The sequence below is a fragment of the Pseudomonas izuensis genome (genome assembly GCF_009861505.1).
Classification (GTDB): domain Bacteria; phylum Pseudomonadota; class Gammaproteobacteria; order Pseudomonadales; family Pseudomonadaceae; genus Aquipseudomonas; species Aquipseudomonas izuensis.
On the sequence record NZ_WTFT01000032.1, the window covers coordinates 1 to 55,785 of the forward strand.

The following is a 55,785-nucleotide window of genomic DNA, read 5'->3' on the forward strand; positions in this document are numbered from 1 at the left end:
GCCGCGCCACATCGGATCGCTGGCGCCGACAATCAACAGCTTGGTGGGATGGCGAGGGAACACGGCTTGTACTTGTGGCCAGACAAACGTCAGCAGGGTCAATACATCCATACGCCGCATGCCCTGCCCCTGGGGCGAGGCCACAGTGACTTCGGTTTCTCCCAGACGGGTGCGACGGCTGCCAAGATGACCGGCGAGCATCCAGCCGGTAGGCCGGTCGAACAATCGGGAGACGTTATCGATGCGGAACTTGTTCTTGCCGATTCGCGGCCAGGCGGTTTCGACGCTTTTCCAGCCGTTGGGCAGCTCGAATTCCAGGCGTGACACCAGTTCGATGCCGTCCTGCTGATCGAGTTTGGCCGCAGGCACCAGATCGTCACCGCGCAGCAATGCCCAGGTCGGGGTCATGCGGGTGTCGAAGCTGCCGCTCTTGCGGCCGTGGCTGATCCGTACACGGTAGGTCAGGCTGGCCTTGTCTGCGGCCGGGTGCCAGACACCGCGGGTCTGTGTACCCGGTGTCAGCTGCCACTGGCCGTCGGCCTTGAAATCGCTGTAATGACTGCCGTCGCCCAGGTCGAAATCCAGGCTGCGCACCGCCGATCCTTGCGCGAGTGTGAGGCGCACTTCAGCCTGGTCACTTTGTGGCAACAGGCGCACGTGGTAATCCAGATCGACCTTCTTCGCCGCCCACACGGGTGAGCTCAGGGTCAGAAGCCCAACGACCAGCGCCCGCCGCCATCCCACAGCCATACACACTCCTTGTTGAAACTTAACCCGCGCGGAAAATCAGATGGTCTTCCCAATCCTCTTCGGCCACGCTGCCTTCGGCGAGCATGCGCCCGGACTGGGAAATGCGCTCGTGATGCACCGCATCGCGATCCCCGCATACCAGGTGATGCCACAACGGCAAATCCTTGCCCTCGCTGACCAGGCGATAGCCGCAGGTCGGCGGCAGCCATTTGAATTCGTCGGCCTTGCCCGGTGTGAGCTGGATGCAGTCCGGCACCGAGTCGCGACGGTTCGGGTAATCGCTGCACTGACAGGTTTTCAGGTCCAGCAGTTTGCAAGCGATACGCGTGTAATAGACGCTGTTGTCGTCTTCATCTTCAAGTTTTTGCAGACAGCACAGGCCGCAACCGTCGCACAGCGATTCCCACTCCTCTTGATCGAGTTGATCGAGGGTTTTGCGTATCCAGAACGGTTCGACTTTGGCGGCCATGGCTCAAGCATCAACATCAGGTGGTGAAAAGGCCGCCAGTCTAGTGCCCGCAGCTCTGCGGGCCAAGCATTGGCGACTGCCGGTAGATCGGGGGCTTGTCAGTTTTTGCGTCGACAAGTAGCTTTGCCAGTCGCAAGGAGCCAGACCTGCCTGCCATTAACGCTCGACCGCGTTGCATTACGGTGATCCGCCACGGCTCTCGAGGAACCTTATCGCCCAGCTCAACTGTGCCCGCAGGTTTCAGACGTCCCTCACTTTCAAACGTAGCAAGGAATCTCTTGATGAGTGCAAACCCACGCGTTGCCGATTACGCCATCCACCCTCAATTCACCGACCGCTGGTCACCTCGCGCCTTCACCGGTGAAACCATCCCCGAAGAAACCCTGCTGAGTTTCTTCGAAGCCGCACGCTGGGCACCTTCGGCCTACAATTCGCAACCCTGGCGCTTTCTTTACGCGCGTCGCGACACGCCGAACTGGGAGCGTTACCTGGGCCTGCTGAACGAGTTCAACCGCAGCTGGGCGCAACACGCCTCGGCCCTGGTGATCGTGATCTCGAAGACTACCTTTACGGCGCCCGGCGCCAGCGAAGAAACCCCGGCCCTGTGGCACACCTTCGACACCGGTTCGGCCTGGGGCCACCTGGCCCTGCAAGCGAGCATCAGCGGCTGGCACACCCACGGCATGGCCGGTTTCGATCAGGAACTGACCCGCAAGGAGCTCAACGTTCCCGAGGGCTATGCACTGCACGCTGCCGTCGCGATTGGCAAACTGGGTGACAAAGCGACCCTGGCCGAGTATCTGCAAGCCCGCGAAGAACCAAGCCCGCGCCGTCCGCTGAGCGAGCTGGCTGCCGAGGGCGATTTCACCCTCTAAGCCACAACATAGATACCCTGTAGGAGCGAGCCTGCTCGCGATGGTGTGTCAGTCACATTGGTATCGACTGACACACCATCGCGAGCAGGCTCGCTCCTACAGGGGTCATGGTGGATTTAATAACCGCGATCGAAATCCACTTCCCCGCGCAACGCCTCACCTGCCTGATAGGCCCGCAGGTTCTCGATAAACAGCTTCACCATCAAGGATGGCGAAGTCGGTGCCGAACTGTGGCCGGTCAGCAGCAAGCCCCAGGCTGTCCAGAACGGATGGCGCTGCGGCAGTGGCTCCTGGCGGCAGACATCGATCACGGCTCCTGCCAGATGGCCTTCTTTCAAGGCTTCCACCAGGTCCGCATCGACCACTGCCACACCGCGCCCGACGTTGATGAACAACCCGGTCGGCTTAAATTGCTTGAACAGCGCCGCATCGTAGATATCGTGAGTGTTCGGGGTATTTGGCAGCAAATTGACCACGTAATCCACTTGCCCGACCAAACGTGGCAGGTCGGCCAGCGAACCGACTTCGACAAACGGCGCCTGCTCGCGGGCCTCACTGGCGACGCCATACAACTCGACACCAAAGGGTACGAGGAACTGCGCCACCGTCTGCCCGATATCACCAGTGCCGACGATCAGCACCTTGCGTCCCGCCAGGCTCTGGCCATGGCGACTGTCCCACTTGCGCTCGACCTGGCTGACCAGCCGTGCCAGCACTTCCCGTTCATGACCGAGCATGTAGGTGAGCACATACTCGGCCATGACCTGACCGAATATCCCCACAGCGCGTGTCAGACGATAGTGGCGTGGCAGGCCATCGGCCAGCAGTGGCGTAATGCCCGCCCAGGTCGATTGCAGCCATTGTGGCTGATGCCCCTGACGCAGCAAGGTCGCCAGCAAGTCAGGCTGGCCGAGCCAGACCGGACACTCGGCGGCCTGTCGGGCGAGTTCGGCGGAGTCACCGCTGGTCAGCACTTCCAGTTCCGGCGCAGCCTCGCGCAGCAGTTGGGCGTATACAGGGTGGTCGTGTTCGGCAATCAGAACGCGCATGCTTCAACCTTTCAAAAAAGCGCTGCAGACGACCGTCGACGCAAGACTGCTGCGTCGTCACGGCCATCGCCAAAATCATTCCAGTGTTTCACAAAGGCTCTGAATAGAGCCTGTCTGCCGATTACATCGGGTCGTTGCGTCGCAACAATTCTTCCGGCAAGTGCTCGATGTATTCCTCTTCAGCCGGTGGCATTTGCAGGTGGTAACCCTGCTTCTCGAGGTTCTCCAGCACGACGGTAATGTCCTCGCGCGACAGTTTGCGCTCGGGGCTCAGCACCAGGTCGAAAGCGTGGATGGGTTTACCGAAAGCAGCCATCAGGGGCTCCGGTACGCGCTCAAGTGCATCGCTCTTGAGTACATACAGGTACATCTCGTTTCTCTTCGGACTGCGGTAGATCGAGCAAATACGTTTCAAGGCTGTTCTCCGGCGGTGGCCAGGCTGTCTAGCAGCGCCTGGCCCATCAGCTCGCGGCGCCAGCCACGCAGCGATTCAGGCAATTGGTAGGGACCATTGGGGAAGCCGCTTTTGAGCAGCGCTTCCAGGGTTTTCTTGCGCAGCATCAGCTCTGGCGCGATGTTCAGGCGCTCAGCCTCGGCTTGGCCGATGGCTTTCATCTGCTTGAGCAGCGCCGCGGCGTCCACCGGCAATGGCTCCGGCACAGCAGGTGGCCATTGATCAGGCGACACACTGCCAGCGCGCTTGATCAGACCAAGCAAAAACTCACCGTCCTGACGTACGGTTCGCGGGTGCATGTCTTCGATTTTCGCCAATGCGCCGAGGTTGTCCGGTTGCGTGCGCGCCAGTGGCCACAACGAATGCTCGCGGATGATACGGTTGCGCGGCAGGTCACGGGCGCGTGCTTCTGTCTCGCGCCAGGCGCAGAGTTCACGCAGCACAGCAAGTTGGGCGCGCGACAGTTTCCAGGCCAGCTTGGCGTCGCGATAGACCTCGTACGGGTCAGTCTCGCGGCGCAGGTTGGCGACCAGTTCGGCGCCGTCTTCCAGGACCCATGCATATTTGTCGTCAGATAGCTTCGGACGCAGCTGTACGAAAAGCTCCGCAAGGTGCACGGCGTCTTCAGCGGCGTAACTGATCTGGGTTTCGGAAAGCGGACGTTGCAGCCAGTCGGAGCGGGTCTCGCCCTTGGGCAGGTCAATGCCGAGCACTTCCTGCACCAGCCGCGAATAGCCCATGGAAAAACCCAGGTTCAGGTAAGCGGCGGCCAGTTGTGTGTCGAACAACGATGCCGGCAGGCTGCCGGTCAGGCGCAGCAGAACTTCAAGGTCTTCGCTGCAGGCATGCAGGACTTTGACCACTGCCGGGTTTTCCAGCAACGCGGCCAGAGGCTGCCAGTTGTCGATGGTCAGCGGATCGATCAGGTAGGCGCGCATGCCATCGCCCACCTGCAGCAAGCCGGCGATCGGATAGAAGGTGTCGACCCGCATGAATTCGGTGTCGAGGGCAACGTATGGCAACTGCTGCCACTCGGCGCAAAACCGGCCGAGGCTATCGTTGTCGCGAATCCAGTGAATATCGATGGCCACACGGCTCTCCCTTGAAGAATGGCGCGCAGTATATATCGCCCCCGGCGATTTCCGCGCATCCACTGAACAAGAGCATTTGCGAAAATACCTGCTTATCGAAAAGAATAGTCCGACAAAGCCGGGCTAGCCGACCTTGCGCAACACGTAAACCCGCATAGGCGCGCAGCCGGGAAAGAAATCCTGATGGCTGAGCAAGTGAAAACCTGCCTGCCTGAACTCGGCCTCCACCTCGATCTTGCTTGCCAGCGGTCGGGCTGCAAGCCCTTCCACGTCTGTACGCCGCGCCTTGAATCGACCTCCGACCCGCACCGCGACAATCACCGTATCGCGACTGACCCGGTGAAACTCGCCGAGCATCGCCAGGCGATGCTCGGGGTTGGCGAGGTGTTGGAACAGCTGCATGCAAAAAACACAGTCAACCGCATTTTCCGACAGACCAATGGTGAAAGCCGAGCTTTGAAAGGTCCTGATCCGCTTCAACAAACTCTGTGGATGATGGGTTCTGGCATGGTCGAGAATGTCCTGGGATGGGTCGTTCGCCAGAATTACCCGGTTCGCATGCTCGGCCAGCACCGGCCAGAAGCGCCCGACACCACAGGCCACATCGAGGATCAATCCCGGCTCGCCGGCGACCTTGAGCGCACGACGCACCAACTGCTCCTCACGCCAGAACGCCAAACGCCCGGCCAGGGTCTGCGCCTGCGGCTGCAAGCAGACGCGGGCGTGCTCCTGGTCGTAGCGCCGGGCGAACTCAAGCTCAATGGCGGATGGGGACTGGGCAGTCATGTGTGATGGCTCTTGATTAGCGGTGTATCGGCCGCCGGTAAACGGCCGTTGCATCATGAATAGTTAAGGTACTCATTTCTTGGCCAGCACGCTGTCGATCGCCGCGCCACGGCAACCGGCAAACATATCCAGTTGCGGGTCATAGACCTTGCTGTCGACTTCCAGCAGCCCCAGCATCGAATGGAACAGGTTGTCCTGGCTCAAGGGCTTGTCACGGCCCTGTTCCAGGCAGTGGGTGTCTACCGAAAACGACTTTTGGTAGCTGTCGGAGAACCACGCCAGCATGGCCACGTGTTTCTGTTGCTCCGGTGCCAGCATGTAAGGCGTGCCGTGCAGGAAAAGGTTGAACTCGCCCAGGGATTCACCGTGATCCGACAGGTACATCATCGCGGTATCGACCTTGTCCTGGTTGCTGCGCAACAGATCGATCAGGGTGGACAATACATGGTCGGTATAGACCAGCGTGTTGTCGTAGCCGTTGACGATACTTTCGCGACTGCAATTGTTCAGTGCGTTACTTTCACAGACCGGGGTAAAGCGTTCGTACTCTTTCGGGTAGCGCTTGAAGTATTCAGGGCCATGACTGCCCATTTGATGCAACACCAGCACCGTGTCTTTATCAAGCTTATCGATGAACTGCTGTAAACCTTGCAGCAGGATTTCATCACGGCATTCACTGTTGGCGCACAGCACCGGGTCTTTCAGGTCACTGACATCTTCGATAGTCACGCGGTTGCAAGTGCCTTTGCAGCCAGACTGGTTGTCGCGCCAGATGACATCGAGACCGGCGCGCTTGAGCACGTCAAGCAGGCCTTCTTCATTCTTCGCCTTACTGGCGTCGTAGTCCTTGCGGCCCATGTTGGAAAACATGCAGGGCACCGACACCGCGGTTTCCGTGCCGCAGGAATGCACATCCGTGAAAGCAATCAGGCCCGCCTCTTTATTGAGTTTTGGCGTGGTATCGCGGTTGTAACCAAGGATGCCGAAGTTCTCGGCCCGCGCACTTTCACCCACCACCAGGACGGTCAGGGATTTGCGGGTATGGGTTTGCCAAGCGGGGTTTCGCTGGGCATCTTCACCGACTTTGACAAAGGGTTGCTGTGCGGAGACGACCTGTTCACGCAGGTAACCAAACGACGCACCGATGTAGTTGCTCGGCACCACCATCAGGCGCAATTCATGGTGATTGCGAAACAACGACGAAAGCCCTTGGTAGTTAACCAGGGCGACGCCACCGATGACCGCAGCCGAAGCAATGCTCACCAGAACTTTACTTAATAGCTCACGATGCCAGCGACGATAATTGATCGGCGTTTTCCACAACAACCACGATGGCAAAACACCCAGCAAAACAATATAAACAAGCAATTTTAGCGACAGTAAATCGCGTACTTCCGTGGCATTGGTTTCAGCAAAGTTGCGAAACATGCCGGCATCGATCAACACGCCATACTGGCTCATGAAATAAGCCACGCCAGCACTGACCATGAACAGCAGCGTCAAGACCGGCTTCATGACAGGACGGAACGCCAGCAAGGTCAGCACAATGTTGAAGGCGGCAAGAATCATCGCCCCGAAAGCCACGCGCATGACGATGCCTTTACCATCAGCCGTGGTGATTTCAAACAGGTGCTGCCACAGCACCAGGTTGAAGGCTGTCAATAAAAAGGCGCTGGCTATCAGTGTCACCCACTCTGGGCGCACGGCTTTAATCTTCAACATGGTAATCGGCTGTTCCTGAAAAGTGATGCCGCCGGCGAGTGTGAAAAATTCATTTTTCGCGGCAGCTCAAAGTCTAACCATTCGGCCATCAATTTTTTGTGAAAAGGACGCCAACGAATGGTTTCACCTCGAAATTCGACTAAAACGTTCAGCTTATTTGAGAATGGTTCAGCTGCGGGTCAGGCTTCGCAAGGTAAGAAAAATCCCCTGCGCAAGCGAGCAGGGGACCTTCGTTGCTCCCGTATTATTTAATTTCCAAATACCACCCCGGACTTTCTGATTTGCCGCCTCCGGCCTCCGCGCGCCTAATCGACTCCCTGTTGCTCAAGGACCGATCATGGAAAACATTCGCGCCCTCTCCCGCCCCACCCTCTGGTTGATTTTCGGCATCGTTGTCGTCGCCCTGAACCTGCGTCCCTCCATGGCTGCGGTCGGGCCTTTGCTGTCGGCGATTCGCGGCGACATCCCGCTGAGTTTCAGTCTGGCCTCGCTGCTGACCATGCTGCCGGTAGTCGCCATGGGCCTTGCGATGTTCTTCGGGCTTGCGATCAGCCGTGCCCTGGGCGAACACCGCACGATTGTGCTGTCGCTGCTGATTATCGGTGTGGCCACGATGTCGCGCCTGTTCCTCGATTCGGCGGCAGAACTGATCTTGAGTGCGGTGCTGGCCGGCATTGGCGTTGCGCTGATCCAGGCGCTGATGCCGGGGCTGATCAAGTCCCGCTTCAGCGACAACGTCGCCCTTTGCATGGGGCTCTACGTCACGTCGATCATGGGTGGCGCCGCCATCGCCGCCTCTTTCGCGCCCTTGGTGATGGCTCGCACCGGCAGTTGGCGCGCAGGCCTGGCGATCTGGTCGCTGCTGGCAGTACTGGCGCTGCTGTTCTGGTGCGCCCAACGCTCAAGACTGCCCGCGCAGAATGCAAAGTCATCTGGCAACGCTTCCTTCTTCTCCAGTGCGCGCGCCTGGTTACTCGCGGCATTCTTTGGCCTGGGCACGGCATCCTACACCTGCGTGCTCGCCTGGTTGGCCCCGTACTACGTGGAAAAAGGCTGGAGCGAACAACAGGCGGGATTATTGCTGGGCTTGCTGACGGCCATGGAAGTGTTGTCGGGTCTGTTGACCCCCGTTATCGCCAATCGCAGCCGTGACCGGCGCCTGGTGCTGATGGTGTTGCTGGCACTGATCATGGCCGGTTTCTGCGGGCTGGTCCTTGCTGCGCAACACTTGAGCCTGTTATGGCCATGCCTGTTGGGCCTGGGTATCGGCGGGCTGTTTCCGATGAGCCTGATCGTATCGCTGGACCACCTGGACGATCCCCGCCACGCCGGTGGGCTGACCGCATTCGTGCAGGGCATCGGCTACCTGATCGCCGGTCTCTCGCCCTTGATCGCCGGGATGATCCGCGACCGACTCGGCAGTTTCGAGTGGGCCTGGTGGTCACTCACCGGGGTCATGGCACTGATGCTGCTGATGGTCTTGCGCTTCAATCCACGGCACTACGCCCGCCACATCCACTGACCGGGAATCCCACCATGAAACACAGCGGTTTCGCCGTCGCTCACGCCGGCATGTTGCTTTGGGCCTTGTTGATCGCTGCTTCGTTTGCTGCCGCGGCGCAGGTCAGTCAAGCCATCGACCCGGTTCTACTGACCGGCCTGCGCCTGCTGTTCTGTGCCCTGGTGTTTTTACCCCTTCTGCTGATCAAGGGCGATAGCCCCATCACCGCCCGCGGACTGCTCGGCCATGGCGTACTCGGCTTGTTGCTGGCGGTGTATTTCGGTTCGCTGTTCGAGGCGCTGCGCTATACCTCGGCAGTCAACACCGGAACGCTGTTCACCCTGGTGCCACTGCTGACGCTGGCTTTCGAAGCCGTGTTGATTCCCGGCAGCAACCTGAAACAGCGGGTGATTCCGATGCTGATTGCCGCTGCCGGGGCTGTGTTGCTGGTGATGAAGGGGACCGGTCCGGGCGAACTGCCTTCGCTCTACGCGCTGTCGGTGTACGGCGCCGGTTGCCTGGCGATGGCGCTCTACTCGCCCCTCAGCCAGCGACTCAAAGCCAATAGTCTCAAAGGTCGCGGACCGGTGGGCATGACGTTTTGGAACATGCTGTTCGGGGCACTGTTTCTGCTGGGGCTCTGCGGGCTCAGTGGCGGCTGGCAGTCGGCGTCATTGCTGACGATGAGTGATCTTTACTGGCTGATGTACCTGGCGTTGTTCGCCACCCTGGCGACGTTCTGGCTGCTGCACCGGGCGATCGGCGTGATCGCTCCGTCCTCGGTGATTTCCTACATCTACCTGAGCACGCTGTTTATTACGATGTTTCACTGGTTCTGGTGGCGTCAGCCGCCACAGCCGCTGGAGGTGATGGGGGCAATGTTGGTCGGGGTCGGTATGCTGGCGCTGTTAATGTCCAGCCAAAATACGATGCCCGACACGGTTCAGAACTGAAATCTGACAGGCCGTTTTCCTCGCTCCGTCATTCCGCTAGGATCAGTCGCACAAGATTGCGCACGCTCAGCGCAACGAGCTCTTCGAGACGGAATGGATGCTGAACAGTAACGTGTTAAGAAAACTGGATATGCAGGACCTCATGGTGTTCGTCGCCGTGTATGAGCAAAACAGCGTCACCGGGGTTTCCGAGGCGCTGTGCGTCAGCCAGTCCACCGTGAGTTATTGCCTGAAAAAACTGCGCAGCAGCTTCGAAGACGAGCTGTTCATCAACACTCGCACGGGCATGCGACCCACTTACAAAGCCGGCAGCATGTACCCCCACGTACTGACGATCCTCGAAAACATCAACCTGTGCCACGCCGTGGCGCCCGCGTTCGATCCGGCCTTGCAACCGGCGACCTTCAACATTTGTGCACCGGAATACTTCGAGCAGTTGGTCCTGCCGCGCCTGTTGAGAAACTTCGCATTCGCCGGACTTCCAGTAATGGTCAATGTGCAAAAGCTCGAAACCGACATCCCGGCCGACGCACTACGCGATGGCAGTCTCGATCTGGTGATTGGATTCGGTCCGAACTTTCATCGCAGCCATGGCGACTTCAACGTACGGACCTTGCTGGAAGATGATCTGATTTGCGTCTTCGATCAGCGCGCCGCACCACTGGAAAAGCGCCTGAGCCTGCAAACCTTCGTTGAACGCCGGCATGTATTCCCGACACCCTGGACGTCCACCACCAACATGGTCGACGGCTGGCTGGCACAGCAGGCCCGGCAGCGGCTGATTATTGCGCGGGCCAACAGCTACAGCGCGGCACTGAAGATGATTGCCGGCACCGACTTCATCCTCACCCTGCCGCGGCGCATCCAGCGATTACTGGCCGACGAGGCCATCTTCGATCACCGTGAAGCGCCCTATGGCTTACCGGGCTTTACCCTCGATATGCAGTGGAGCCAAAGCGTCGATCAGGACAGTGCCAACACCTGGTTGCGAGAGCAAGTGATCAAGGCCTGCGCCGAACCGCTGTGATCTGACATTCATACGCCGATGGCGGTTTTGGTATACGACTCACGATCGATGTCGAGCAGCTCCACGCACAACTGGACCTCAACCCCCTCCGGCCACTCACACAGATCCTTCACCACCGCCAGCAGACTTTCGGACAGTTGCTGCTTGATCTGTGGCGAACGCCCGCTCAACAGCGCCAGCTTCACATGCACGAACGCCCGTTCTGCCAATGCCGTGCCGACCTTGAACGTCTCGACCTTGACCGCACGACTCTTGATGTCGAATTCGGCACCGAACTGACCTGAAGCCACCAGCGCATTGTTAAGCCGTATCAAGGCTACATCGGCATTCAGATCAGGCAGGTTGGCGGTGTATTCCAAGTGCAGGTGAGGCATGACGTAACTCCTGAAGGTCGGTGGAAAGTTCACACATATAGCACGGCGTTGCCCTGCTCACTGGGACAGCGACAACAGATTTCGTTCCCCCATGAAGGCCTCAAGCCGTGAGCGTAGCCAGCGCTCGGCGGGGTCACTGTCGACATGACTGAGCCACACCATGGACAGCTCGAGGGTCGGTGTCTTGAACGGAAATGGCTCCTTGAACAACTGCCCCGTGGCTGCCATCGCCTCGGCGGTGTAATCCGGCAGGCTGGCAATCAGATCCGTACCGGCCAGCAACGCCGGCAATGAACTGTACTGTGGCACCGAAAGCACTACCTGACGCGAACGGCCGAGCTGCGCCAGCCACTCATCGGCGAACCCGCTGACGTTGGCGATGTGGGAAACCAGCACATGTGGGCGCGAGCAATACTCATCGACGGTCAGCGGCGTATCGGACGCATCGGCACGCAATACGGCGGGGTGGATGTGTCGCAGCAATTTGCGCTTGGCGTTGGCTGGCAAGCCGCGAGTCTGGGTGACACCGACCGTTATATCGCCGGACGCCAGGAGGTCGGAAACCCGCCAATGATCGACATTCTGCACCACGAAGACCACCTTCGGCGCTTCCTGACGCAACGCACGTAGCAGCGGCGGCAACAGACCGAATTCGACATCGTCCGACATGCCGATTCGAAAGGTCATGGTGCTGCTGCTCGGGTCGAAATCATGGGTCAGGCTCAACGCCACGGACAACGAATCCAGCGCTGGCGACAAGTGCCGAAAAATCTCCTCGGCCCGCGCCGTCGGCTCCATGCGATGGCCGACGCGGATGAACAGCGGATCATTGAACATCGTACGCAAGCGGTTGAGCGCCGAACTGATGGTGGGTTGACCGAGAAACAACTTCTTCGCCACTTTGGTGACATTGCGCTCCAGCATCAGCGCTTCAAACACCACCATCAGGTTGATGTCGGCCTTGCGTAGTTCGTTGCGATTCATCCTTTGCACCCACGCGCATTAACTGTCGACAGTGTAGGGAGATGCCGCAATCGGCGTCTATGCGGCGGAACAAATAGCCTCAGGCATTTACGTTTAATGCGAATGCGTTCACGCGCCTCGCCCTACAGGCTTTTCCTGATTTCCTTGCACACCTGGCGGGACGCCCGTGCGCCCCTAAGCTCAGGAGGCCCAGGGCAACCGCTCTTGGCTTAGCGAACTCAAGGAGCTACTCAATGGCTAGAGATAAAGCGAAAGACGACAAACACTTCAACTGCACCCAACCTCACGAAGCCGACTACGTCGCCGGCCTTTACCCTCATGCAAAGGAAGAGGTAAAAACCTTCCTGGCCTCGGCCTGCAAGGACAAATCCCTGCACAATTCCACCCACAAGGACGTCTACGACTTGATCAAGAGAAAACTGGGCCACTCGCAACCGTAATACCGCCCGGTTTAAACGAAGCTGCTCTGAGTGAGCAGCTTCACCGCCTGAAACCTATATCTCCTTGATCGGGGTCTGGTCGCAAGTACCCTTGATCAAGCTGATGGCATGCACGCAGTCAGACTTATTGACGTAAGCCTCCCCACTGGCAATCGTTTCATGATTGCCCGCCCGTAAACGCCACCGCCATTGGCCCTTTCCATGCTGAACGGTGCCACGGGTTTGCCTGTAAATCTCAAAATACATTGCTCGCTCCTTGCGATTGCTGATGACGACAGATCAGTGATCTGTGGGAGCCAGAGTAGATGGGGATTTTTATAGGTGGACTGATTGAGTGTCAGGGAATATTTCGTGAGGAAAAGCCTCGAATCACAGGGCGAACAATGGATTCGGGGGGCAGTAAATTGAACGACAGGGATGAGTCACTATTCCCTTAGATAGGCATATTTTTCTTACACAGGATTACTGCTTGATCCGACACTCGATTTTTCAAACAGAAAAGCCGGACAAACAAAAAAGCCCCGTAGCTTTTCAGCTACGGGGCTTTTTCTATGTATGGCGGAGAGATAGGGACTCTCAGATTTACCATTCAAAACCCAATAAACTCAGCACCTACGGCATATAAACGATCTTTTGGGTAGAATTTATGGGTAGAATCAGCATTTCCTCCAATGATCGGAACACTCCCATGGCAGACAATCTGGTGCAACGCGGCGGGACTTGGCATGTGCGTTTCGATATCCCAAAAGACGTACAAACAGCGTTTGGAAATCGGAAGATCCTCAGCCAGAGCCTTGGCACAGGTAGCCGGACCGAAGCCATGCGTCTTCGTTTGTCTGTCCTATCTTTGTGGAAAACTCAGGTGGAGGAAATCCGCAGCCAGAAACTCGCCAATGGTGATAAATGGCGCGAATCATTAGCCCAGGCTGCTGGCGACTCTAGACGCACTCTAACAAGGAAGGTGAATGATGCCTTGGACGGTATCCAGCCTCTGCAACAAAGAGGACCTGAGTACATGTCAAGCTTGCTTAAAGCCTTGGAACCGTCATTTGCAGTAAGCATGGCAGAGTATATAGACGCAGGAATCGAACCGGAGGCGGCAGCAGGCATCATTGAGCTTTTGAAAAAGGAACTCACCACTAGCGGTATGGAAAGTATCGGGTATCACAAACAGGTACATGACGCTTTGAGAGATGTACGGCTAAGGTACGCTATTGAAGATCACCACCTGTCCGCATCAGAAGCGAGCGAGGCGCAGGTGATCCTAACCGACCCGGCAGCGTTCAAGCCCAAGAGCCCCATCAGCAAACACATGCTAGACGCATGGAAAGCCCACCTTGAGCATCAGCTGGACTCTGAAAAATCCAGAGACGCCCATATAAGCCGTATCCAACGCCTATCGGAATATATGACGTCAGAAGGTAAGCAACTCTCCTTCGACACTGTGCATGACTTCCTAGAATCAGTATCAAGCGCTCGGAAAACACGTCAGCAGTACCTCTGGAGTGGACGTGAATTTTGGCAGTGGGCCTGTAAGTATCACTCAGCCTTCCGTGACCAGTTCGCTAAGGTCAATTCGCCTTTTGAGGGGCACAGCCTTCCCAAAGTGGGCAAAGCTTCAGGTGAGAGCTACGTTCCATTCACCGCTACTGAGGTTGAACATCTACACGCCAAAGCAATGGAGCGCGGAGATATCCCTTTAGCCAATCTGATCGTGTTCGGAGCATTTACTGGGTGCAGGCTTGAGGAGATGGGCAGACTCAAACCGGAAGACACAATACTCAAGGGCGGCAAGCCAGTCGGATTCAAGATCAACGAAGCGAAAACATCGGCTGGCGTAAGGCAAGTGCCTATACACCCCGGCCTCCTTCCCTTGTACAACCATCTATGTAGCCAGGCTGAGGCCAACGACGGTTTTCTATTTCCGGGGGGTAACAACAAATACGGAAACAGACTTGATGCGTTGTCCAAAAGGTTTGGACGGTTGAAGAAGGACTACTACAGCCATTTGCATACGTTTCATAGCATCCGAAAAACGGTAGTCACAGAGTTGCATCAACGAGGAGTAACAATGGAGATTTTACCGTTTATCGTTGGGCATGAATCTAAAGCATTCACGCTAGACGTGTACAGTTCCGGCCCTAGCTTCAAACAAAAGCAAGCTGCCATAGGAAAACTAAAATTCTCTTTCGCCGGGATTCTCTGCGTCCAGTAAGCGATGCGGTGACTCAGAAACGCCCAAATATTCGAATATTAAGGGACTTTATTAGGGCTGGAGACGCTTCAGGCCAAAATCCGTCTCAGCGCTTTGCTTTAAAATTAACGTCGTTTTATAGGTTAGTTCTTTCACTAAAACTTTATTTCATCCTTTGTATTCCCAATACCCGTTTATTACTGTAAAATTGATACCCTCTTGTAAAAAACAAGATCGGATTGTCCTTAATCGGTTAAATGGTCGGCTAGTGTGGTGGATTTGTGTCTTCCCGCATGAACTGGCAGCAACAATCTTAAATAGCGACCTACTGTGAGTGATGGGACAGGTCGATGGGTGAGCTTAAAGTCAGCACCCCCCAGCAGCTCTGTTAAAGCTGTGTGAATGCTATCTGACTAGATTGGGCGTTATCAGTGTCCCAGTTCCGAAGGCGGCTACCCCTACCCGTGGTAGACCGTACTGAATCTGATGTTTGGATTCGATCTACCTCGCTCCCAATTTTGATGGCATCTATTGCTTTTACGGGTATGGAGCAGGAAGTACTTCAGGTTAAAGGCTCGTACCCAGTCTTAGGCAGAGCGCTTGCTTTGTATGGCTACGGGTAAGGGTAGCTTTTTACCGAAGTTCTCCTGCAACCCATTTTGATTTAGTAAGCGCTATAGATAATTAATACAATTCAACCTGTATAACATCTAGCAAACATTAATAATCCATACAAACTGATAATAAGTAGTAAATTGTTACATGTATATAACTAAATAGTCTTAATTATTTTTGTGAACTATTGCAATTTCAAAATTAATTCTGTAACATGTTCCTTATAAAGAAAGAACTAACAGCAAAGCTTATCTCCAGCTCTACCCTCTCTCGCATACTCTCTCTGTTCCAAAATGAATTGCTATAACCGGAATCTTCCACTATATGTGTCTGTATTGGCAATTCGAGAAGCCCGAGTCTTACCTCCTCGGCAACTAAAGACTGAATAGCTTTTACTATTCGGTCTTTTTTATTAAGACCAACCCACAATTTAAGGTTTTCATTTCGCCTTGTTGTGGGTTTTTTTGTGCATTCAATTCTTTAATCTTGAATATTCCAAATCAATACGGAGGGCATCTTAACGCCTATGAAACTTTTAAAACTATGTAAGTGGTGCAACACCGAGATGGTCACCACACGAAGCTCCAAAGTCCTTTGCTCTCAAAAATGCCATAACTCTTTTCATTACTGGAGACATAAGAATTACCCAGGTGAAGGGCCAGCCGTAGCGTTCAAATTTATAGATGACTGCCTTGCCAAAAGCGAACACCCAAATTCCAATCATCCTATCAACGTAGAGAAGGAACTAAAAACAATGCCTGACGATTAACAACCAAAGCTGTAGCTACACAAACAATAACCAAGCGCCATAAACAAAATAAGGCAAACAAAAAGGAACACCAATGAACCAATGTATTGTCTGTAATAAAGAGTTTACTCCCACTAACGCAAACCACCGGGCTTGTGGAAACCCATGCGTCGTAAAAGTTTACTCCTCACGCAAGAAGGTGCGACTACAAATCAATGCAGCGCTGAAGCTTCTGAAGACTCCAGATGACATCAAGGACTTCGACAAGTCACTACAAGACGTGCTGGAAGGAGTGTTGCAATGAGGACCAACCTTAACCAACGCTCTAGCTCTGAGTTACTTGAAATTATGCAGCACTATGGCTACACATCAACCAATCACACACTAAACATAATTATTTCGACATTATACGAGTCACTATTTAATCCATCCCATAAAAACCCATCAGATGAGGTAAACACCAATGACAAACGCAGCACCAGCAATCAATAACAACTCTGCAATTGAAACATTAAAGTCTCGCTTTGTCCGAATCCCTTCTCAAACTGCCTATCCTCGATTCCGTGATTTAGTAACAGGTATTGATCAAGGAGATGCGGGGATTCTCTCCCATTACTATTCGCAGCAAGGTGGAGCAGAACATCAGGCTCCGTATTTACTTGCTTGTTTGCCGTGGGCATACGGCGAAGGCTTCCAACCTAATGGCGGTACAGTATTGGATGGCGGTTTGATTAATCTCTGGAAAGCACCTCTCATCCAGCCCACAGGTAAGGTGGTTACACGCGAACAGGTTGCCCCATTTCTCGAATTCCTATTGCGTTGGTTCCCGGATGAAAACGAGAGACGTTATTTTGGATGGTGGTTGTCTCACGTGGTGCGTAAGCCTGAGCAGCGCATCATTGCCACCCCAGTCCTACGGAGCCAGCATGGCGTTGGTAAGGGGTTTCTAGTAGAAACACTACTGTCAGGTCTTCTGGGCCGATCCTCGGTCTGTGTATGCGCCTTGAAGGACGTGGTAGGCGATTTTAATGATGTCATCGAAGGCAAAACACTCGCCTTGGTGGATGAGGTGTATAAGTCGAAGAAGAGCACAACCGACGCACTCAAAAGTTTTCAGGGTAACGCTACTATTCCGCTGCACCGGAAACACAAGCCTACAATTACAATTGATAACTACCTTAATTTTATCATCACCAGCAACGACCATCTGCCGCTTGTATTGGAAAAAGGTGACCGCCGTTTCTGGATACCTGGCTTTATTCGCCATCGCGAAGATGTAACAGAAACAGCAATGTTCCTAAACGAACTTCTCAAGCCTTGGCTTTTGAATGGTGGGTTTCAGCTGGTGCGGGACTACCTTGAACAGGTGGACTTATCCATGCACCGTCCGACTGATGCACCTCCTATGACGGTCAGTAAACAGGAACTTATGGGTTTCAGTAGCGCTGACAAGCTAGAGGATCTTCTTTCTGCTGTAGCCGAAAGCAATAAAGTTCTGACAGTAAAATGGGTAAAGGATCACTACGCTGATGAGTTCGACCACGGCCTATCAGATATGGCAGTCGCAAACGCACTTTTAAATATGGATTGTAAGCAACGGAAAACCAAGCTTCAGCGATTCTATATTACCCCGTTTGGGTTTGAGTCAGGTCTTACACTAGCCTCAACAACCAAAGAGTTGGAAGGTGCAATGCCGGCAGGATTATTCTGATTTGGGGCATATGGTAGACAGGAAGACATCTTGGTAGACACCCTTAAAACAAAGCTGTCTACCACGAGCATCCCTTTATCCGTGGTTCTCAGAGGCAGGTAGACAGGGTGACACCTTTGCAGCATCTTTTTTAAATAGAGTTATAGTAAGTCAAAGAACGAAACGTAGTGTAGTGAATTGACGTAGGCTAAGCGATAGCGCAAGCCGCAAGATGTTTCTCCCCCCCTTCAAAATACAATTTAAATAAACAGTATTCGCTCTAACAAGAGCAAATCAACGGACGCTATTGTCCAAATTAAACTAAAGAGGTAATAAAAATATGACAACCACTAAAACCACAGTAACCATTCCTGCCTACTTCTCTCAAGAAGAGTTGAACTCTAGACAAGAGAAGGCAAAATACAATTACATCAGTGGGCATGTACGCCGTTCGGAATTTGGCTCGACATTTGTATTAGATAGCTGCTTTGTTTTCCATGACACTACACTGGAGTCCTTCGTAGATGGATTGGTGAAGCTAGCAATCAACGGCCAGACACGCCATACATACAGCAACATTGTCACTGGCGTTGGCTATTACTCTGCTCACGTTTACAAGACACCCTCAGAGCAAGATGACGATCTTCAAGTAATCATGAAGGACGTAGAAGAAAGCTACCGGAGCGAGCTTGCCGAAGAGAAGCAGAAACAAATTGAGACGCTGACTGAACAACTCCTTGCCGCAGAACTTAACAAGGAGCAAAAGAAAGAAGAAGACCGTCTCAGTAAGCTACGGATTAAAGCCCAACAAGAGGCACAAGAATTCTTTAAATCTGTAGCGGAGTCAAAATAATGGAAGACATGAATAGCACAGAGCAGCTAAACCTAACCCGAGACCTAATCCTTAAAAAGTTTCACCCGGATCAGTACGAATCTGAACAACTGGCGAAACAAAATAAACTTTCAGACCTACTAGCCTTTGTTGAAGGGGTTGTTTCACAGCACAACCTCCAGAAAGAGGAAGATAAGGCTCAAAAGGAAAACAACATTCTTTTCAGATCAGAGGATTCTCCTTCAAACAAGAGAGCAGAATTAGAGAACCTAATCAAAAAGCTTTCCGGTAGTAAAAAATAGTCAGCAAGCAGGACTCAGTTTTTGCTGATTTAAATAGATAGCTTATGCACAAAACTGTTACAGGCCTGATTGTACGGGCCTGTTAGCAGTGCTCGACCAAGCACAGCAGTCCTCCGATCTTGTATATACAACTAAAATACAACAAACCAACCTCAAACATCTTTAACAAGGATTTTTATGCTAACCGATACAAAAAAGTGTCACCTGAATACAACCCTTTTGACTTTTAATGCAATCGCTCTTGTGGTCATTGGTTTTCTATTCCATCAGGCTCGTCCGGTGCCAGTAGATTCGTCTGTGATTCAAGACAGGATTACGAGTTTAAATATTTATTCTGAGATCAGGCACAACAACCTTTCTGCCAGTCATGACCAACTCAAGAATGACTTAGAAAGTCGAATGGCAATACTCGAAAGCCGGGTAAAGCTTTTGCAAGGTCGCAACCAGTGACCTACTTTTATTGGTTTATCTTGAAGGCTTCAGCAGACAAACCAGACAGCAACACCAAACCTTCTATCGATTCGTTCTCGCCCATTAGAGAGCGCTGGCAGTATCTAGAGAGGTCCGGGGACTGGTCAGTGCAGATCCAATCTGAAGTCACTCCCAGCGAAGCTGTAGGTTTATATTACGGCCTCACGGCTATGTCACGCAGCTGGATCAACGGTGCCGTATTGGTTAATGGGGAGGCTGTCGGGGGGCCATGGGACTCAGAGGCATTTCCTAGATTCGTAGACGGATATGCACTCACTTACGCAAGTGCTGAGATTATTCCATTGGCATAACTATTCGCGCATTCACGCCTACTTCTTGAAGGTAGTGTAACAATCCACCACCGTCGATTAATTCAATAGGCTTATCTTTTGCAAAATTGAATGCATCGGGACCGTAACCGCTTGTTGTGACCAGGATACCCTTGTTCGCTCCCTCGTTCATCATCGTCCCATATAAGTCTCGCACAGCCGACACCCCCACTGTATGTCGATATCGCTTGGCTTGGATAACTACCTTTCCCCCAATAATAGGCCGTGTATCAAATGCTACGCAGTCCACGCCGCCGTCTCGTGATGACTGCGTTAATTTGGCATCAAGCCCTAATTCTTGAAAAAGCTTAACAATCAACCGTTCGAACTCATACGGGTTCAAGTCCATGAGGTTCTGGGCAGAGCTTAGGAAGGACATATCACCTTCACCTACAAAGCGTCGGTCAGTCATATTGAATTCGATGATGGGCTTTACAGCTTGTAGCTCCGATGCGCTTCGAGACACATGGGAACCTAGGTTACGAACGCATAACCGTGGGTCTACGTGTTCCAGATCGATTGCTTCCAGTTTCTCTTTGGTGGTTCTGGTCGAGATTAGGCAGGGCCTGACCTTCATGCCTGTTGATCTATCAATGGTGTCTAAGTAGCCGTTGAAGCAACATACCTCCACAACCCCAGCGACATCCGAAGCGAACACCTCGTTCAAGACTTTCAGCGCGATAGCAGAGATGAGCCTCGTGTAGTCGTCGTCAATATCTTTAGCTTTGCGGCGCTTGCCCACGATCTTGTCACTTGACTTTACATATCGGAAATCAAACTCATCGGGTATGACATCCAATTTAGGAAGTTCGAAATCTACTATCAGTTGCTTGGACGAACCTGCATAAGTGGTCTTGACCTTCCGAGTAAGCGATTTGGGATAGGGTGATGTTTCCAATATCTTCTTGACGTACGCCCCAACTACGAACTCATCACCGTCCCGGTAATTCTGTTTGAGCCTACTTTTCTTCAGCGTAATAGCCTCGTTATGTGCCACCGCCTCCTTGTGTGACCGCTCGAAGTCTTCTCTAAACTTCTCCAGCTCTGACAGCCTGGCTTTTTCCGAGTCCTCCCACGCACTTAGGGCATGCTGGTATAGATACGATTGCTCTTCGTCCGCATTGATCAACCGCGAAGCATGCCCCGGATAGAACCTGCTCAATATCTCTATCCATCTGCTTTGCCGGAAGTCTTCTATCTTAGGAGGTGCAGCGCATTGCACCAAATGAGACGGCACAGAGGAATCGGGAAGGGGAACCGGTTCGTAAAGCGAGTTAAAGTCGAGAAAATGTTGCGCCTGAAGACTCTCATGCAAAATGTTTTCGTAGGTTTTAAATATCTCTTCAGTCCTTTGATTCTTCAACGAAGCTTCCGCTTCACGTTTTTGGACGTGTCGTTCTTTAATTTCTCGAAGGGTTGGGCGTGGTTTCTCCTCGGACGGGCTGTCATCCCAGCCAGTCCACGCCTCCACATCTACCCGCTGACTGAATGGGTTTAACTTTTTGAGTAACCAAGGTTGCTTGGAACGATGCGCTCTCCAGAAATCCCACACGTAGTAGATTGCGAGCGTGATCAGGAGCACATAGAAAAATTCCATCTTATGGGGCTTCCATGATTGGTGAAGTACTTAGAGCGCAACGTACGGCAGATTGCCACTGCGACAGAGCCCAATCAAGCACCGCCTATTTCGGCAACGTTTACCGCTTCAACCGCTATCAAAGGAGTCTAGTTCTCCGGTAGTCCGTAGACCGTCCGTCGCACCCCGCATTTTACTATCAATAATCTATTCCATAGAGACTAAAGATAAATTATCATTGATCTATCAAATCAAGACTCTAAAGGATAGCTAGCCATGAACGCCCACCTCTACCTGCGAGCCAGTACCAAGGATCAGGACGCTAATCGTGCAAAAGCTTCGCTTGAAGCGTTCGCGTCAGAAAAGGGCTTGGTCATTGCTGGCATTTATAGTGAGAACATCAGCGGGACCAAGCTCAACCGACCTGAGTTGCTGCGCCTGCTGGATACTGCCGAGAAAGGTGAAGTGCTACTAGTAGAGTCTGTAGACCGCCTGAGTCGCCTGTCGCAGGCTGACTGGGATACGCTCAAGGCCACGATCAAGGACAAGGGCCTACGCCTGGTTATTGCCGATCTGCCCACCAGTCACATGATGGTCGAAGACAAGGGCATCACTGGTCAGATCATGGAAGTGATCAACAACATGCTCTTGGACCTCATGGCTACCATGGCGCGACTAGATCAAGAGAAACGTGTGGAGCGCATCAAGCAAGGATTGGAGAACAAGAAGGCCGCCGATCCAGAGTGGAAGCCAGCAGGCAAAGCTAAGAACTCTGCAATGTGGGAGAAGGTTGCAGGTCTGATGGCCAAGCACCCATCGATGTCTGCTGATCAGGTCGCCAAGCTTGCTGACTGTGGTGTGGCTACGGTGTACAGGATCAAGCGCGAGATGAAGACCGCTGAAGCGTAAGGTGCAATGCCCTCAAGAACCGTCTTTTCTAGGCGGTTTCAGGTCCACTGAGGCGTTTTAGCGTCTCGCCCATCAAAAGGTTAAGGGTAGGCTTCGCCGCCCCTCAGGGCCTCAGATATTTTGCATTCCTATTTATCATATTTATTTTCATTTAAGGCCTGGTCTTAGCGGTTGTACCCATGCGCTTAAACATTTGCAACCTGACAGATTCTCCTATGCGCCTGATATCTAAAGCTCCGCAGGGTGATGAATGCCCTGTCTCTAACCTTCCCTGCGCTAGCCGTTTTAGTCGGCCATCAAGATCGCAGTGGCTTGTTTTAAAATCAACTTCTCTCGTTCAAGGCATTCAATCCGGGCTTCAAGTTCTTGAATCCTCTGCTGATCAGGCGTCAGTACCTTGGCTTGTGGAGGGATGTCATGCGGCTCCGGTAGAACAATACTGTCCACGCCCAACGGCAGCTTTGTTTCATCGCGCTCAGCGTCAAGGAACCCTTCGATCGCTACACGCGCCAGTGTGCTCTTCGGCACGTTCAGCTTTGCGGCGATAGCATCCCACTTTTGAAAACTTTCTTCGGTAAGCCGCACTTTGACTACACCCAGTTGGTCCGCTGGTATTCTAGGAGCCGTCTCTGCCGCTACCTTTAATGTTTGTGCAATCGGCGCATCAGCACTGCTGCCACACAAAACCTTGAGGGAATCCATGATGATCATTCGCCCAAGCACGCTGTGTTGTTCTTTCTTTCGCTCGGCGCTATCAAACAACGCTTGAAACGTTTCCTCGCCCAAACGCACTTTAATTTGATGCTTTGTTTGGTATGTTTCCTGTTTGAATGCCATCTCTGTCTCTTCCTTAAGTGGGCGTGCGTATCCCATCAATGGTACAGGGATCTTGTATGCCAGCTCTACCCTGCCGTTACGAGCACAGACTATGAACTCTCTGCGGGGCTGGCACTGATCGAAAACCAATTTTGTCTTTGGCCACCCGACTCGCTTTCAGGTTCATCCTCGACACACGAAAGCGACTCACACAGTCGAACTGGCAAGAGTGTTATCTAATCGAATTTTTGAGGGAAATATTGGGTAGAAACGCTGGGTAGAATCGGAAAACAAAAAACCCCGTAACTCATTGAATTACGGGGTTTTTATTTGTATGGCGGAGAGATAGGGATTCGAACCCTAGGTACCGGTGAAGGTACAACGGATTTCGAATCCGTCCCATTCGGCCACTCTGGCATCTCTCCAACGGCGCGCATCATAACAACACTTTCGCCGGAAGCGAACCCCCTTTCGCGAAATATTTCTGTGCTATCAGATGCTTGCGTCGGTTAAAGCGGTACGCCCAGACGATTGGCCACTTCTTCGTAGGCTTCGATGACGTCACCGAGGCCCTGACGGAAGCGGTCCTTGTCCATCTTCTTCTTGGTGTCCTTGTCCCAGAGGCGGCAGCCGTCCGGGCTGAACTCGTCGCCCAGCACGATGGAGCCGTCGCTGAACACGCCGAACTCCAGCTTGAAATCCACCAGCAACAAGCCCGCGTCGTCGAACAGTTTGCTCAGGATTTCATTGACCTTGAGCGACAGCTCTTTCATGCGGACCAGCTGCTCGGCAGTGCCCCAGCCGAATGCCACGACGTGGGATTCGTTGATGAACGGATCGCCTTTGGCGTCGTCCTTCAGGAACAGTTCGAAGGTGTAAGGGTTGAGTTTCATGCCCTCTTCGACACCGAGGCGCTTGACCAGGCTGCCGGCGGCGTAGTTACGCACGACGCACTCGACCGGGATCATGTCCAGCTTCTTCACCAGGCACTCGTTGTCGCCCAGCAGTTTGTCGAATTGGGTCGGCACGCCGGCCGCTTCGAGTTTCTGCATGATGAAGGCGTTGAACTTGTTGTTCACCATGCCTTTGCGGTCGAGCTGTTCGATGCGCTTGCCGTCGAACGCCGAGGTGTCGTTGCGAAACAGCAGGATCAAGCGGTCAGCGTCATCGGTCTTGTAAACCGATTTGGCTTTGCCGCGGTAGAGTTCTTCACGTTTTTCCATGATGGGCTCCGCTTGCTAAGTAGATGGGCTAGGCGATATATCGCCAGTCGAGCCCTGAATCTTGATCGGCCAGTTGCAGCCAGTCCGGGTCGCACCCGAGGGTGTCGACAAAACATTGCCGGGCCAGCTGCGGCAGGTTGTTCTTGCTGCTCAGATGGGCCAGGACCAGGTGTTGCAGGCCTTGCCAGCCCAACTCGGCCACCAGGAATGCCGCCTGATGGTTGTTCAAATGTCCCAGTTCGCCGCCCACCCGTTGCTTGAGAAAGTACGGGTAGTGACCGCGAGCCAGCATGTCACGGCAATGGTTGGCCTCGATCATCAAAGCATCGAGATCCCGATAACCGTCCAATACCTTGTTGCAATACGATCCCAGGTCGGTCAACAGGCCGAAACGCCGTTCACCATCACTGAATACATATTGCGTCGGCTCCTGCGCATCGTGGGCCACGGCAATGACGCTGATGCTCAAGTCGCCGACCTGCAGTTGCTCACCGCCCGCCAGAAAGCCTGCGGGTTCGATGGGTTTGCGCATCCCGCGCAAGGTGCCGCGACTGAGATAGACAGGCAGATTGTAACGCCGAGACAGCAAACCCACGCCATGCACGTGGTCGGCATGTTCGTGGGTCACGAGTATCGCACTCAACTGCGCAGGGTTCACACCCAGGCGCAGCAGGCGTTTTTCGGTTTCCCGCAGGGAGAAACCACAATCCACCAGTACATAGGTATCAGCGCTGGCTATCAGCGTGCCGTTCCCTTGGCTACCGCTGCCGAGAACGGCAAAACGCATGTGATCAGCCCAGATTGTCCTGAATCACGGTCAACACTTTACGCGCCACATCAGCCGGCGCCACGGTGTTGATGTTTTTCTCGACGGTGACCTGAACGCTGTCGCCCACCTTGCTCAGGCGAACCTGATAACGCTCGGCGCGAGCTTCAAGCTCTTCCTTGTTAGGCTTGCTGCCGAACAGACCACTGAAGAAACCTGGCTTGTCGTCCTTCTTCTCGGCTTTTTCAGCCAGGTTGATGTAGTACAGGCCCAGGCTGCGGTTGATGTCTTCAACACGCCATTCGCCCTGCTCCAGTGCACGGCCGACGCTCGACCAGGCACGATCCAGGTCAGTGCCGACGTTCAGGACAGGGTTACCGCTGCCGTCCACGCTCAGGCTGACACGACTCGGGGTGTCGAAATCACGGGAGGCCAGCATGGAGACCGAACCGCCCTTCTCCGAACTGCGGCTCATGCTGGCGAGCATGTCATCGACCAGTGCCGCGTCCAGGCCAGTGTTGACCGAACGGTTGGTAAAGGCCACATCGGCGGTGCTGCCGGCAGGACGCTCGGCACTGACCACGTAGACTTCACTGGTGTTGCGCTGCACACCCGGCTCGATACGTACCCGAACGCGGGTTTCGCTGTCAGTGCTGACGCCCGCCGCGCTCAGGCGCTTGGCCATGGCAGCCGACAACTCGTCGGAATGCTGCCAGGTCGTGGTGAACTCGCCGGTTTGCGGACGCTGTTCATCAAGACGGAAGCCGTTGTCCTGGAAGAACTGGACAGCCACTGGCCAGACTTCAGCCGGGGAATTCTGCGCAAGGATCGAACGCGAATCGCCGCTCTTCTGCAGGGAATAGGCACTGGCGTCGGCTGCGGCCGACAATGGCTGCGGCCGAGGAACGATGTATTCACCCTTGGCAGTGTCATCAGCCACGTTGCGTGGAATCGGCAACAGCGGGTCCAGACGCTTGGCGGTTTTGACGTCCGGTGGCATTTGCATCGGTGCAGTCTGTTTCGCTTCCAGGTAATCGCTACCACGGTCACGGAAATAACCTTCCGGGCCCCAGATCCATCCGCAGCCACTGGTGCTGGAGATAATCAAGGCAAGTGCGGAAAGTCCGGCCATTCGCTTCATGCGTTGTACTTCCTCAATTAAACCAGGACGCCGGACAGGCGCATGGCCTGGCGCAGCGGTTCGTGACATTCAGCGCTGAGCCAGGTGAGCGGCAGACGGATACCGTCCGGCATCAAGCCCATTTCATGCAGCGCCCATTTCACGGGAATAGGGTTGGATTCGATAAACAGGGTTTTATTGAGTGGCATCAGCTTTTCATGAATGGCACGCGCCTTCTCGGCGTCGCCGTTCAAGGCGGCGATGCACAGGTCGGCCATATCGCGAGGGGCGACGTTGGCGGTGACCGAAATATTGCCCTTGCCGCCCAGCAGGATCAGCTCGACCGCGGTGGCATCGTCACCGGAAATCACCAGGAAATTGCTGCTGACACCGTCGATGATCGCTTTGGCGCGCTTCAGGTCGCCGGTGGCTTCCTTGATACCGATGATGTTCTTGACGGTCGACAGGCGGATCACGGTCTCGGCCTGCATGTCGCATGCGGTGCGACCTGGCACGTTATAGAGGATCTGCGGGATATCGACAGCCTCGGCGATGGCCTTGAAGTGCTGGTACAGGCCTTCCTGGGTCGGCTTGTTGTAGTACGGCGTGACCAGCAGGCAGGCGTCGGCGCCGGCGTTCTTCGCGTTGGTGGTCAGCTCGATGGCTTCGCGGGTCGAATTGGCGCCGGTACCGGCGATCACCGGAATGCGGCCATTGACCTGCTTCACGACGCGACGGATGACTTCGATGTGTTCGTTCACATCAAGGGTGGCCGATTCACCTGTGGTGCCGACCGCCACGATGGCGTGGGTGCCGTTTTGCAGGTGAAAGTCCACCAGTTTGCTCAAGCTGTCCCAATCGAGACGACCTTGTGCATCCATGGGTGTGACCAGTGCCACCATACTGCCCGCAATCATGCAACCGCTCCTGCCGGAAAAAGAGAGCCGTAATGGTACTGGCGCCAAGATGCTTGTACAAGCGAAGTACTGCGCTGCCGCCATTCCCCTTGGCGCTGCTTTTCGCTACCCTTCAGACTTTGATCGGTACTGACAAGCTCGTACGTCGGGTTTCAGCCTCCATTTTCGGCATCACAAGCCCCATTCCAGCGCGTCCACCTCTCGCTCCTGCCATACTGGAGCACGTTGCGACCTGCGCCTGGGGCTTTCTGAGTTCGCATCCGCAGGCTCGTACCCCGGTAAAACAAGCCGATAGAAGTACCGACCGCTCATCGCTTTAGGAATGCTGCATGTCCACCCCCACAGTTCGCGAACAATTCCTTGTCATCAGTGCCCTCGGCGCCAACCCCATGGAGCTGACTAACGTCCTGTGCCGCGCCAGCCATGAAAATCGTTGCGCCGTGGTCACCTCTCGCCTAACCCGTCATGGCGAGTGCAGTGCGCTGGTCCTTGAAGTCTCGGGCAGCTGGGACGCCCTGGCACGCCTGGAAGGCAGCCTACCGGTGCTGGCAAAACGGCACGCTTTCACCGTCAATGTGGTGCGCAGTGCCGCCCTGGAGAACCGTCCCCAGGCGCTGCCGTACGTTGCGTATGTCAGCTCGGCCTACCGCTCGGACATCATCAACGAGCTGTGCCAGTTCTTCATGGATCACAATGTCGAGCTGGAAAACCTGACCTGCGATACCTATCAGGCGCCGCAAACCGGCGGCACCATGCTTAATGCCACGTTTACCGTGACCTTGCCGGCCGGTGTGCAAATCAGTTGGTTGCGCGATCAATTCCTGGATTTCGCCGATGCGCTGAACCTGGATGCCCTGATCGAACCGTGGCGCCCACAAAACCCAATGTAAGGAAGCTTTTCATGGCCGTTGCCATCGACCAACCGGTTGCCGACTTCGAAGCACCCGCCACCAGCGGGCAAACCGTCAGCCTGGCGGCGCTCAAAGGCAAGCAGGTGGTGATCTACTTCTATCCGAAGGACAGCACTCCGGGTTGCACGACCCAGGGCCAGGGCTTTCGCGATCAGCTTGAAGCCTTTAAAGCAGCCAACACCGAAGTGTTCGGCGTGTCCCGCGACAGCCTGAAGTCCCACGAGAACTTCAAGACCAAGCAAGCGTTCACGTTCGAACTGATCAGCGACAAGGAAGAAGCGCTTTGCCAGCTGTTCGACGTGATCAAGTTGAAGAAGCTTTATGGCAAGGAATACATGGGCGTGGATCGCAGCACGTTCCTGATCGACAAGAATGGCGTATTGCGCCAGGAATGGCGTGGGGTGAAGGTGCCTGGGCATGTTGATGCTGTTCTGGCGGCTGCTCAGGCGCTGAACAAGGCCTGATTTTCTTGGCGTCAGTTCTGACGTCTTCGCGGGCAAGCCCCCTCCTGCATGGGCTTTTGTAGGAGCTGGCTTGCCAGCGAAGAGGCCCTCAATCCGTACTCAAAGCAAAGGCGCCACCACCGGCTCCTTGCGCGGCCAGGCGTCCAGCACGGCCTTGAACAGGGTCGCCAGGGGTATCGCAAAGAACACCCCCCAGAATCCCCACAATCCGCCAAACAACAACACCGCACAGATGATCGCCACCGGATGCAGGTTGACCGCTTCCGAAAACAGCAATGGCACCAGCACGTTGCCGTCCAGTGTCTGGATGATCCCGTAAACCGCCATCAGATAGATGAACTGATCGCTCCAACCCCACTGGAACAGCGCAATCAAAAACACCGGCACGGTCACCACCACGGCCCCGACATAGGGCACCACCACCGACACGCCCACCAGCAATGCCAGCAGCGCCGCGTAATTGAGCTCCAACACGACAAAGGCGATGTAGGTCACGCCACCGCAAATGAAAATCTCGATGACCTTGCCACGAATGTAGTTGGCGATCTGCCGGTTCATTTCATGGGCGACACGGGTGATCAGCGCTCGCTCCCGGGGTAGATAACCGCGCACCCACTGCCCGATCATCGCCCGGTCCTTGAGGAAGAAAAACACCAGAATCGGCACCAGCACCAGATAGATCATCATGTTGACCAACAGCGGCAGGCTCGACAGCGAGAACGTTAACGCCCACTGCCCGAACTTGCCAATCTCGCCCCGCGCCACTTCGATGGCCTGCAGGACCTGTTCGTCGGACACCAGATGCGGGTAGCGTTCCGGTAGCAGCAGTAGCAGCGATTGCCACTTGGCAAGCATGCCCGGCAATTCGTTGAACAAGGTGATCAACTGATGCCAGAGCAGCGGCACCACGACCACAATGAACACCAGCAACACCCCCATGAACAGTGCGAAGACCAATCCCACCGCGGCCCCGCCCGGCATACGCAGGCGTTCGAGGGTCAACACCAGTCCCTGCATCAGGTACGCCAGCACCATCCCGGCCAGCACCGGTGCCAGCATGCCGCCGAGGGTCAGCACGGCGGTGAACGCCAGGAATAGCAGAACTGCCAGAACCACAGCCTCTTCATCGGAGAAGTAGCGCTGAATCCAGTCGCGTAACACTTTGAACATCAATAATCCTTAAGAACAAATGCCGCAGGTTTCAGGCTTTTTTCAACCAATAGCGGTACACGCCCGCTTCATCTTCTTCGCGAAGCAGCGTATGACCGGCCAATCGGGCAAAGGTGCGAAAGTCGCGCTGAGAACCCGCATCGGTGGCAATCACTTTGAGCACTGCTCCACTGGTCATCCGATTGAGTTCCATCTTGGCCTTGAGCAACGGCAACGGGCAATTCAAGCCACTGGCGTCCAGCTCAACGTCATGGGCTACAGCGTCGGTCATTGCATCACTCCGGTTCAGGCAGTTGGGTTGCCTAGAATATCTGGTCGCAAGGCTGGTGTCCGGCTACAGTAAGGTCTTTGTCGACTAAGGCTTTGTGCATGACTTTTCTGCGCCCTACCCTGCTGACGCTCGCTTGCCTGCTCGCTTCACCGGGCTTCGCCGACGACCTGCCGTCACTCGGCGACGCCAGTTCTGCCATTGTCTCGCCGCAGCAGGAATACCAGTTGGGCCGCGCGTGGCTGGCGCTGTTGCGCAGCCAGGTATCGCAGCTCAACGATCCGCAGCTCAAGGACTATGTCGAATCCAGCGTCTACCGACTGGTGGAGACCAGTCAGGTCAATGACCGGCGTTTGGAGTTCATCCTGATCAACAGTCCGCAACTCAACGCCTTCGCGGCGCCGGGCGGGATTGTCGGGGTCAACGGCGGCTTGTTCCTCAATGCCCAGACCGAAGGTGAATACGCCTCGGTACTGGCTCACGAACTGGCTCACTTGTCGCAGCGCCACTTTGCCCGTGGCGTCGAAGCCCAACAGCGCATGCAAGTGCCGATGATGGCCGCATTGCTGGCCGGGATCGTGATTGCCGCGGCCGGTGCCGGCGATGCCGGGATCGCCGCCATTGCCGGCACTCAGGCAGCGGCGCTTCAGGAACAGCGGCGCTTCTCGCGTCAAAACGAACAGGAAGCCGACCGCATCGGCATTCTCAACCTGGAAAAAGCCGGCTACGACCCACGCTCCATGCCGACCATGTTCGAGCGTCTGGGCCGACAGTATCGCTACGATGCCAAGCCACCGGAATTCCTGCTGACTCACCCGGTGACCGAATCGCGTATCGCCGACACCCGCAACCGCGCTGAACAGGCGCCGCAGGGCGGCATTGAAGACTCCCTGCGCTATCAACTGATTCGCGCACGGGTTCAACTCATCTATGAGGAAACCCCGGGATTGGGTGCCAAGCGCTTCCGCGCGCAACTGGATGAAAACCCCAAAAGCGATGTCGCACGCTACGGATTGGCAATCGCCCAGGTCAAGGGCGGCCAACTGAACGAGGCACGGGAAAACCTCAAGCTGCTGCTGGCGAAATCGCCTAACGAGATCATTTACAACCTCGCGCAAATCGATCTGGATATCACCAACAATCGTCTGGCGGAAGCGCAAACCCGGGTGGACCGAATGTTGACTCAGTACCCCGGCAACTATCCGCTGAACCAGGTGCGCGTCGACCTTCTGTTGAAACAGAACCGCGCCGCCGATGCCGAAAAGGCACTGGAAGGCCTGCTCAAGTCGCGCCCGGACGATCCAGACGTGTGGTATCAGGTGGCCGAGACTCGCGGCCTGTCGGGCAACATCATCGGCCTGCATCAGGCTCGCGCCGAATACTTCGCGCTGGTCGGTGACTATCGCCAGGCCATCCAGCAACTGGATTTCGCCAAGCGCAAGGCTGGCAGCAACTTCCCGTTAACGTCGCGAATCGATGCCCGTCAGCGAGAGCTGATGGAACAGGAGCGTATGATCAAGGACATGATGGGCTGAAAACTTCGCAAATCATTGCTTTATCAAGCGCAAAAAAAACCGCCTCTTTCGAGGCGGTTTTTCATTCAGTCAGCAACCAGATCATTCAGCCAGTTTGAAAGTGATGAAGCTGGCGCGACCTTGGCGCAAGACCCGCATCGACACCGAGCGATTCTTCGGCAATGCCTTGGCGATGTCAGTAAATTGCTTGGTGGATTCGATCGCCTGGTTGTTCAGGTGAGTAATCACATCACCCGGCTGCAAGCCGATCATCGCAGCAGGCCCCTCCTGAACTTCCTTGATCACCACGCCGCCTTTGAGGTCGTAGGTCTTCTTCTGCTCGGCGGTCAGCTCGACGACCGAAACACCGAGACGATTGCTATTGCTCTCGATGCCCGATTTCGGTAGCTCATCCAGCTCTTTGTCTTCGTCCGGAATAGCGCCGACCGTCACTTCGACATTCTTGCGCTTGCCCTCACGAATCACTTCCAGATTGGCCTTGGAGCCAGCCTTCAATGCACCCACCAGATGCGGCAGATCGGCGGACATCACGATGGGTTGACCATTCATGCTCAGGATCACGTCGCCGACTTGCAGACCACCCTTGGCTGCCGGGCCGTCATCCTGGATCTGAGCGACCAGGGCACCGGCCGGCTTTTCCAGACCGAACGACTCGGCCAAATCCTTGCTTACTTCCTGGATCACTACGCCCAACCAGCCACGGCTGACTTTGCCGCCGCTTTTCAGCTGATTGGAAACGTCCATGGCCACGTCGATGGGGATCGCGAACGACACGCCCATGAAGCCGCCGGAACGGGTGTAGATCTGTGAGTTGATCCCGACCACTTCGCCATTGAGGTTGAACAGTGGCCCACCGGAGTTACCCGGGTTGATCGGCACGTCGGTCTGAATGAACGGCACATAGTTTTCATTTGGCAGGCTACGGCCGACGGCACTGACGATGCCCTGGGTCACCGTATGGTCAAAGCCGAACGGCGAACCGATCGCCACGACCCATTGGCCGGCCTTCAGATCCTGGGATTTGCCGAGTTTCAGGACCGGCAGGTCCTTGCCTTCGATTTTCAGTAGCGCCACGTCGGAACGCGGGTCGGTGCCGACCAGCTTGGCCTTCATTTCGCTGCGGTCAGCGAGACGCACGAGAATCTCGTCTGCATCAGCGATTACGTGGTTGTTGGTCAGGATGTAGCCGTCGGACGAGATGATGAAACCCGAGCCCAGGGATTGAGCTTCACGCTGACGATCACCGCGAGGTGTGCGCGGTTGTGGCGGCATGCCACGCTCAAAGAACTCGCGCAGCATCGGCGGCAAGCCTTCGAGGTCAGGCATCTGCTGGTTCACTTTGCGGTCCGGCAGTTTCTGCGTGGTACTGATGTTCACCACCGCAGGCGAGGCCTGTTCGACCAACTGGGTGAAGTCCGGCAACTCGACTGCTTGCGCAGCGACCGCCTGACCAAGCACCAGCACGGTGGCAAAAATAGACAGATAAGACTTCAAGCGTGGTATCGACATACGGCTCCCGTTACGACGAGCATGGTTAAGCGATATGGATCAAGGAACACCGGGAAAGATACGCCGGTATTTTTGTTCCGGGAACAACAAACAAGGCCAGAGCCGAGGGGCTCTGACCTATAAAAAATTTTGAGGGTATTTGCAAATTGAAATGCTCACGAAACATTTCGATTTCAGCTCACTGCTTGTTGGCAGCGGCGTCATTACGCATGGATAACGCAATTCGTTCAGCGGTACCTGCCGGAATCTCACCGACCACTGTCACCAACATTTCGCCTTGTGGTGTGGTCAAGCGACGGGAAACCGCAACAGTGGGCCCCAGCTGAGTCCGGGTATCGGTAACTGCTGCGCCATTCAATGGCTCCAGGAACACCGAAAAACGCGCCAGGCCATCGTCAAAAAGCAAGCTGCTGACCTGGGTTTTAGTCTCCGGATCCTTGCGCGCCGTGCTGCTTGTCAGCTCGAAACCGGGTGGTAACCAGTCTGAATGCCAAACCTGTGCTGCTTTGACTGCGGAAGCCTTGTCACTTTCGAGATTGATTGCTTTGCAATCGGCGCCAGGCTGCAATTCGCTGTCGGAGGGAACATTGGCTGTATCAAGCTGCGTGAACTGGAATCGCTCCAGCAGTCGCCCCTTGTCATCGAGCAGCAACGACTTGAGCGGCAGTCCGGTTTCTTTATCCAGATGCAGTTCAAACCCGTAACGGTGCTGATCGCGGGGGGTCAGTGAAACAATCACTGCCGCTCGCCCGGCCACGCGCGACTTGCCTATGACGGCAAGGTCATACCAATTCTTGAGCTTTTGAGGATCGAGTGCACGAGCAGAGGAGTTTGGCGAATCACCCAGCCCTGCTATCAGGGCGCCGCTGACGCATTGAGTACGCCCATCAATGCGCACGACTTCCTGTGCAGAGCCGTCGAGCTGGAGTAACCGCTCGCGGACTTTGCCATCCTGGACGCGGTGCCAGATGTTATGGGTAGAAAAACTACCGTTACGCTCGTAAACGAAGGTACCGTGAAAGCTTTGCTGCTGCTCGGCCTGACCAAGACGGGTCAGCCAGTCCTGAGCTTCATCGGCGTGGGCTGGAACAACAAACCAGCCACTCAGCAGAAGCGAAAGTAGAGGTATGGCGCGCATGATCCTCCTTAACGGTTTTCCAGGCTCGCTGCACGAGCGTAAGGCAGAGCGCTCTCAGTACCTTTCAGTGCAGCCTGTTGAGCATGTTGGCGCAAGTAGCCTGGCAAACGTTGATCCTGCGAGCCTGGCTGACCCTGCAGTACGCCGTTGACCATAGGGCCAGTGGCTTCCGAACTCTCATTGTAGCCTGCCAGTACAGCCGGGCCCTTTATTTGAGGGGCGGCCAGATTCTGTTGGCTGGATTGCTGTGCCAGTTCGACGCCAGCGATCTCGTCCTGGTTGTACAGACGAACACCTGCCAGTACGGCAAGCGTGACCGAAGCAGCTACGGCCAGACGACCCAGGCTGCGCCATGGACCACGGGTGGCTTTTGCCGGCACGGTTTCGTCAGCCAGAGCTGCAGAAACAGCCGCTGCGATATCCAGACGTGGCAGCAGCAGATCCTTGTGCATCGCTGCCCGAGCGATCTGATAACGAGCCCAGGTTTCACGGGTTTCAACATCGTCGCAGGCACTGAGTACCCGACGCAGTTCCAATTCGTCCGCTTCGTTATCCATCACTGCGGACAGCGATTCCTGCAGGGCTTCACGACTCATGGCGTTCCTCTCTTGGCTGTCGCCGCTGTCACTAGTTTTCCTGCAACAACGGCTGCAGGGCTTTATCGATGGCCTCCCGGGCGCGGAAGATCCGGGAGCGCACGGTGCCCACCGGACATTGCATGACACTCGCAATGTCCTCGTAACTCAGACCATCGAATTCACGTAAAGTTAAAGCCGTACGCAAATCTTCCGGCAGTTGCTGAATGGTTCGATGGACGGTGCCTTCGATCTCATCCCGCAGCAAAGCCCGTTCTGGCGACTCGAGATCCTTGAGGCCATGATCGCCATCGTAGAACTCTGCATCCTCGGAACTGACATCGCTATCCGGCGGCCGACGGCCGCGTGAAACCAGATAGTTTTTCGCCGTGTTGATGGCGATGCGGTAAAGCCACGTATAAAACGCGCTGTCTCCGCGAAAATTTCCAAGCGCCCGGTACGCCTTGATAAAGGCTTCCTGCGCCACATCCTGGGCTTCATGGGTGTCGTGCACGAAACGCACGATCAACCCGAGAATTTTGTGCTGGTATTTCAGCACTAGCAGATCGAAAGCACGCTTGTCGCCGCGCTGAACGCGTTCGACCAGTTGCTGATCCTCTTCCTGGGTTAGCATGAACACTCCTCGATAAGCTCGGAGGAGGCTTGCATAACTAAACGACCGGACTTGCAAACATAGACTCGGGCTTTTCGCAAAAGTTCTCCCCCTCCAGGCAAGTTTCCTGCGGGCTCTGATTCGGCACGCACGAAAAGCGCAGCACGAGATGCCCCGGCTGCGCGAATAATCTTGTCATCGGATTCACGACCAGGATCCAACTGCTGATCCTGCACTGAAACCGACACTGTCCCTTTAATCAGGCAACCGTCTATTGATCTTGGGCCTTTGGCAAAAGTTCCAAATATTTATAGCTGCGCGACACCGACATTGTGCAACCGTGAAGGGAAAAATATCGTTAAATCCACGATACAGTCCTCTTGTCGCCGATTCGGCCAAAAAACCATCCGACGAAGCGTCAGGTGTTTTCCGTCACAGTAGTTTCACAATGCCATATGGGCTCGGCTATTGTGCCGCTCCCCCCCTCTATATACTAGTGGGCTGTGCGGTAGCCTGACCTTGCATGTCCAGATGTCCAGCGCCACCCCGACCCGGGTCGCTTTGAGCGGAATCCTGAAATGAGCCAACAGTTTCAACACGATGTTCTGGTAATTGGCAGCGGTGCTGCCGGCTTGAGCCTTGCGCTGACCTTGCCCGGTCATTTGCGCATCGCTGTACTGAGCAAAGGCGACCTCGCCAACGGCTCGACCTTCTGGGCCCAGGGCGGCGTCGCTGCCGTACTGGATGATTCCGACACTGTCGAATCCCACGTCGACGACACCCTCAATGCCGGCGGCGGCCTGTGCCACGAAGACGCCGTGCGCTTTACCGTCGAGCACAGCAAAGAAGCCATTCAGTGGCTGATCGACCAGGGCGTCCCCTTTACCCGTGATGAGCACTCCAGTACAGAAGACGGCGGGTTCGAATTTCACCTGACCCGAGAAGGCGGCCACAGTCATCGACGCATCATTCATGCTGCCGATGCCACCGGGGCGGCAATTTTCAAAACGCTGCTGACCCAGGCCAGCCAACGGCCGAACATCGAGCTGCTGGAACAACGGGTGGCTATCGACCTGATCACGGAAAAACGCCTCGGCCTTAAAGGTGATCGCTGCCTGGGAGCCTATGTACTCAATCGCGGCACCGGTGAAGTCGAAACCTACGGCGCCCGTTTCGTGATCCTGGCCTCCGGCGGCGCAGCCAAGGTCTACCTCTACACCAGCAACCCCGATGGCGCCTGCGGTGACGGTATCGCCATGGCCTGGCGTTCGGGGTGCCGGGTGGCGAACCTGGAATTCAACCAGTTTCACCCCACCTGCCTGTATCACCCACAAGCCAAGAGTTTCCTGATCACCGAGGCCCTGCGCGGCGAAGGTGCGCACCTGAAACTGCCTAATGGCGAACGCTTCATGCAACGCTTCGATCCACGGGCCGAACTGGCCCCGCGGGACATCGTCGCCCGGGCGATCGACCATGAAATGAAGCGTCTGGGCATCGATTGCGTCTATCTGGACATCAGCCACAAGTCCGAAGAGTTCATCAAGACGCACTTCCCGACGATGTACGAACGCTGTCTCGAGTTTTCCATCGACATCACCAAGCAACCGATTCCGGTGGTGCCGGCGGCGCACTACACCTGCGGCGGCGTCATGGTCGACCAGCAAGGTCGCACGGATGTGCCTGGGTTGTACGCCATTGGCGAGACCAGTTTCACCGGTCTGCATGGTGCCAATCGCATGGCCAGCAACTCGTTGCTGGAGTGTTTTGTCTACGCCCGCTCAGCAGCGGCGGACATCATGGAGCAGCTCCCGCTGGTTTCGGCGCCAGTCGCCCTGCCCGCCTGGGACGCGAGCCAGGTGACCGACTCCGATGAAGACGTGATCATTGCGCACAACTGGGATGAACTGCGGCGTTTCATGTGGGACTACGTCGGTATTGTACGTACCAACAAGCGCCTGCAACGTGCCCAGCATCGAGTGCGCCTGTTGCTCGACGAAATCGACGAGTTCTACAGTAACTACAAGGTCAGCCGGGATTTGATCGAATTGCGTAACCTGGCTCAGGTGGCCGAGTTGATGATCCTGTCAGCCATGGAGCGCAAGGAGAGTCGCGGCCTGCATTACACGCTCGACTATCCGGACATGTTGCCGGTCGCCCTGGACACTATTCTGGTGCCGCCCACCTACGCCGACTGAACTTGAGCCGGACCCGCAGGCGTCGGTGCGAATCCGCCGTCTGCGAATCCCGGGGCACACAAATGGCCCTGACTCGCCGCTCACCGCGCAAACGAAAACGCAACACGACGATCAATGGCAGCGCCAGGCTGTCGGGCCGCAGTTGCACCGCTTGCCATCCCGCAGCCTGATTCCATAACTGCCAGCCCTCGGCATTGCGACGCAAGCCGCGGAAAGCCTGTGGGTGACTCAGCAGAATCTGACGCGGCAACGCCCAAACGCCATGCAATAGACAGCACAAGGCGCCGAAAAGGCCGGCCCAAAGCGGAATGGAGAGAAGGAATGACGAACCCAGTACAGACAGCTGGGCCAGAAGATAGGCCGCCAGCAACTGCCGTGAGGCATGCCAGCGGCATTCGAACGCATTACTTGGGCTGGACACGATCCAGGATCATGCGAACCATGCGCTGTAGCTCCGGATCGTCCGATTCGGCGCGTTCCATGAACCAGCCGAACATGTCCTGATCCTCGCATTCGAGCAACCTGACGTAGCAGGCGCGATCAACGTCGTTGAGGTGCGGATAGACCTCTTTCACAAACGGCACCAGCAACACGTCAAGCTCAAGCATGCCGCGGCGGCTGTGCCAGTAGAGGCGATTCAGTTCAACATCTTCGACCATGGAGCGCTCCTCAAATAGGCCGCAAGTATACAGCGCCGCGCCTTATCGAACAGTCGGCTTTGGTCGGTCACCGACGATCCTTTGTGAACTACCCATTTCAGAGGCGCCCCCTTATTATGTCCGCCAGACTCTTTACCTTGCGATGACCCATGGCCGATTCCGCTTTTTTCTGCACGCTGTCTCATGAAGGTGTTCTGGCGGTCCGCGGTGCGGACGCCGGCAAGTTCCTGCAAGGCCAATTGACCTGCAACCTCAATTACCTGAGCGACACCCAGGCCAGCCTGGGCGCGCGCTGCACGCAGAAAGGCCGGATGCAATCGAGTTTCCGCATCCTGCTCGAAGGTGACGGCGTGCTCCTGGCCATGGCCCGCGAGCTGTTGGAACCGCAACTGGCGGATCTGAAAAAGTACGCGGTGTTCTCCAAGTCCAAGCTGACCGATGAAAGCGCTGCCTGGGTCCGCTTCGGCGTCGACCATGGCGATGCTGCACTCAAAAGCCTTGGCCTTGAGCTGCCGGTAGAAACCGACAGTGTCGTGCGCCATGACGGTTTGATCGCTGTTCGTGTTTCTGCTGAACGCGCCGAACTGTGGGTTGCCGCCGATCAAGCCGATGTCATCAAGGGCAAGCTGTCCGCCCTGCTGGCCGAAGGCGACCTGAACCAATGGCTGCTGGGTCAGGTCCGGGCCGGGATCGGCCAGGTGATGCCGGGCACCCGCGAACTGTTCATTCCGCAGATGCTCAATCTGCAAGCCGTTGGTGGCGTGAGTTTTAAAAAAGGCTGCTACACCGGCCAGGAAATCGTCGCGCGAATGCAGTACCTGGGCAAACTCAAGCGCCGCCTGTATCGCGTGCAACTGGAGGCCGGCGATTTGCCTGAGCCCGGCACCCCGCTGTTTTCCCCCAGTCACACCAGCTCGATCGGTGAAGTGGTGCTGGCTGCCCACGCCGGGCAGAACATTGAACTGCTGGCGGTATTGCAAGCCGAAGCAGCGGAGGCTGGCGATATCCACGTCGGCGCGCTCGAAGGCCCGGCCCTGAGCATGCTCGACCTGCCTTACCCACTGGACCGCGACCGCGAGATCCAGCGTTGACCGCAGTACTTTTTTTGCAACACCTAGAGAAACGAAATGAGTGAGCTGGCGGAAAAGGTCCAGAAGGATTTGGTTGAGGCCATCGATAACGATGACCTGGTTCTGCCAACGTTACCGGAGGTGGCCCTGCAGATTCGCAAGGCCGCTGAAGATCCGGAAATCAGTATCAGCACCCTGAGCAAAGTGATCGGCCGCGACGCCGCGCTGTCGGCGCGCCTGATCAAAGTGGTCAACAGCCCGTTGCTGCGCGCCACCCAGGAAGTCACCGACTTGCACACGGCGATCACACGCCTGGGCATCAACTACAGCAGCAACCTGGCCATCGGCCTGGTCATGGAACAGATTTTCCATGCCCGCTCCGATGTAGTGGAACAGAAGATGCGCGAAGTCTGGCGCAAGAGCCTGGAAATCGCCGGCGTCAGTTATGCGTTGTGCCGCAGCTACACCCAGCTCAAGCCCGATCAGGCTGCCCTGGGTGGGTTGGTGCATCAGATTGGCGTGCTGCCGATCCTGACCTACGCCGAAGATCACTATGAGCTGCTGTCCGACCCGGTCAGCCTCAACCATGTGATCGACCATATTCACCCATTACTCGGCGACAAGCTGCTCAGGGTCTGGGAGTTTCCGGACATGCTGGTGCAAGTGCCCCGGCTGTACCTGAACTTCAAGCGACAGTCCGAACAGATCGATTATGTCGACTTGGTGCAAGTGGCCAGCCTGTATTGCCACAAGGACACCGACCACCCGTTCTCGCGCATCGACCCTTACAGCGTGCCGGCCTTCGTCAAGCTCGGGATCGATCCCGATAACAAGGCGATGTGCGCCGATCTGGAAGAAACGCGGTCGATGTTTTATTAAAAGCTTCGCGGGCAAGCCCGCTCCTACAGGTCAGTGATCAACCTGTGGGAGCGGGCTTGCCCGCGAAGAGGACCGTCCTGACAACTCACTCCCCGGCAATAAAACTCACCCGCACCTTCAACCCCGCCTGCTCGCCATCGTGCAGGCTGATCTGGGCCAGGTGCGCGCGGCAAATCTCGCCGACAATCGCCAATCCCAGGCCTGATCCGGCCACGTGCTGGTTGCGACGGTAAAAGCGCTCGAATACCCGATCACGCTCATCCAGGGGAATGCCCGGCCCATCGTCCTCGACCTCCAGCACTGCCGGCGCCGAGACCCGCAGGATGACGTTACCGCCCGGTGGCGTATGGGCCAGCGCGTTATCCACCAGATTGCTCAACAGCTCGTTCAACAAAGTCGGCTCGCCCCGCATCCATATCGGCTCGTCCGCTTCCAGCGCCAGTGCCACGCCGCGCTTATGGGCCAGCGGCGCCATGGCCATGCCCAGTTCACGCGCCAGTTGGCTCAAATCCAGCAACTGCGCGCCGCCCTCGGCAATCGCCCGGGCGCCATTTTCGACGCGTGCAAGGGAAAGCAACTGATTGGCCAGGTGAGTCAATCGATCGGTGCTCTGGGCGGCGGTTTCCAGAGTACTGCGCCAGGTTTCGGCTTCGTTCGCCCGCAAACCCAGTTCAAGTCGTGCCTTGAGGGCTGCCAGAGGTGTACGCAACTCGTGGGCCGCATCAGCGATGAACTGCGCCTGACGCTCGAATTGCTCGCGCAAGCGTTCGGTAAAGTGATTCAGCGCCCGCACCAGTGGCCATAGCTCGTGCTGCACTTCCACCAACGGCAATGGCCGCAAATCATCCGGCTGCCGCTCTTCCACCGCCGTGCGCAAGCGCTCCAGCGGGCGTAGCGCTGCGCTGACAGCAAACCACACCAACAACAGCGCCCCCACCGCCAGCATGCCCAGGCGCAGCAAGGTATCCGCCGCCAGGCTGCGCGCCATACTGACCCGCGCCTCATCGGTTTCTGCGACACGAATTTCCGCCATGCCGTTCATGTTCGGTTCGCTGACAGGCTTGAGCAGACTGACCACCCGCACGTTCTGACCTCGATAGGTGGCGTTGTAAAAACGCGCCAGCGCCGGGTAGTCATCGGTGCGTGGTGTGCCGGGAGGTGGTGCGGGGAGGTTTTCGTAACCGGAAATCAGGTTCTGGTGAATGTCGTTGACCAGGTAAAAAATCCGCCCGGCGCTGTCGTAGGCGAAGGTATCCAGCGCCACGTAAGGCACGTCGGCACTGAGCGTCCCGTCACGCTGGGAGACGCCCGCCGCAATGGTCCGCGCCGAGGCCAGCAAGGTGCGGTCATAAGCGGTGTCGGCGGCTTCACGGCCGTTCCAGTAGGCGCTCAAGCCACTGGCCAGCATCAGCACCACCAGCAGCAGTGCCAGGTTCCACAACAACCGCCAGCGCAGGCTGCTGGGCTTATGCATCGCGGCTTTCCAGCAAATAGCCGAGGCCGCGGAAGGTCACGATAGCCACGGGTTGACCGTCGAGCTTCTTGCGCAAGCGGTGCACGTAGATTTCGATGGCGTCGGGGCTCGCCTCTTCGTCGAGACCGAAGACCTGGGAGGCCAGTTGTTCCTTGCTCATCACGCGGCCGGGACGGGCGATCAGGGCCTCGAGCACGGCTTGTTCGCGGGAGGTCAGGGTCAGCAATTCTTCGCCGAGGGTGAAACGCCGGGTTTCCAGATCATAGGCCAGCACACCGCAACGCTGAATGCGCTCACCGCCCAGCACACTGCGGCGCAACAAGGCTTTGACCCGGGCTTCGAGTTCGGTGAGTTCGAAAGGCTTGGCCAGATAATCGTCCGCGCCGAGGTTCAGGCCGTGGACCCGATCCTTGACATCGCTGCGCGCGGTCAGCATCAACACCGGCAAGTTCTTGCCCCTTGCCCGCAGACGCGCGAGAACTTCGAAGCCATCCATGCGCGGCAGGCCGACATCGAGGATCGCCATGGCGTATTCCTCGCTGCCCAACGCCAGGTCGGCCGCCACACCGTCGTGCAGCACATCCACCGTCAGCCCGGTGCTCTTTAACGCCTGGGCGACGCTCTCGGCGAGCTGCAGGTGGTCTTCGACGAGCAGGACACGCATGGATCTTTACCTCATTCAGGGATGGTCGACGCCATTCTTTGGCGCGGAGTTTACAGCCGCAACCGCCGCTGTGAAGCCCGAAGACCGTGAAAACCAGCTGAAAGCCTAGCGAAAGGTTAGCCCGTTAAAGTCCTGGCACGGACAGTTACGACTGCCGTCGCTGCCGCCACACAGCGATACGAAAAACGCCTCGAAGCGTTTTCGACAAATAAGAACAATAAACGGAGTAAGTCATCCATGCAGTCCCTGCAGACCCAGGCTATCGCGCCTACCCGCCTCTCCCGTTTCAGCCACACTGCGCTTGCCAGCGCTGCCGCCCTTGCCGGTTTCTCACCGTTGAGCCAAGCCGCATTCTTCGAAGACAGCTCAGCCACTTTCGAAACCCGCAACATGTACTTCAACCGCGATTTTCGCGACGGTACCAGTGCCCAGCAATCCAAGCGTGACGAGTGGGCCCAGGGGTTCATGCTCAATCTGAAATCAGGCTACACCGACGGCACCGTGGGGTTCGGTGTCGATGCACTGGGCATGATGGGGGTCAAGCTCGACTCAAGCCCGGACCGCACCGGTACCGGGCTGCTGCCAACCCATAGCGACGGGCGCGCGGCTGACGAATATTCCAAGCTCGGCCTGACCGGCAAAGTGAAAATCTCCGCCACCGAGCTGAAAATCGGCAGCCTGATCCCGGAACTGCCGATCCTCAAGCCCAACGATGGCCGCATCCTGCCGCAGACCTTTGAAGGTGGCATGCTGACCTCCAAGGAAATCAAAAACCTGACCTTCACCGGCGGGCGCCTGGACAAGGCCAAGGATCGCGACAGCACCGACTTCGAGGACGTTGCCCTCAACAACAAGAACAGCCGCTTCGCCGGAACGGTAGCCGGCGAGCACTTCGACTTCGGCGGCGTGGACTACAAGTTCACCGACAAGATCACCGGCAGCTACCACTTCGCGCAACTCGATGAAGTCTACAACCAGCACTTTCTCGGGCTGGTTGCCTCGCAGCCGTTCGGCCCCGGCACCTTTGCCAGCGACCTGCGGTTTGCCATCAGTGATGACCAGGGCGAAGCCCGTGGCGGCAAGATCGACAACAAGTCCCTCAACGGTCTGGTGAGTTACGCCTTGAGTGGACACAAGTTCAGTGCAGGCTACCAGCACATGTCCGGCGACAGCGCGTTCCCCTATGTGGATGGCAGCGACCCGTACCTGGTGAACTTCGTGCAGATCAACGACTTTGCCGGTGCCGAGGAGCGTTCCTGGCAAGCACGTTATGACTTCGACTTCGTCACCCTTGGTGTCCCTGGTCTGAGCTTCATGAGCCGTTACGTGAGCGGTGACAACATCAAGCTCAAGAACGGTGACGAAGGCAAGGAATGGGAACGCAACAGCGAGATCAAATATGTAGTACAAAGCGGCGCCCTCAAAGACGTCGCCGTGCGCCTGCGAAATGCCACCTACCGCTCCAACTACTCCGCTCGCGATGCCGATGAAGTGCGTCTGCTGGTGAGCTATAGCGTTGCCCTTTGGTAATTCAGTACGTCCATAACAACAACTCCCAAGGAGACTTGAATGAACCTGTCAATGCGTAAAATTGCCCTCGCCGTCAGCGTCCTGCTGTTCACCGGCCAAGCGCTCGCCGAACCCAAGCGCCCGGAATGCATTGCCCCGGCCTCCCCCGGCGGTGGTTTCGACCTGACCTGCAAACTGGCGCAAAGCGCGCTGATCAACGAAAAACTGCTGACCAAGCCGATGCGCGTGACCTACATGCCCGGCGGTGTCGGCGCAGTGGCGTACAACGCGGTGGTCGCCCAGCGTCCGGCGGATGCCGGCACCCTGGTGGCCTGGTCCAGCGGCTCGCTGTTGAACCTGGCGCAAGGCAAGTTCGGTCGTTTCGATGAAACCAACGTGCGCTGGCTCGCGGCTGTCGGCACCAGCTACGGCGCCATCGCGGTTAAGAGCGATTCGCCCTACAAGACCTTGGACGACCTGGTACAGGCACTGAAGAAAGATCCGAGCAAAGTGGTGATCGGTTCCGGCGGCACCGTCGGCAGCCAGGACTGGATGCAAACCGCGCTGATCGCCAAGGCCGCCGGAATCAACCCTCGCGACCTGCGCTACGTTGCCCTTGAAGGCGGCGGTGAAATCGCCACCGCCCTGCTCGGCGGCCACATTCAGGTCGGTAGTACTGACATCTCCGACTCCATGCCGCACATCCTCAGCGGCGACATGCGTCTGCTGGCGGTGTTCTCGGACAAGCGTCTGGACGAGCCGGAAATGAAAAACATCCCGACGGCCCGCGAGCAAGGCTACGACATCGTCTGGCCGGTGGTGCGCGGCTTCTACCTCGGGCCAAAAGTCAGCGACGAAGACTACGCCTGGTGGAAAGCTGCCTTCGACAAACTGCTGGCCTCCGAAGACTTCGCCAAGCTGCGCGACCAGCGTGAACTGTTCCCGTTCGCCATGACCGGCCCGGAGCTGGACACCTACGTGAAGAAGCAGGTCGCAGACTACAAGGTGCTGGCCAAAGAGTTCGGCCTGATCCAGTGATCGTCTCTGTCTAGCGGCTGCGACTCCGCTCGGCGGGGTCGCAGCACAGGAGTTCCTCATGCTCTTACAACGCATTTTTGCTTCGGTGCTGTTGCTGGCCTGCCTCAGCCTGGTGGCGATGGCCTGGCCCTACCAGGCACCTTTTTCCTACGAACCGATTGGCCCGCGAGCCTTCCCCCTGTTGATGCTCGGGCTGATGGGCCTGGCGTTGGTGTACATGGTGTACCGCCCCTCGCCCATCAAACACACCGATGAAGATCCGCCAATGGATCGCGAAACCCTGAACAAGATCGGTGTGTGCGTGCTGTTGCTGCTGGTCTTCGCCGGGCTGTTCGAACCGCTGGGGTTCATCCTCAGCAGCATGCTGATTGGCATTCCCATGGCACGCCTGTACGGCGGGCGTTGGCTGCCGGGCGCGGTGATCATCAGCCTGATGAGCGTCGGCCTGTACCTGCTGTTCGACAAAGTCATGGACGTGCCACTGCCTCTGGGCCTGCTCGACGTTCTGGAGAACTGATATGGATACGCTTGGTTATTTGAGTCACGGCTTCGGCGTCGCACTGACCCCTTACAACCTGGTGACTGCACTCAGCGGCACGCTGATCGGTACCGTCGTCGGCCTGCTGCCGGGACTGGGCCCGATCAATGGCGTGGCGTTGCTGATCCCGATCGCCTTCGCGCTGGGCCTGCCGCCGGAGTCGGCGCTGATCCTGCTGGCTGCGGTGTATCTGGGCTGCGAATATGGCGGCCGGATCAGCTCGATCCTGCTGAACATTCCCGGCGAAGCATCCACCGTGATGACCACCCTCGACGGCTACCCGATGGCCCGTCAGGGCCTGGCCGGCGTAGCGTTGTCACTGTCGGCGTGGAGTTCGTTCATCGGCGCCTTCATTGCGACCTGCGGGATGGTGGTGTTCGCACCGATGTTGGCGAAATGGGCAATTGCCTTCGGCCCGGCGGAATACTTCGTGCTGATGGTGTTTGCGATTGTCTGTCTCGGCGGCATGGCGGGCGACCGTCCCCTGAAAACCTTTATTGCCGCGCTGATCGGGCTGTTCCTGTCGACCGTCGGCATCGATGCCAACAGCGGCGTGTACCGCTTCACCGGCGACAACATCCACCTCACCGACGGCATTCAATTCGTGGTGCTGGTGCTGGGCCTGTTCTCCATCAGCGAAATCCTGTTGCTGCTGGAAAAAACCCACCGTGGCCAGGAAGCCTTCCAGGCGACCGGGCGGATGCTGTTCAACTTCAAGGAAGCCGCTTCGGTGTTCTGGGTGAACATGCGTTGCGGTGTGCTTGGCTTCATCATGGGCGTGCTGCCGGGTGCCGGCGCGACGCTGGCCAGCGCCGTGGCCTACATGACCGAAAAACGCATCGCCGGTCCGAACGGCAAATTCGGCCAGGGCGACAAACGAGGCCTGGCGGCCCCGGAAACCGCCATCGGTGCCGAAGCCTGCGGTGCGCTGGTGCCGATGCTGACCCTCGGCGTTCCGGGTTCGGGTACCACGGCGGTGATGATCGGCGCGCTGTCGCTGTACAACATCACCCCGGGCCCGCTGCTGTTTCAACAGCAACCGGACATTGTCTGGGGCCTGATCGCGTCGTTGTTCATCGCCAACATCATGCTGGTGATCCTCAACATCCCGATGATCCGCATCTTCACCAAGATCCTCGCGGTGCCGAACTGGGCGCTGGTGCCGATGATCGCGATCATCACCGCCATCGGCGTGTACGCGGTGCATGCCACCACCTTCGACCTGTTCCTGATGATCGGTATCGGCATCTTCGGCTACATCCTGCGCAAGCTCGACTTCCCGTTGTCGCCGGTACTGCTGGGCTTCATCCTCGGCGGTTTGATGGAACAGAATCTGCGTCGGGCATTGTCGATTTCCAACGGTTCGCTCGACATTCTCTGGTCGAGCGGCATCACCGTCGGTGTCTGGGGCTTGATCGTGGTCATGTTGCTGGTGCCGATCGTGCGCATATGGCGTAAACGTTCGGTTGCACGGCGCGTTATCGCCGATGTCTGACCGAACACCGTTCAAAGCGTGGTGGGGTACACCACTGGTCGGCCTGCTGGGCGGTTACCTCGCCAGCCAGGTCGGCTGGCCGCTGCCATGGATGGTCGGCTCGTTGCTGGCGATCATCCTGGTGCGCTGCCTGACACCCTGGCAATTGGCGGAAATCCCTGGTGGCCGCAAGTGCGGCCAGTGGATCGTCGGTATCGGCATTGGCCTGCACTTCACCCCGCTGGTGATGGAGCAGGTGCTGAGTCATTTCGGCCTGATCTTCTTCGGTGCGTTGGTCACCAGCCTGTCGGCGGTGGTCGGCGTATGGCTGATGCGCCGCACCGGGGAAGATCGCGCTACGGCGTTCTTTTCCAGCATGCCGGGCGGTTCCGGTGAGATGGTCAACCTCGGTGCTCGCAACGGCGCGGTGCTTAGCCGGGTGGCCGCGGGCCAGAGCCTGCGGGTGCTGGTGGTGGTGCTGTGTGTGCCGGCGGCGTTCAAATATCTGCTGGGCGACGGTACGCCGATCTCCCATGCCGGCAGCATCGATTGGCGCTGGCTGGCGATCCTGTTTCCCACCGGCGCGCTGGTGGCCTGGATCTGGCAACGCCTGCGTCAACCCAACCCCTGGCTGTTCGGGCCGTTGCTGGTGAGTGCCGCGGTCAGCATCGGCTGGGACCTGCACATCAGTTTGCCCAACGGCGGCAGCCAGATCGGTCAATGGTTGATCGGCAGCGGCCTGGGCTGTCACTTCAACCGGCAGTTTTTCCGACGCGCCCCGTCATTTATGGGCCGGACGTTGATCGGCACGGTATTGACCATGTTGATTGCGACGGCAGCGGCATTGGGTTTGAGTGCGCTGACCCGGCTGGATCTGCGCTCGCTGACCCTGGGCATGATGCCCGGCGGCATTGCGGAAATGAGCCTGACGGCGGAGACGCTGCAACTGTCGGTGCCGCTGGTGACGGCGATGCAGGTGATGCGGCTGTTGTTTGTGTTGTTTCTGGCGGAGCCGTTGTTCAGGTATTGGAACCGCAATCCAGAATAAGACAGGGTCGACTTCATCGCGAGCAGGCTCACTCCTACAGGGGAATGCATTTTCCTGTAGGAGTGAGCCTGCTCGCGATGGGGCCGGTCCAGTCAGCACATCAAACCGGCGGCAACCGCCACTCGATCGGCGTTTCGCCATTCTGCTCCAGAAACTTGTTGGTCCGGCTGAAATGCCCGCAACCCAGGAAGCCGCGATAAGCCGACAAGGGTGACGGGTGCACCGAAGTCAGCACCAAATGTTTGGTGGCGTCGATGAGTTTCTGCTTGCTCTGGGCATGGGCGCCCCACAGCATGAACACCAGGTGCGGTTGCTGCTGGCTGACCACTTCAATGATCCGGTCGGTAAAAAACTGCCAACCCTTGTCCTTGTGCGCATTGGCGTTGGCGCGCTCGACGGTCATGGTGGTATTGAGCATCAGCACGCCCTGCTCGGCCCAGCTTTGCAGGTAACCGTGGTTGGGAATGTCGATATTCAGGTCGCGTTTGAGCTCTTTATAGATGTTCACCAGCGACGGCGGTGCCGGCACGCCCGGTTGCACCGAGAAGCACAAGCCATGGGCTTGCCCTGGGCCGTGATACGGATCCTGACCGAGGATGACGACCTTGACCTTGTTCAATGGCGTGGAATTGAGCGCGTTGAAGATCATCGGGCCCGGTGGATAGATTTCCTTGCCGGCCGCCCGTTCCTGTTGCAGGAAGTTTCGCAACTCTGTCATGTAGGGCTGGTCGAATTCGGCACGCAGTGCCTCCTTCCAGCTCGGTTCGAGTTTGATACGGTCGTCAGCAGTCATGGTCATATCCGGCAAAAACAATGGGGCGAACCCTAAGAAGGCCGATCACGCTTGTCAATTGATCTGACGCAGATCCGGCACTTTCCCACACAGCGATCATACTTAACCCTCAAATTCCCGATCGAGGTCACGATGAATCTGCACTTCGAAGAACTCACCGGCACCGACGGCGCCCGCATCGGCATTGCCACCCTCGACGCTGAAAAGTCGCTAAACGCCCTGTCCTTGTCGATGATCAATGCCCTGCGCGACCAACTTGGCGCATGGGCCAAGGAGCCGCAAATCGTCTGCGTATTATTGCGCGGCAATGGCGCCAAGGCCTTTTGCGCCGGCGGCGAAGTGCGCAGTCTGGTAGAAGCCTGTCGCGCCCATCCGGGCGAAGTGCCGCCTCAGGCTGCGCACTTCTTCAACTCGGAATATCGCCTGGATTTCAGCCTGCACACCTACCCCAAACCATTGATCTGCTGGGGGCATGGTTACGTGCTCGGCGGCGGCATGGGCCTGCTGCAGGGGGCGAGCACTCGCATTGTCACGCCCAGCAGTCGGCTGGCCATGCCTGAGATCAGCATCGGCCTGTATCCGGATGTCGGCGCCAGTTGGTTCTTGTCGCGCCTGCCGGGCAAGCTGGGTTTGTTCCTCGGCCTGACAGGCGCCCATATGAATGGTCGCGATGCGATCGATCTGGACCTGGCCGACCGCTTTCTGCTCGATGAGCAGCAGGAAGCGCTGATCGAGGGCTTGTTGCAACTCAATTGGCAGGAACAGACGCCGATGCAGCTCAACAGCCTGCTCAAGGCTCTTCAACAGGAAGCCGTCGACCACATGCCCGAAGCCCAGTGGCTGCCGCGACGCCGGCACATCGATGAACTGCTGGACGTCAGTGACGTTCGTTGCGCCTGGAAAGCAATCAGCACGCTGCGCGATCACAACGACCTGCTGCTCAGCCGCGCCGCGCGGACAATGAGCGAAGGCTCGCCGCTGACCGCTCATCTGGTGTGGGAACAGATCATCCGCGCCCGGCACATGTCGCTGGCGCAAGTTTTTCAGATGGAATACACCCTGAGTCTCAATTGTTGTCGTCATCCGGAATTCAGCGAAGGGGTGCGTGCGCGGCTGATCGACAAGGATCAGAAACCGCACTGGCACTGGCCGGATGTCAATAATGTGCCGGATGCAGTGGTGGAAGCGCATTTCAAAAAGGTTTGGGAAGGCAGGCATCCACTGGCAGATCTATCAGAGTACTAAAAACAACTGTAGGAGCGAGCCTGCTCGCGATGGTGTGTCAGCAACGCTGATGTCAACTGACACTCCATCGCGAGCAGGCTCGCTCCTACAGGAAAGGCATTTAGACAGGACTAGCGGTGATTGCCCCGGCCATCGCGGTCACCGTGCCCGTTGCGGTCGCCTCGACGATCGTGATTGTCGTTGTGTCCGCCACGATGATCGTTGTCCCAGTTGCCACGGTTGCGGCCGTCCCAACCATGGTTCTGATACGCCCGATAATCTGGCCGTGATTGATAGTAACGCGGGGTCGGCTGGTAATAGCGCGGGGTCGGTTGATAAACCCGTGGCTGGTAGTAGTACCTGGGTGTTGGCTGGTAATACCTGGCAGGCGGTGCGTAATACCTGCGAGGGGGTGTGTAATAGCCATCGTTTGAATAGTAAGCCCCGCCGCCGGAGTAATAGGTCGGCGCTGGCGAGGTGTAGACATCGGAACTGTAGTAACTGCTTCCTTCATCGTAATAAGGCACGCAACCACCCAGGGACAATCCCAACACGGCAGTCAGTAGAATTCGGCGGAGTTTCTTTCGACAGAGCATGGCGGCCTCCTGGACCGCGAGTGAGCCACACCAGCGACGCTGGCGGGCGACAGTCAATGATTCGCCAACTGTCGTAACATCTGACATCAATTTCGGAATCTGGTGCGTCCTCGTAACAAGTTGAAACATCTCGCCGATGAAAGGTTTTTCATCCATTCACGAGCTGATTAGTGGCCTCCCCCACGATATCTACCGCCGTAATAACCTGGCGCATGTCCGCCCCAGTAGTAATAGCGATAGCCACCGTAGAAGCGTGGGCCGTGGTAGTAACGCGGTCCGTAATAGTAGGAGTAGGGGTAATAACCGGGGTAGTAATAAGGGGCGGGATAGGCAACGTCGTAGCCTCCGGAGTAGTAGTAACAACCGGCCAACCCAAGACCCAGCACAGCACCGAGCAACAGTCGTCGAAACATGGCGGCCTCCTGAAAGACCCGCAGCCGGAACAAGCCGGCTGACACCTGTTTTGACTCGCAATCCCTCACCAAGTGCACCGCGAGGCGCGCCTTCAGATCAGTGGCCGACACGTCCCATTGCGGTGCGCCCGCGCACCATCACAAGGCAGCACAGACTCGCCTGCCAAGGCATCCATCGCGCAATCACCCCGAGCCAGAGCCTTCCGGCCGACTTGGCACGGCTCTCGCTATAACAAAACCGTGCAGGAGTCATCACAGGTTCGCGGCACCACAATTTGCAATGGCTGACTAGGGTTCCGGCTCGCAATCGCGAGTGACTGGTCCGAGAGTCGGCGACCTCCAGTTGAGGTTACACGGCGGGACAAAAGCCCGGGAGACAAGCCACCGTTCGCGGTGCCGCATTGCCTTCTGCCCGCCCTTGATCAACTGGAGAACCACCATGTCCCAGCTTCGTTTACCCACCCTGTTCGCCGCTGCATTGGCAGCCCTTGTGAGCCTCTCTTCCCACGCCGCGCAAAAAGACCACTTCAGCGTCTGCTGGACCATTTATGCCGGCTGGATGCCCTGGGAATATGCCGGCAGCCAGGGCATCGTCGACAAATGGGCGAAGAAGTACGGCATCAAGATCGATGTGGTGCAACTCAATGATTACGTTGAATCCATCAACCAGTACACCGCCGGCCAGTTCGACGGCTGCACCATGACCAACATGGATGCGCTGACCATTCCGGCGGCCGGTGGCGTCGACAGCACCGCGCTGATCGTCAGCGATTTCTCCAACGGCAACGACGGCATTGTGCTCAAGGGCGAAGGCAAGAAAGTCGCCGACCTCAAGGGCATGGACGTCAATCTGGTGGAGCTGTCCGTCTCCCACTACCTGCTGGCCCGGGCCCTGGATTCGGTGGACCTCACCGAGAAAGACCTGAAAGTGGTCAACACCTCCGACGCCGACATCTCGGCCGCCTTCAACACCGATCAGGTCAACGCCGTGACCACCTGGAACCCGATGCTTTCGGACATCAAGGCCAAGCCTGCGGTCACCGAAGTCTTCAACTCCAGCCAAATCCCCGGCGAAATCATGGACATGATGGTGGTCAACTCCCAGACCCTCAAAGACAACCCGGCCCTCGGCAAGGCGCTGACCGGTGCCTGGTTCGAGGTGGTGGAGTTGATGAATGCGAAAAACGCAGTCAGCAAAGCCGCGCTGGAACACATGGCCAAGGCGTCGGGTACCGACCTGGCCGGTTTCCAGGCGCAACTGGACACCACCAAGCTGTTCGCCACGCCAAAAGAAGCCCTGGCTTTCAGCACCAGCAAGCAACTGCCGGACACCATGCGCCGGGTCGCTGAGTTCTCCTTCCAGCACGGCTTGCTCGGGGAAGGCGCCAAGGACACTAGCGCGGTGGGCATGGCCTTCGCCAACGGCGTGACCAGCGGCGACAAGGGCAATCTCAAGCTGCGCTTCGACCCCAGCTACGTGCAGATGGCCGCCGACGCCAAGTTGTAAGAAGAGGACTTGGCCATGCGCCTGATCAATCGCCACCCGGATCGTCCGAGTCGCCTGTTGCTGGTGATCCTGCCGTTCGCCCTGGTGCTGCTGGCCTACTTCATGGGTTCGGCCGAGCGGCTGACGGACAACCCCAACGACAAGCTGTTGCCCAGCGCCGTGCAGATGACCGACGCGGTGAAACGCCTGGCTTTCGTCGCCGACAGTCGCACCGGTGAATACGTGCTGTGGCAGGACACCGCTTCCAGCCTGCGCCGGCTGGCCATTGGCCTGGGCATCGGTGCATTGGCCGGGCTGTGCCTGGGCATGGCGGCGGGCACCTTGCCGCTGTTCGGTGCGCCGTTATCGCCGTTACTGACGGTGCTGTCGATGGTACCGCCGCTGGCGATTTTGCCGATCCTGTTCATCGTTTTCGGCCTCGGCGAGTTGTCGAAAGTGATGCTGATCGTGATCGGCATCACCCCGGCCCTTGCCCGCGATCTGGAGCAGCGCGCCCGGGAGATTCCTGTGGAGTTGCTGATCAAGGCCCAGACCCTCGGCGCTTCGACCTGGACGTTGATGCTGCGTGTGGTGTTGCCGCAATTGCTGCCGCGCCTGCTGATCTCGCTGCGGCTGATGCTCGGTTCGGCGTGGCTGTTCTTGATCGCCGCCGAAGCCATCGCCTCCACCGACGGCCTTGGCTACCGGATTTTCCTGGTGCGCCGTTACCTGGCGATGGATGTGATTTTGCCCTACGTGGTGTGGATCACCCTGCTCGCCTGGCTGATGGATTGGGGCCTCAAGCGTCTCACTCAGCGTGCCTTTCCCTGGTATGAAGGAGCACGGGCATGAGTTTCATCACCGTGAAAAACGTCTGGCAGCAATACGCCGATCAGGTCGTGCTGGAAGGCCTGAACCTGAGCGTCAACGAGGGCGAATTCTGCACGCTGGTCGGCGCCTCCGGTTGTGGCAAATCGACCTTCCTGCGCTTGCTGCTCGGTCAGGAAAAAGCCAGTCGCGGCGAGATTCTGCTCGACGGTCAACCCCTGGCCGGCGAACCGGATGCGAGCCGTGGCGTGGTGTTCCAACGCTATTCGGTGTTCCCGCACCTGAGTGTGCAGGACAACGTCGCCCTCGGTCTTGAACTGCCGCGTTCACCGCTACTGGGCCGGTTGTTCGGCAGCGCGAAAAAGGATGCCCGCGAACAGGCCTCGGTGCTGCTGCACAAGGTCGGCCTCGGCCATTCGCTGGACAAGTACCCGGCGCAGCTTTCCGGCGGCATGCAGCAACGGCTGGCCATCGCCCAGGCGCTGATCATGAAGCCGCGGGTGCTGCTGCTCGACGAACCCTTCGGCGCCCTCGATCCGGGCATCCGCAAGGACATGCACGCCCTGCTCCTGGAGCTGTGGCGCGAGACGCAACTGACGGTGTTCATGGTCACCCACGACTTGTCCGAAGGCTTCAGCCTGGGCACCCGCTTGCTGGTGTTCGACAAGGTGCGCCTCGACCCACACGCCCCCGGCGCCTATGGCGCGCGCATCACCTACGACATCCCTTTGAACAGCGACCGCCGCATTGAGCGCGCCGCCGTCGACGCCTTGCCGGCACCAACGGCAGGCACGCTTCGTATCGCTTAGAGGAATCTGAAAATGACTGATTCGACCCAACTGTTCCCGCCCTTCGCCGAAGAAATGCTCCCCGGTGGTGGCCATCGTTCGTTCGTGTTGAAGCGCGGCCAATTGCTGCGGCTGACGGACATTCGTGGCGGCGCCAACGTCAGCCTGACGCTGCTCAACGCCAATGAAAAAACCGAACGCCTGAGCCTGCCCGACAGCCTCAAATGCCAACACACCGCCAAGCTCACCGCCGGTCATTGCCTGTACTCGGACATGGGACGGGTGCTGGCAGCAATCACCGCTGACACCTGCGGCTGGAGCGACAGCCTCGGCGGTGTGCTCTGCGCTGAAGAGGTCGCGCAAAAGTACGGCGCCGGCCGCTATCAGGAACTGCGCAACGGCTTCTTCCGCAACGGTACCGACAACCTGCTGGTGGAACTGGGCAAGTGGGGTTTGGGCCTGTCGGATTTGCTGATGACACTCAACCTGTTCAGCCGCGTGAACGTCGATGACGCCGGGCATTTTCATTTCGTCGAGGGCCACTCGAAGGCCGGCGATTACATCGAGTTGTACGCGCCGATGGACACGCTGGTGGTGCTCACCGCACTGCAACATCCGATGGACCCGGCACCGGAATACGCGCCCAAACCCTTGAAGCTCAGCTGGATGAACGCCGACGCCAGCGTCGCCGAACACTGCCGTACATCGCGTCCGGAGAACGAGCGCGGCTTCATCAACACCGACCGTCTGTTCGCCTGAGGATCGCTGCCATGTCACTCGCACTCGCTACCGCTGCCAAGCAACCCGAAGCCGCGATCTACCGCGCCACCATCCCCGCCGGCGAACCCTGGCTGATGGAGGTCAAGGCCGGCCAGACCTTGCGCATCCTCGACCTGGAAGGCAATCAGGCGGTCGATACGCTGTTCTACAGCCTCGCCAACCCGAAGGAGCGCTACGACGTGCAACGCACCTTGCGCCGGCAGAACAGCGTCTACCTGAGCACCGGCAGCGTGCTGTATTCCAACCTCGGCAAACCTATGCTGACCATCGTCGCCGACACCTGCGGCCGTCACGACACCCTCGGCGGCGCCTGCGCGCAAGAGAGCAACACCGTGCGCTACGCCCTGGAAAAACGCTACATGCACAGCTGCCGCGACAACTACCTGCTTGCCTGCGCACATGACGGGCGGCTGGGCAAAGGCGACATCGGGCCGAACATCAATTTCTTCATGAACGTGCCGGTCACCGCCGACGGCGGCCTGACCTTTGAAGACGGGATTTCCGCGCCGGGCAAGTACGTTGACCTGCGTGCCGAGATGGACGTGATCGTGCTGATCTCCAACTGCCCGCAGCTGAACAACCCATGCAACGCCTACAACCCGACACCTGCGGAGTTGCTGGTATGGAACTGAAAACCTCTTGGTTGCGCCGCTGGTTGTTCACCCTGTGCCAGGCCCGCTCAGGGCAGTGCCTCAAACCTCAAGAACACCACCACCCACTGTAGGAGCGAGCCTGCTCGCGAAAAACCCGAAGCCACCGCTGGGCATCTGGCTTTACGCGTAATCGTTCACGACCATCGTCGGAACGCCGCCCGGAGCCGGCTCGCTCCTACAGGGGTTCGGTGGTGGTTTTAAGAGAATTGTTTTTCCCGCCGGGGACGACCCCGGCGCTCATCGAAAAACTGCGGGACGGCCCGCATCCCCTCCAGGGGTTATGCCATGTTCGAAAAAGTCCTGATTGCCAACCGTGGCGCCATCGCCTGCCGCATCCTGCGCACTTTGCGCGAACTGAACGTCCAGGGCGTCGCCGTTTACTCCGAGGCTGACGCCGCCAGTCTGCACCTGCTGCAAGCCGACGAAGCCCACAGCCTTGGGGAAGGTGCCGCGGCCGGCACGTATCTGGCGGTGGAAAAAATCCTCGCCATCGCCCAATCCGCTGGCGCC

The 55,785-nt window shown here is 57.1% G+C and carries 56 protein-coding genes, 1 tRNA gene, 1 pseudogene and 1 riboswitch (1 of these 59 only partly in view); of the genes and pseudogenes, 28 read left to right on the top strand and 30 right to left on the bottom strand.

The window, feature by feature from the left end:
* Both GPL81_RS23325 and GPL81_RS23330 read right to left on the bottom strand, forming a co-directional pair.
* Window positions 1-750, bottom strand: a pseudogene (locus GPL81_RS23325) (hypothetical protein); the annotation flags it as partial.
* Window positions 751-769: 19 nt separating this feature from the next.
* Window positions 770-1,219: a YcgN family cysteine cluster protein gene (locus GPL81_RS23330; protein ID WP_160107822.1), complete on the bottom strand. Its 450-nt coding sequence runs from the start codon at window positions 1,217-1,219 to the stop codon at window positions 770-772.
* A 281-nt stretch (window positions 1,220-1,500) separates the two neighbouring features.
* Between GPL81_RS23330 and GPL81_RS23335 the strand changes: the two genes are divergently transcribed.
* Window positions 1,501-2,094 carry a nitroreductase family protein gene (locus tag GPL81_RS23335; RefSeq protein WP_096512977.1) on the top strand — a complete coding sequence of 198 codons (594 nt, stop codon included), beginning with the start codon at window positions 1,501-1,503 and terminating at the stop codon, window positions 2,092-2,094.
* Window positions 2,095-2,210: 116 nt separating this feature from the next.
* Here the strand turns inward: GPL81_RS23335 and GPL81_RS23340 are convergent, their stop codons facing one another.
* From GPL81_RS23340 to GPL81_RS23360, 5 genes are all read right to left on the bottom strand, one after another.
* Entirely contained in the window at window positions 2,211-3,143 is a 933-nt protein-coding gene (locus tag GPL81_RS23340; RefSeq protein WP_160108627.1) for a D-2-hydroxyacid dehydrogenase, read from the bottom strand.
* A 121-nt stretch (window positions 3,144-3,264) separates the two neighbouring features.
* Window positions 3,265-3,558, bottom strand: coding sequence for a YcgL domain-containing protein (locus tag GPL81_RS23345; RefSeq protein WP_096512979.1), 294 nt, complete (start codon window positions 3,556-3,558; stop codon window positions 3,265-3,267).
* Window positions 3,555-4,688 (bottom strand): ribonuclease D, encoded by a 1,134-nt coding sequence (gene rnd, locus GPL81_RS23350; RefSeq protein WP_160108628.1) that lies wholly within the window; start codon window positions 4,686-4,688, stop codon window positions 3,555-3,557. Before rnd ends, GPL81_RS23345 begins: the two co-directional genes overlap by 4 nt.
* 123 nt (window positions 4,689-4,811) lie before the next feature.
* Window positions 4,812-5,474, bottom strand: coding sequence for a class I SAM-dependent methyltransferase (locus GPL81_RS23355; protein WP_160108629.1), 663 nt, complete (start codon window positions 5,472-5,474; stop codon window positions 4,812-4,814).
* Between the two features lie 72 nt (window positions 5,475-5,546).
* The gene (locus tag GPL81_RS23360; RefSeq protein WP_160108630.1) at window positions 5,547-7,196 is read right to left on the bottom strand and encodes a phosphoethanolamine transferase; all 1,650 of its coding nucleotides are present in this window, start codon (window positions 7,194-7,196) and stop codon (window positions 5,547-5,549) included.
* 337 nt (window positions 7,197-7,533) lie between these two features.
* Here GPL81_RS23360 and GPL81_RS23365 point away from each other — a divergent pair, with 337 nt between their 5' ends.
* From GPL81_RS23365 to GPL81_RS23375, 3 genes are all read left to right on the top strand, one after another.
* Entirely contained in the window at window positions 7,534-8,718 is a 1,185-nt protein-coding gene (locus GPL81_RS23365; RefSeq protein ID WP_160108631.1) for a cyanate transporter, read from the top strand.
* A gap of 14 nt (window positions 8,719-8,732) precedes the next feature.
* The gene (locus tag GPL81_RS23370; RefSeq protein WP_160108632.1) at window positions 8,733-9,650 is read left to right on the top strand and encodes a DMT family transporter; all 918 of its coding nucleotides are present in this window, start codon (window positions 8,733-8,735) and stop codon (window positions 9,648-9,650) included.
* A 97-nt stretch (window positions 9,651-9,747) separates the two neighbouring features.
* Window positions 9,748-10,677: a LysR family transcriptional regulator gene (locus tag GPL81_RS23375; RefSeq protein ID WP_160108633.1), complete on the top strand. Its 930-nt coding sequence runs from the start codon at window positions 9,748-9,750 to the stop codon at window positions 10,675-10,677.
* An 8-nt stretch (window positions 10,678-10,685) separates the two neighbouring features.
* Here GPL81_RS23375 and GPL81_RS23380 read toward each other — a convergent pair whose 3' ends face one another.
* Window positions 10,686-11,051 carry a 5-carboxymethyl-2-hydroxymuconate Delta-isomerase gene (locus tag GPL81_RS23380; protein ID WP_160108634.1) on the bottom strand — a complete coding sequence of 122 codons (366 nt, stop codon included), beginning with the start codon at window positions 11,049-11,051 and terminating at the stop codon, window positions 10,686-10,688.
* Between the two features lie 57 nt (window positions 11,052-11,108).
* Entirely contained in the window at window positions 11,109-12,035 is a 927-nt protein-coding gene (locus tag GPL81_RS23385) for a LysR substrate-binding domain-containing protein (RefSeq protein WP_160108635.1), read from the bottom strand.
* Between the two features lie 233 nt (window positions 12,036-12,268).
* On the opposite strand from GPL81_RS23385, the gene GPL81_RS23390 reads away from it, so the two are divergent.
* Window positions 12,269-12,475, top strand: coding sequence for a hypothetical protein (locus tag GPL81_RS23390; RefSeq protein ID WP_160108636.1), 207 nt, complete (start codon window positions 12,269-12,271; stop codon window positions 12,473-12,475).
* Between the two features lie 54 nt (window positions 12,476-12,529).
* On the opposite strand, the gene GPL81_RS23395 is transcribed toward GPL81_RS23390, so the two are convergent.
* Window positions 12,530-12,721: a YegP family protein gene (locus GPL81_RS23395; protein WP_096512989.1), complete on the bottom strand. Its 192-nt coding sequence runs from the start codon at window positions 12,719-12,721 to the stop codon at window positions 12,530-12,532.
* 442 nt (window positions 12,722-13,163) lie between these two features.
* Between GPL81_RS23395 and GPL81_RS23400 the strand changes: the two genes are divergently transcribed.
* From GPL81_RS23400 to GPL81_RS23415, 4 genes are all read left to right on the top strand, one after another.
* Window positions 13,164-14,690, top strand: coding sequence for a DUF6538 domain-containing protein (locus GPL81_RS23400; protein ID WP_160108637.1), 1,527 nt, complete (start codon window positions 13,164-13,166; stop codon window positions 14,688-14,690).
* A gap of 1,805 nt (window positions 14,691-16,495) precedes the next feature.
* Window positions 16,496-17,743 (top strand): primase-helicase family protein, encoded by a 1,248-nt coding sequence (locus GPL81_RS23405; protein WP_160108638.1) that lies wholly within the window; start codon window positions 16,496-16,498, stop codon window positions 17,741-17,743.
* Window positions 17,744-18,062: 319 nt separating this feature from the next.
* Window positions 18,063-18,575, top strand: a complete 513-nt coding sequence (locus tag GPL81_RS23410; RefSeq protein ID WP_160108639.1) for a hypothetical protein — start codon at window positions 18,063-18,065, stop codon at window positions 18,573-18,575.
* Window positions 18,575-18,856, top strand: coding sequence for a hypothetical protein (locus GPL81_RS23415; protein ID WP_160108640.1), 282 nt, complete (start codon window positions 18,575-18,577; stop codon window positions 18,854-18,856). Before GPL81_RS23410 ends, GPL81_RS23415 begins: the two co-directional genes overlap by 1 nt.
* A 765-nt stretch (window positions 18,857-19,621) precedes the next feature.
* Here the strand turns inward: GPL81_RS23415 and GPL81_RS23425 are convergent.
* Entirely contained in the window at window positions 19,622-21,253 is a 1,632-nt protein-coding gene (locus GPL81_RS23425) for a restriction endonuclease (RefSeq protein WP_160108642.1), read from the bottom strand.
* A gap of 255 nt (window positions 21,254-21,508) precedes the next feature.
* Here GPL81_RS23425 and GPL81_RS23430 point away from each other — a divergent pair, with 255 nt between their 5' ends.
* On the top strand, window positions 21,509-22,141 hold the full coding sequence (locus GPL81_RS23430) for a recombinase family protein (RefSeq protein ID WP_160108643.1): 633 nt from the start codon (window positions 21,509-21,511) through the stop codon (window positions 22,139-22,141).
* Window positions 22,142-22,426: 285 nt separating this feature from the next.
* On the opposite strand, the gene GPL81_RS32040 is transcribed toward GPL81_RS23430, so the two are convergent.
* The 6 genes from GPL81_RS32040 to dapA form a co-directional block, all read right to left on the bottom strand.
* A complete protein-coding gene (locus tag GPL81_RS32040) occupies window positions 22,427-22,978 on the bottom strand; it encodes a hypothetical protein (protein WP_178122626.1) in 552 nt (183 codons plus the stop codon).
* 314 nt (window positions 22,979-23,292) lie between these two features.
* Window positions 23,293-23,382: transfer RNA gene (locus tag GPL81_RS23435), tRNA-Ser, on the bottom strand.
* A gap of 84 nt (window positions 23,383-23,466) precedes the next feature.
* Window positions 23,467-24,180 carry a phosphoribosylaminoimidazolesuccinocarboxamide synthase gene (gene purC, locus GPL81_RS23440; protein ID WP_060541247.1) on the bottom strand — a complete coding sequence of 238 codons (714 nt, stop codon included), beginning with the start codon at window positions 24,178-24,180 and terminating at the stop codon, window positions 23,467-23,469.
* 28 nt (window positions 24,181-24,208) lie between these two features.
* Complete coding sequence (locus tag GPL81_RS23445; RefSeq protein WP_096512990.1) at window positions 24,209-24,967, bottom strand: MBL fold metallo-hydrolase; 759 nt, start codon at window positions 24,965-24,967, stop codon at window positions 24,209-24,211.
* A gap of 4 nt (window positions 24,968-24,971) precedes the next feature.
* Complete coding sequence (gene bamC / locus GPL81_RS23450; protein WP_160108644.1) at window positions 24,972-26,087, bottom strand: outer membrane protein assembly factor BamC; 1,116 nt, start codon at window positions 26,085-26,087, stop codon at window positions 24,972-24,974.
* A gap of 17 nt (window positions 26,088-26,104) precedes the next feature.
* Window positions 26,105-26,983: a 4-hydroxy-tetrahydrodipicolinate synthase gene (gene dapA / locus GPL81_RS23455; RefSeq protein WP_096512992.1), complete on the bottom strand. Its 879-nt coding sequence runs from the start codon at window positions 26,981-26,983 to the stop codon at window positions 26,105-26,107.
* Window positions 26,984-27,312: 329 nt separating this feature from the next.
* Here dapA and GPL81_RS23460 point away from each other — a divergent pair, with 329 nt between their 5' ends.
* Together GPL81_RS23460 and GPL81_RS23465 are read left to right on the top strand one after the other, a co-directional pair.
* On the top strand, window positions 27,313-27,873 hold the full coding sequence (locus tag GPL81_RS23460; RefSeq protein ID WP_056856013.1) for a glycine cleavage system transcriptional repressor: 561 nt from the start codon (window positions 27,313-27,315) through the stop codon (window positions 27,871-27,873).
* An 11-nt stretch (window positions 27,874-27,884) separates the two neighbouring features.
* The gene (locus GPL81_RS23465) at window positions 27,885-28,358 is read left to right on the top strand and encodes a peroxiredoxin (RefSeq protein WP_160108645.1); all 474 of its coding nucleotides are present in this window, start codon (window positions 27,885-27,887) and stop codon (window positions 28,356-28,358) included.
* Window positions 28,359-28,457: 99 nt separating this feature from the next.
* Here the strand turns inward: GPL81_RS23465 and GPL81_RS23470 are convergent, their stop codons facing one another.
* Window positions 28,458-29,528, bottom strand: coding sequence for an AI-2E family transporter (locus GPL81_RS23470; protein ID WP_096512995.1), 1,071 nt, complete (start codon window positions 29,526-29,528; stop codon window positions 28,458-28,460).
* A 31-nt stretch (window positions 29,529-29,559) separates the two neighbouring features.
* The gene (locus tag GPL81_RS23475; protein ID WP_096512996.1) at window positions 29,560-29,799 is read right to left on the bottom strand and encodes a sulfurtransferase TusA family protein; all 240 of its coding nucleotides are present in this window, start codon (window positions 29,797-29,799) and stop codon (window positions 29,560-29,562) included.
* Window positions 29,800-29,897: 98 nt separating this feature from the next.
* On the opposite strand from GPL81_RS23475, the gene GPL81_RS23480 reads away from it, so the two are divergent.
* Complete coding sequence (locus GPL81_RS23480; RefSeq protein WP_160108646.1) at window positions 29,898-31,331, top strand: M48 family metalloprotease; 1,434 nt, start codon at window positions 29,898-29,900, stop codon at window positions 31,329-31,331.
* Window positions 31,332-31,412: 81 nt separating this feature from the next.
* On the opposite strand, the gene GPL81_RS23485 is transcribed toward GPL81_RS23480, so the two are convergent.
* The 4 genes from GPL81_RS23485 to rpoE form a co-directional block, all read right to left on the bottom strand.
* The gene (locus GPL81_RS23485; protein ID WP_096512998.1) at window positions 31,413-32,840 is read right to left on the bottom strand and encodes a DegQ family serine endoprotease; all 1,428 of its coding nucleotides are present in this window, start codon (window positions 32,838-32,840) and stop codon (window positions 31,413-31,415) included.
* 178 nt (window positions 32,841-33,018) lie between these two features.
* Window positions 33,019-33,978 carry a MucB/RseB C-terminal domain-containing protein gene (locus GPL81_RS23490; protein WP_160108647.1) on the bottom strand — a complete coding sequence of 320 codons (960 nt, stop codon included), beginning with the start codon at window positions 33,976-33,978 and terminating at the stop codon, window positions 33,019-33,021.
* A gap of 8 nt (window positions 33,979-33,986) precedes the next feature.
* Complete coding sequence (locus GPL81_RS23495) at window positions 33,987-34,574, bottom strand: sigma-E factor negative regulatory protein (protein ID WP_160108648.1); 588 nt, start codon at window positions 34,572-34,574, stop codon at window positions 33,987-33,989.
* A gap of 31 nt (window positions 34,575-34,605) precedes the next feature.
* Complete coding sequence (rpoE, locus tag GPL81_RS23500; RefSeq protein ID WP_003172477.1) at window positions 34,606-35,187, bottom strand: RNA polymerase sigma factor RpoE/AlgU; 582 nt, start codon at window positions 35,185-35,187, stop codon at window positions 34,606-34,608.
* Window positions 35,188-35,744: 557 nt separating this feature from the next.
* On the opposite strand from rpoE, the gene nadB reads away from it, so the two are divergent.
* A complete protein-coding gene (gene nadB, locus GPL81_RS23505; RefSeq protein WP_096513001.1) occupies window positions 35,745-37,361 on the top strand; it encodes an L-aspartate oxidase in 1,617 nt (538 codons plus the stop codon).
* On the opposite strand, the gene GPL81_RS23510 is transcribed toward nadB, so the two are convergent.
* Window positions 37,330-37,782 (bottom strand): protein YgfX, encoded by a 453-nt coding sequence (locus GPL81_RS23510; RefSeq protein WP_160108649.1) that lies wholly within the window; start codon window positions 37,780-37,782, stop codon window positions 37,330-37,332. The genes nadB and GPL81_RS23510 overlap by 32 nt on opposite strands.
* Complete coding sequence (locus GPL81_RS23515; RefSeq protein WP_160108650.1) at window positions 37,766-38,020, bottom strand: FAD assembly factor SdhE; 255 nt, start codon at window positions 38,018-38,020, stop codon at window positions 37,766-37,768. The genes GPL81_RS23510 and GPL81_RS23515 overlap by 17 nt, the downstream gene beginning before the upstream one ends.
* Before the next feature lie 149 nt (window positions 38,021-38,169).
* Between GPL81_RS23515 and ygfZ the strand changes: the two genes are divergently transcribed.
* Together ygfZ and GPL81_RS23525 are read left to right on the top strand one after the other, a co-directional pair.
* Window positions 38,170-39,111, top strand: coding sequence for a CAF17-like 4Fe-4S cluster assembly/insertion protein YgfZ (gene ygfZ, locus GPL81_RS23520; RefSeq protein ID WP_160108651.1), 942 nt, complete (start codon window positions 38,170-38,172; stop codon window positions 39,109-39,111).
* Between the two features lie 36 nt (window positions 39,112-39,147).
* A complete protein-coding gene (locus GPL81_RS23525; RefSeq protein WP_160108652.1) occupies window positions 39,148-39,969 on the top strand; it encodes an HDOD domain-containing protein in 822 nt (273 codons plus the stop codon).
* A gap of 85 nt (window positions 39,970-40,054) precedes the next feature.
* Here GPL81_RS23525 and GPL81_RS23530 read toward each other — a convergent pair whose 3' ends face one another.
* Together GPL81_RS23530 and GPL81_RS23535 are read right to left on the bottom strand one after the other, a co-directional pair.
* Complete coding sequence (locus tag GPL81_RS23530) at window positions 40,055-41,443, bottom strand: sensor histidine kinase (protein ID WP_160108653.1); 1,389 nt, start codon at window positions 41,441-41,443, stop codon at window positions 40,055-40,057.
* The gene (locus GPL81_RS23535) at window positions 41,436-42,107 is read right to left on the bottom strand and encodes a response regulator (protein WP_007979804.1); all 672 of its coding nucleotides are present in this window, start codon (window positions 42,105-42,107) and stop codon (window positions 41,436-41,438) included. The genes GPL81_RS23530 and GPL81_RS23535 overlap by 8 nt, the downstream gene beginning before the upstream one ends.
* A gap of 237 nt (window positions 42,108-42,344) precedes the next feature.
* On the opposite strand from GPL81_RS23535, the gene GPL81_RS23540 reads away from it, so the two are divergent.
* From GPL81_RS23540 to GPL81_RS23560, 5 genes are read left to right on the top strand one after another with little or no spacing between them, the layout of a single operon-like run.
* Window positions 42,345-43,637, top strand: a complete 1,293-nt coding sequence (locus GPL81_RS23540; protein ID WP_160108654.1) for an OprD family porin — start codon at window positions 42,345-42,347, stop codon at window positions 43,635-43,637.
* Between the two features lie 39 nt (window positions 43,638-43,676).
* Entirely contained in the window at window positions 43,677-44,654 is a 978-nt protein-coding gene (locus GPL81_RS23545) for a Bug family tripartite tricarboxylate transporter substrate binding protein (RefSeq protein WP_160108655.1), read from the top strand.
* Between the two features lie 58 nt (window positions 44,655-44,712).
* Window positions 44,713-45,171, top strand: a complete 459-nt coding sequence (locus tag GPL81_RS23550; protein WP_160108656.1) for a tripartite tricarboxylate transporter TctB family protein — start codon at window positions 44,713-44,715, stop codon at window positions 45,169-45,171.
* Window position 45,172: 1 nt separating this feature from the next.
* A complete protein-coding gene (locus GPL81_RS23555) occupies window positions 45,173-46,687 on the top strand; it encodes a tripartite tricarboxylate transporter permease (protein ID WP_008059450.1) in 1,515 nt (504 codons plus the stop codon).
* Window positions 46,680-47,714: an AbrB family transcriptional regulator gene (locus tag GPL81_RS23560; protein WP_160108657.1), complete on the top strand. Its 1,035-nt coding sequence runs from the start codon at window positions 46,680-46,682 to the stop codon at window positions 47,712-47,714. Before GPL81_RS23555 ends, GPL81_RS23560 begins: the two co-directional genes overlap by 8 nt.
* Before the next feature lie 100 nt (window positions 47,715-47,814).
* Here the strand turns inward: GPL81_RS23560 and ung are convergent, their stop codons facing one another.
* Window positions 47,815-48,507 (bottom strand): uracil-DNA glycosylase, encoded by a 693-nt coding sequence (ung, locus tag GPL81_RS23565; protein WP_160108658.1) that lies wholly within the window; start codon window positions 48,505-48,507, stop codon window positions 47,815-47,817.
* A 132-nt stretch (window positions 48,508-48,639) separates the two neighbouring features.
* On the opposite strand from ung, the gene GPL81_RS23570 reads away from it, so the two are divergent.
* Entirely contained in the window at window positions 48,640-49,752 is a 1,113-nt protein-coding gene (locus GPL81_RS23570) for an enoyl-CoA hydratase/isomerase family protein (protein WP_160108659.1), read from the top strand.
* Between the two features lie 110 nt (window positions 49,753-49,862).
* On the opposite strand, the gene GPL81_RS23575 is transcribed toward GPL81_RS23570, so the two are convergent.
* Together GPL81_RS23575 and GPL81_RS23580 are read right to left on the bottom strand one after the other, a co-directional pair.
* Entirely contained in the window at window positions 49,863-50,327 is a 465-nt protein-coding gene (locus GPL81_RS23575; RefSeq protein ID WP_160108660.1) for a hypothetical protein, read from the bottom strand.
* A 167-nt stretch (window positions 50,328-50,494) separates the two neighbouring features.
* Window positions 50,495-50,740, bottom strand: a complete 246-nt coding sequence (locus tag GPL81_RS23580) for a hypothetical protein (RefSeq protein WP_096515533.1) — start codon at window positions 50,738-50,740, stop codon at window positions 50,495-50,497.
* 277 nt (window positions 50,741-51,017) lie between these two features.
* A riboswitch (guanidine-I (ykkC/yxkD leader) is annotated at window positions 51,018-51,118 on the top strand.
* 61 nt (window positions 51,119-51,179) lie between these two features.
* Here GPL81_RS23580 and GPL81_RS23585 point away from each other — a divergent pair.
* The 6 genes from GPL81_RS23585 to uca all read left to right on the top strand — a co-directional run.
* Window positions 51,180-52,247 (top strand): putative urea ABC transporter substrate-binding protein, encoded by a 1,068-nt coding sequence (locus GPL81_RS23585; protein WP_160108661.1) that lies wholly within the window; start codon window positions 51,180-51,182, stop codon window positions 52,245-52,247.
* Window positions 52,248-52,262: 15 nt separating this feature from the next.
* The gene (locus tag GPL81_RS23590; protein ID WP_160108662.1) at window positions 52,263-53,078 is read left to right on the top strand and encodes an ABC transporter permease; all 816 of its coding nucleotides are present in this window, start codon (window positions 52,263-52,265) and stop codon (window positions 53,076-53,078) included.
* Window positions 53,075-53,863: an ABC transporter ATP-binding protein gene (locus GPL81_RS23595; protein WP_160108663.1), complete on the top strand. Its 789-nt coding sequence runs from the start codon at window positions 53,075-53,077 to the stop codon at window positions 53,861-53,863. Before GPL81_RS23590 ends, GPL81_RS23595 begins: the two co-directional genes overlap by 4 nt.
* A 12-nt stretch (window positions 53,864-53,875) precedes the next feature.
* Complete coding sequence (locus GPL81_RS23600; protein ID WP_160108664.1) at window positions 53,876-54,601, top strand: urea amidolyase associated protein UAAP1; 726 nt, start codon at window positions 53,876-53,878, stop codon at window positions 54,599-54,601.
* A gap of 11 nt (window positions 54,602-54,612) precedes the next feature.
* Entirely contained in the window at window positions 54,613-55,254 is a 642-nt protein-coding gene (locus GPL81_RS23605; protein WP_160108665.1) for an urea amidolyase associated protein UAAP2, read from the top strand.
* A gap of 306 nt (window positions 55,255-55,560) precedes the next feature.
* A protein-coding gene (gene uca / locus GPL81_RS23610; protein ID WP_160108666.1) for an urea carboxylase crosses the window boundary here: on the top strand, window positions 55,561-55,785 show its start. 3,408 nt of this gene lie beyond the right edge of the window; the window shows 225 of its 3,633 coding nt (coding positions 1-225); its start codon is at window positions 55,561-55,563; its stop codon lies beyond the right edge, outside the window.

Excerpts from the sequence above, each read along its gene's own strand:
- nadB (WP_096513001.1), top strand. The coding sequence starts at position 35,745 with ATGAGCCAACAGTTTCAACACGATGTTCTGGTAATTGGCAGCGGTGCT.
- GPL81_RS23375 (WP_160108633.1), top strand. The coding sequence starts at position 9,748 with ATGCTGAACAGTAACGTGTTAAGAAAACTGGATATGCAGGACCTCATG.
- GPL81_RS32040 (WP_178122626.1), bottom strand. The coding sequence starts at position 22,978 with ATGGCATTCAAACAGGAAACATACCAAACAAAGCATCAAATTAAAGTG.
- GPL81_RS23475 (WP_096512996.1), bottom strand. The coding sequence starts at position 29,799 with ATGACCGACGCTGTAGCCCATGACGTTGAGCTGGACGCCAGTGGCTTG.
- GPL81_RS23600 (WP_160108664.1), top strand. The coding sequence starts at position 53,876 with ATGACTGATTCGACCCAACTGTTCCCGCCCTTCGCCGAAGAAATGCTC.
- GPL81_RS23400 (WP_160108637.1), top strand. The coding sequence starts at position 13,164 with ATGGCAGACAATCTGGTGCAACGCGGCGGGACTTGGCATGTGCGTTTC.
- GPL81_RS23445 (WP_096512990.1), bottom strand. The coding sequence starts at position 24,967 with ATGCGTTTTGCCGTTCTCGGCAGCGGTAGCCAAGGGAACGGCACGCTG.
- GPL81_RS23525 (WP_160108652.1), top strand. The coding sequence starts at position 39,148 with ATGAGTGAGCTGGCGGAAAAGGTCCAGAAGGATTTGGTTGAGGCCATC.
- GPL81_RS23395 (WP_096512989.1), bottom strand. The coding sequence starts at position 12,721 with ATGTATTTTGAGATTTACAGGCAAACCCGTGGCACCGTTCAGCATGGA.
- GPL81_RS23480 (WP_160108646.1), top strand. The coding sequence starts at position 29,898 with ATGACTTTTCTGCGCCCTACCCTGCTGACGCTCGCTTGCCTGCTCGCT.
- GPL81_RS23385 (WP_160108635.1), bottom strand. The coding sequence starts at position 12,035 with ATGAATCGCAACGAACTACGCAAGGCCGACATCAACCTGATGGTGGTG.
- ung (WP_160108658.1), bottom strand. The coding sequence starts at position 48,507 with ATGACTGCTGACGACCGTATCAAACTCGAACCGAGCTGGAAGGAGGCA.
- GPL81_RS23560 (WP_160108657.1), top strand. The coding sequence starts at position 46,680 with ATGTCTGACCGAACACCGTTCAAAGCGTGGTGGGGTACACCACTGGTC.
- GPL81_RS23360 (WP_160108630.1), bottom strand. The coding sequence starts at position 7,196 with ATGTTGAAGATTAAAGCCGTGCGCCCAGAGTGGGTGACACTGATAGCC.
- GPL81_RS23490 (WP_160108647.1), bottom strand. The coding sequence starts at position 33,978 with ATGCGCGCCATACCTCTACTTTCGCTTCTGCTGAGTGGCTGGTTTGTT.
- GPL81_RS23410 (WP_160108639.1), top strand. The coding sequence starts at position 18,063 with ATGACAACCACTAAAACCACAGTAACCATTCCTGCCTACTTCTCTCAA.
- GPL81_RS23470 (WP_096512995.1), bottom strand. The coding sequence starts at position 29,528 with ATGTTCAAAGTGTTACGCGACTGGATTCAGCGCTACTTCTCCGATGAA.
- GPL81_RS23545 (WP_160108655.1), top strand. The coding sequence starts at position 43,677 with ATGAACCTGTCAATGCGTAAAATTGCCCTCGCCGTCAGCGTCCTGCTG.
- GPL81_RS23380 (WP_160108634.1), bottom strand. The coding sequence starts at position 11,051 with ATGCCTCACCTGCACTTGGAATACACCGCCAACCTGCCTGATCTGAAT.
- GPL81_RS23555 (WP_008059450.1), top strand. The coding sequence starts at position 45,173 with ATGGATACGCTTGGTTATTTGAGTCACGGCTTCGGCGTCGCACTGACC.
- GPL81_RS23335 (WP_096512977.1), top strand. The coding sequence starts at position 1,501 with ATGAGTGCAAACCCACGCGTTGCCGATTACGCCATCCACCCTCAATTC.
- GPL81_RS23575 (WP_160108660.1), bottom strand. The coding sequence starts at position 50,327 with ATGCTCTGTCGAAAGAAACTCCGCCGAATTCTACTGACTGCCGTGTTG.
- GPL81_RS23515 (WP_160108650.1), bottom strand. The coding sequence starts at position 38,020 with ATGGTCGAAGATGTTGAACTGAATCGCCTCTACTGGCACAGCCGCCGC.
- GPL81_RS23330 (WP_160107822.1), bottom strand. The coding sequence starts at position 1,219 with ATGGCCGCCAAAGTCGAACCGTTCTGGATACGCAAAACCCTCGATCAA.
- GPL81_RS23495 (WP_160108648.1), bottom strand. The coding sequence starts at position 34,574 with ATGAGTCGTGAAGCCCTGCAGGAATCGCTGTCCGCAGTGATGGATAAC.
- GPL81_RS23370 (WP_160108632.1), top strand. The coding sequence starts at position 8,733 with ATGAAACACAGCGGTTTCGCCGTCGCTCACGCCGGCATGTTGCTTTGG.
- GPL81_RS23485 (WP_096512998.1), bottom strand. The coding sequence starts at position 32,840 with ATGTCGATACCACGCTTGAAGTCTTATCTGTCTATTTTTGCCACCGTG.
- rpoE (WP_003172477.1), bottom strand. The coding sequence starts at position 35,187 with ATGCTAACCCAGGAAGAGGATCAGCAACTGGTCGAACGCGTTCAGCGC.
- GPL81_RS23405 (WP_160108638.1), top strand. The coding sequence starts at position 16,496 with ATGACAAACGCAGCACCAGCAATCAATAACAACTCTGCAATTGAAACA.
- GPL81_RS23415 (WP_160108640.1), top strand. The coding sequence starts at position 18,575 with ATGGAAGACATGAATAGCACAGAGCAGCTAAACCTAACCCGAGACCTA.
- GPL81_RS23540 (WP_160108654.1), top strand. The coding sequence starts at position 42,345 with ATGCAGTCCCTGCAGACCCAGGCTATCGCGCCTACCCGCCTCTCCCGT.
- GPL81_RS23340 (WP_160108627.1), bottom strand. The coding sequence starts at position 3,143 with ATGCGCGTTCTGATTGCCGAACACGACCACCCTGTATACGCCCAACTG.
- GPL81_RS23580 (WP_096515533.1), bottom strand. The coding sequence starts at position 50,740 with ATGTTTCGACGACTGTTGCTCGGTGCTGTGCTGGGTCTTGGGTTGGCC.
- GPL81_RS23460 (WP_056856013.1), top strand. The coding sequence starts at position 27,313 with ATGTCCACCCCCACAGTTCGCGAACAATTCCTTGTCATCAGTGCCCTC.
- GPL81_RS23390 (WP_160108636.1), top strand. The coding sequence starts at position 12,269 with ATGGCTAGAGATAAAGCGAAAGACGACAAACACTTCAACTGCACCCAA.
- GPL81_RS23535 (WP_007979804.1), bottom strand. The coding sequence starts at position 42,107 with ATGCGTGTCCTGCTCGTCGAAGACCACCTGCAGCTCGCCGAGAGCGTC.
- purC (WP_060541247.1), bottom strand. The coding sequence starts at position 24,180 with ATGGAAAAACGTGAAGAACTCTACCGCGGCAAAGCCAAATCGGTTTAC.
- GPL81_RS23465 (WP_160108645.1), top strand. The coding sequence starts at position 27,885 with ATGGCCGTTGCCATCGACCAACCGGTTGCCGACTTCGAAGCACCCGCC.
- GPL81_RS23550 (WP_160108656.1), top strand. The coding sequence starts at position 44,713 with ATGCTCTTACAACGCATTTTTGCTTCGGTGCTGTTGCTGGCCTGCCTC.
- GPL81_RS23530 (WP_160108653.1), bottom strand. The coding sequence starts at position 41,443 with ATGCATAAGCCCAGCAGCCTGCGCTGGCGGTTGTTGTGGAACCTGGCA.
- GPL81_RS23590 (WP_160108662.1), top strand. The coding sequence starts at position 52,263 with ATGCGCCTGATCAATCGCCACCCGGATCGTCCGAGTCGCCTGTTGCTG.
- GPL81_RS23595 (WP_160108663.1), top strand. The coding sequence starts at position 53,075 with ATGAGTTTCATCACCGTGAAAAACGTCTGGCAGCAATACGCCGATCAG.
- GPL81_RS23570 (WP_160108659.1), top strand. The coding sequence starts at position 48,640 with ATGAATCTGCACTTCGAAGAACTCACCGGCACCGACGGCGCCCGCATC.
- dapA (WP_096512992.1), bottom strand. The coding sequence starts at position 26,983 with ATGATTGCGGGCAGTATGGTGGCACTGGTCACACCCATGGATGCACAA.
- GPL81_RS23355 (WP_160108629.1), bottom strand. The coding sequence starts at position 5,474 with ATGACTGCCCAGTCCCCATCCGCCATTGAGCTTGAGTTCGCCCGGCGC.
- ygfZ (WP_160108651.1), top strand. The coding sequence starts at position 38,170 with ATGGCCGATTCCGCTTTTTTCTGCACGCTGTCTCATGAAGGTGTTCTG.
- GPL81_RS23430 (WP_160108643.1), top strand. The coding sequence starts at position 21,509 with ATGAACGCCCACCTCTACCTGCGAGCCAGTACCAAGGATCAGGACGCT.
- GPL81_RS23365 (WP_160108631.1), top strand. The coding sequence starts at position 7,534 with ATGGAAAACATTCGCGCCCTCTCCCGCCCCACCCTCTGGTTGATTTTC.
- GPL81_RS23605 (WP_160108665.1), top strand. The coding sequence starts at position 54,613 with ATGTCACTCGCACTCGCTACCGCTGCCAAGCAACCCGAAGCCGCGATC.
- GPL81_RS23425 (WP_160108642.1), bottom strand. The coding sequence starts at position 21,253 with ATGGAATTTTTCTATGTGCTCCTGATCACGCTCGCAATCTACTACGTG.
- bamC (WP_160108644.1), bottom strand. The coding sequence starts at position 26,087 with ATGAAGCGAATGGCCGGACTTTCCGCACTTGCCTTGATTATCTCCAGC.
- GPL81_RS23585 (WP_160108661.1), top strand. The coding sequence starts at position 51,180 with ATGTCCCAGCTTCGTTTACCCACCCTGTTCGCCGCTGCATTGGCAGCC.